We start from the raw sequence: 57,174 nt of genomic DNA on the forward strand, positions 1-57,174 counted from the left end.
CCATGCCTGCCGACACTGCTACCGCTGCCCAGACTGCCGCCCAGACGGCAGACAGCTCCTCTCGCCAATCGCTGTGGATGATCCTTGCCGCGTTTGCCTTTTCGGCGATGGGCGTGTGCGTGAAACTGGCCTCGGCGCATTACAGCACCGGCGAGATCGTGTTCTACCGCAGCGTGATCGGCATGACCGTGATGGGCGCCATCCTGGCCAAGACCGGCGCAGGCATCCGCACGCCCTATCTCATGGCGCACATCAAGCGCAGCGTGTTCGGGGTGACATCGCTGCTGCTGTGGTTCACGTCGATCAGCCTGTTGCCGCTGGCGACGGCCATGACATTGAATTACATGTCGCCGGTGTGGATTGCGTTGATCATCGGCGCCGGGGCTGCAATGGCCGGCAGAGCAGCGGGCGCCGACAAGAAAATGGTGGCAGCGATCCTGATGTCGTTTGTTGGTGTGCTGTGCCTGCTGCAACCCAGCGTGGGCGGCGGGCCGTCCCAGCTTGCCGGCGGCATGGTTGGGCTGGTGTCGGGCGTGTTCACGGCCCTCGCCTATGTGGAGGTGCGCCAACTGGGTGACCTGGGCGAGAACGAGGCACGCATCGTGTTTTACTTTTCCCTGGTGAGCGCAATTGCTGGCGGCGTCTGGATGCTGATCGGCGGCGCGCAGCCGCATACGTTGCACAGCGCGGCGCTGCTGCTGGCGGTGGGGCTTCTGGCCACGCTGGGCCAGACCGCCATGACGCGGGCCTACAAGCGCGGTAACACGCTGCTGACTGCTAACCTGCAATACACCGGCATCGTCTTTGCGAGCGGGTGGGGCATGTTGCTGTGGAATGACCACCTGAACGCACTGTCGTGGGCGGGCATGGCGCTCATCATCGGCAGCGGCATCGTGACCACCGTCATGCGCGCCCGTCAGTCGGGCGCCGAACATCCGACGCCGCAGACAGCCGTGTCCGGCCCGGAAGCCGAGATTCACCCGGAAGTTTGATCGACCCAGGAGATTGCCGCCATGAGCGAACGCGCTCACTACGCCACCCTCATCACCGCACCGCAACTGGCCGCCCTGCAGCAGAGCGCGCCCGAGGCGGTGGTCGTCATCGATTGCAGCTTTGACCTCGCCAACCCCGCCGCGGGGCGCGATGCGTATCACGCCAGCCATGTGCCCGGCGCGTTCTACATGCATCTCGACAACGAGCTGTCGGGCCCCAAAACCGGCACCAATGGCCGCCACCCGCTGCCCGATGCCGAAGCGCTGGTCGCGCGCCTGCAGGCGCTGGGCGTGAACGACGACACGCAAGTCGTCGCGTACGACCGCCAGGGCAGCATGTATGCGGCGCGCCTGTGGTGGCTGCTGCGCTGGGTCGGCCATGCCGATGTGGCCGTGCTTGATGGCGGCCTGCAAGCCTGGGAAGCGGCGCACTTCCCGGTCGACCAGGTCGTTCCCGAAGAGCCGCAGCTCAACGCCACGCCCGGCAACATCACGCGCAAGCCATCGCTCGTACAGATGGTCACTGCGGAGATCGTGCAGAAATACCTGGGCCACGCCGACAAGCCAATCGTCGATGCCCGCGCCCCAGACCGCTACCGCGGTGAGAACGAAACGCTCGACCCTGTGGGTGGCCACATCCCGGGCGCACGCAACCGCTGCTTCCGTGACAACCTGCAGGCAGACGGCACTTTCAAGCCTGCGGAACAATTGCGTGCCGACTTTACCGGCGTGCTCGCGGGCGCCCAGCCGCAAGACGCGACGTTGCAATGTGGCTCTGGCGTGACGGCCTGCCACAACGCACTGGCCATGGAGATCGCCGGTCTCACGGGCGCGGCCCTCTACGCCGGATCATGGAGCGAGTGGTGCAGCGACCCGTCGCGTCCGGTGGCGACGGGGCCGAATCCGTAATCTGCGAATCTGGCGTGCAGCAAAAAGCCCGGCATTGACCGGGCTTTTTTCTTGAGGGCGATGCGGCGCGTCAGTGCGCGTGACCGTGCAAACCTTCGGTCAGCAAAAAGATCATCGCGATGCCTGCCGCAATCAATGCGACCTGCACCGCCGATTCCTGCCAGCGCGGCCGGCGCTTCATCTGCGGCATCAGATCGCACACGGCGATGTAAATGAAGCTGCTCGACGCCACCACCAGCACGTATGGAATCCACGACGTCAGGCGATCCAGCAAATAATAGCCAAGCACCGCGCCCACCAACGCGCAAACACTGCAGAGCAGGTTGTAGACAAAGGCGCGCGTCTTGGTGAACCCGGCGTTGAGCAGCACCATGAAGTCGCCAATCTCTTGCGGAATCTCGTGAGCGGCAATCGCCAGCGCGGTGACGATGCCTACCCTGGTGTCCGCCAGGAAGGCTGCGGCAATGACGATGCCGTCCGAAAAGTTATGCAAGCCATCGCCTACCAGGATCATCAGGCCGCTGCGGCCCGCTTCCTGCCGGTCATGGCCGTGGTGATGTCCGTGACCATCGCCCTCGTGATGATGTGAATGGCGGATCAGCGAGATCTTTTCCAGCAGGAAGAAACCCAGCAGCCCGGCCAGCAACGTGGCGAACAACGCATGCGTGTTGGGCTCGATGCCGCGATGCGCTTCGAACGCCTCCGGCAACGAATGCAGCAGCGACGTGGCCAGCAGCACGCCTACCGAAAAACTGACCATCCGATCGACCATGCGCGACAGCACCGTCAATGACAGCACGGCGGCGCCCGCCATGCTGCCGATGCCAGACAGCGCGGTGGCGAGAAGAATGCCTAACAGGGTGGTATCGAAGGTCATGCGGAGGTGACGCAGCGGGAGCCAATAAACGCAACAGAGTTGCAAGAAGGGCGAATTGTATGCCGCTTTATCAACCTTTGCCAGCACAGACAACAGAAAAAAGGCCCCAGCGACTGCGAGGGCCTTCCATCTTCAGCGCGTGGCGGCGCTACACCACCCCGTGATCCTTGAACCAGGCGAGGCACTTCTTCCAGCCATCTTCCGCGTCGGCCTTCACATAGCTCGGTCGGTAATCTGCATGAAATGCATGGCCGGAATTCGGATACACGATGATGCGTGATGCATGCGCCTTGGGGTTCTTGGATTTTTCCAACGCGGTCTTCATCGTGTCGCGCACGTCTTCCGTGATCACGGTGTCCTTCGCGCCGTAAAGACCCAGCACAGGCGCCTTCAATTCGTCCACCTTGTCGATGGGCGAAGCCGGTTGCAGCGGATTCGGATTGCCCTTCAGCGGCCCATACCAGGACACTGCAGCCTTGATGCTGGGATTGCGCTCCGCGGCAAACCAGACGTGACGCCCACCCCAGCAGAAACCGGTGATGCCGATACGCGCCGCGTCGCCACCGTTCTCCTTGGCCCATGCGATCGTGGCGTCGATATCGCCTGCCACCTGTGAATCCGGCACCTTGGAGACCACGTTGGCAACGGTTTCTTGCACCGTGCCGTACGCACGCGGATCGCCCTGGCGCACAAACAACTCAGGCGCGATCGCCAGATAGCCGAGCTTGGCAAAGCGCCGGCAAATATCGGCAATGTATTCGTGCACGCCAAAGATCTCGCTGACGACAATCACCACCGGAAGCTTCGTCTTGCCCTCCGGCTGGGCACGATAAGCCGGCATCTTGAAATCGCCGACGGGCACAGTCACCTCGCCCGCCGTCAGCCCATTGAAATCGGTATGGATGGTCTGCGCAGACACCGGTAGCACCGCAGCCGCAAAGGCCGAGCCCAGTGCGGTCTTCATGAAGCCGCGACGGTCAAAGCTGCGGCCGGGTACCAGGCTCTCCACTTCTGCATCAAGCTGCATCGCACTCTCCTCCCGCCCTTGGACGGTTACGGTGAACGAAGCGGCTAGTCTACCGAAGCGGTTGCATTGCTGCAGAGCCAGGCATCCAGCGCAAGCAACAGGAACAGCCTAGTGCAGCTTGACCCGCGGATTCGTCTTGCTGCGCAGCCAGTGCATGACCGTATCCACCGACATGCGCACCCAACCGTGCAACGCCAGCACGTGCATGCGATACAGCGACGTGTACATCAGCCGCGCCATCAGGCCTTCGATGAACATCGATCCGCCGATCAGCCCGCCCATCAGGCTGCCCACAGCGCTGAAATGGCCCAGCGACACCAGCGAGCCGAGATCCTTGAACGCGAACGGCTGGACCGGCTTGCCATCCATACGCTTGCGCAACGCGTCGAACAGATAGGTGGCCTGCTGATGCGCAGCCTGCGCACGCGGCGGCACGCTGGTTGACGCCTCGGGCCACGGGCAGCTTGCGCAATCGCCAAAGGCGTAGATCGAATCGTCGCCTTCCACCTGCAGCGTGCGTGAGACGACAACCTGACCCAGCTTGTTCACCGGCAACCCGAGCTCACCCAGCACCGACGGCGCGCGGATGCCCGCAGCCCACACGGTCAGATCTGCCGGAATGGACTTGCCGCTGGCCGTGTTGACGGCGCTTGCGGTGACTTCCGTCACACGTTCGCTGGTGATGACGTCCACGTCGAGCTTGTGCAGCAGCTCAGTGGTCGCAGCCGAAATGCGCTCCTTGAGCACCGGCAAAATACGCGGGCCGCCTTCGATCAAATGGATGCGGATGTCGTGGCGCGGGTCCAGCTTGTGCAGGCCATAAGCGGCCAGCACGTGGGCCGTATTGCGCAGCTCTGCTGAGAGTTCCACGCCTGTGGCGCCCGCACCGACGATGGCGATGTCAACCTGCGGACGCGCATCGCCCACGCCGTTCTGAGCGCGCATGCACGCTGCAATGAGCCTGCGGCGGAAGCGCTCGGCCTGCCATGCGGTGTCGAGGGCGATGGCGTGCTCGGCCGTGCCCGGCACGCCGAAGAAATGCGTCACGCTACCGATGGACAACACCAGCGTATCGTACGAAATGGCGCGCTCGGGCAGCACCTCGGTGCCGTCGGCGTCAACGCATCCGGACACGATGATGGACTTGGCGACGCGATCAAGGCCCTTCAGCTCGCCCTGCTGGAATTCGAAGCCATGCCAGCGCGCCTGCGCCGCGTATTCGAGCTGATGCGTGTTCGGATCCATGCTGCCGGCAGCGACTTCATGCAGCAGCGGTTTCCAGATGTGTGTGGGGTTGCGGTCGACCAGAATGACCTGGGCTGCGCCGCGCTTGCCGAGCTTGTCACCCAGCCGCGTTGCAAGTTCCAACCCGCCGGCGCCCCCGCCGACCACCACAATGCGCGGCCCGTTCGCCCCGCCTGCGCCATCCGTCTGCCCTGCCATGTGCCTCTCCTGGAGCCGTTGAATCTTCTCGATCACGTGATCTGTCAGGTGCAGTCTGCTGCAACGCAAAATTCACCGCAACCCCGCGCGCATGGATATGGCGAATCATGACGACCGCATGCCCAGGCCATCCGCAGGCTGCCTCGGCAGGCAAACTGGCGCCATCCCTTGTTTGACGGTGTAGCGCTCAGCTGGCAAGCGATTGCGTCAGTGCGCCTCTTCCCAGTTGGCGCCTACACCCACTTCGGCCACCAGGGGCACGCGCAACGTTGCGACGCTGCACATGAGCTCGGGCAGACGCTCGCGCACCACGGCCAATTCGTCCTGCGGAACTTCCAGAACCAGTTCATCGTGCACCTGCATGACCAAGCGCGAGCGCATCGCCTCGGCTTCGAGCCAACCTTGCACAGCCAACATCGACAGCTTGATCAGGTCAGCCGCCGTGCCTTGCATCGGCGCATTAATGGCGGCGCGCTCGGCAGCCTGGCGGCGCGGGCCGTTGCCGCCATTGATGTCGGGCAGCCACAGGCGACGGCCGAAGACGGTCTCCACGTAGCCTTGCTCGCGCGCGCTCTGGCGAGTTTGGTCCATGTAGCTCGCGGCGCCGGGGTAGCGGGCGAAGTAGCGATCGATATAGAGCTTGGCAGCGTCGCGCCCGATGCCCAGGTTGCTCGCCAGGCCGAACGCGCTCATGCCGTAGATCAGACCGAAGTTGATGACCTTGGCCACACGGCGCTGGTCGGGCGAAACCTCCAGCGGCGTCACGTTGAACACTTCGGCTGCCGTTGCGCGGTGCACATCCTGGCCCTCACGGAACGCACGCATCAGGCCTTCGTCCTGCGACAGATGCGCCATGATGCGCAGTTCGATCTGCGAGTAGTCGGCCGACACGATCACGCTGCCCTCCGGCGCGATGAACGCTTCGCGGATGCGTCGCCCTTCTTCCGTGCGCACTGGAATGTTCTGCAGGTTCGGATCGGTCGAGGCCAGGCGCCCTGTCACCGCCGTCGCCTGACCGTAGGTGGTGTGAACGCGGCCAGTGCGCGGGTTGACCATCTTGGGCAGCTTGTCGGTGTAGGTGGACTTGAGCTTGGCCAGGCCCCGATAATCGAGCAGCAGCTTCGGCAGGGGGTAGTCTTCGGCCAGCTTCTGCAGCACTTCTTCGTCAGTCGACGGCGCGCCGCTCGCGGTCTTCTTGATGACCGGCAGCTTCATCTGGTTGAAGAAGATGTCACCGATCTGCTTGGGCGAGCCGAGATTGAACGGCTGCCCGGCAAGCTTGTGCGCCTCGGCCTCCAGATCGATCAGGCGCAGGCCCAGCTCGTTGCTCTGCCTGGCCAGGCGTTCGGCATCGATCAGCACGCCGTTGCGCTCCATTTTCTGCAGCACGATGGAGGTCGGCATTTCGATCTGCTCGTAGACGTAGCGCAGCTTGTCGTCTTCGGCCACCTTGGGGAACAGCGTGCGATGCAGACGCAGCGTGATATCGGCGTCCTCCGCCGCATACTCGGTCGCGCGATCGAGCGGCACCTCATCAAAACCGATCTGCGATGCACCCTTCCCGCACACCGCTTCGTAGGTGATCGTCTTCAAGTGCAGCACGCGCTCGGCAAGCGCGTCCATGCCGTGATTGCGGTGAGATTCCAGCACATACGATTCGAGCATCGTGTCGTGCTCGATGCCGCGCAGCGCGATGCCATGGTTGGCAAACACATGCGCGTCGTACTTCAGATGCTGGCCGACCTTCTTGCGCGATTCATCTTCAAGCCACAGCTTCATGCGCGCGAGCACGGTGTCTCGCGAGAGCTGCGCCGCTGCATCAAACCCGGCCACATCCGGGCCGCGATGCGCCACCGGAATGTAGCAAGCCTCGCCCGGCTTGACCGACAGCGAAATGCCTACCAACTGCGCGAGCATCGGGTCGATGGATGTCGTCTCGGTATCGATACAGACGAGGTCCACTTCATCCAGACGCTGCATCCACGATTCGAGCTGCGCTTCGGTCGTCACCGTCTCATACTTGATCTCGTCGGGCGGCGCTTCCACATCGAACAGGTTGGCCTGGGCCTGCAGTTGTGCAGCCTCGCCGGCGTAGTTCTTCACCGGCGTCGCGGCCTTGCGCGCGGCGCCCACGCTTCGCGTATCGGGCAGAGCATCGCCGGAAGCCTCACGCAGCCACGTCTTGAAGCCATAACGCGAGAAGAAATCGACGAGTTTGGATTTGTCTTCGCCGCCGTCGATCAGCGCGTCGAACGTCGGCACTTCCTTGCTGAGGTCGCAGTCGAGCTTCACGGTCAGCAGTTCACGGCCCTTCGGCAGCCACTCGAGCGTGTTGCGCAGGTTGTCGCCCACCACGCCCTTGATCTCGCCCGCGCGCGCGATGACGTTGTCGAGCGAGCCGAACTCCGTCAGCCATTTCACCGCGGTTTTCGGGCCCACCTTCGGCACACCGGGCACGTTGTCCACGGTGTCGCCAATCAGCGAGAGATAGTCGACGATGCGCTCCGGCGGCACGCCGAATTTGGCTTGCACGCCGGCCGGGTCGAGCGTTTCGTTGGTCATGGTGTTGACCAGCGTGACATGGTCATTCACCAGTTGGGCGAGGTCCTTATCACCCGTTGAGACGATGGTCCGGACGCCTTCGCGAGCCGCCCGTTCGGCCAGGGTACCGATCACGTCGTCGGCCTCGACACCTTCGACCACCAGGATGGGCCAACCCAATGCCCGCACGGCTTCGTGGATCGGTTCGATCTGCGCGCGCAGGTCATCGGGCATGGGTGCGCGATGTTCTTTGTAGGCCGGATAGAGGTCGTCGCGAAAGGTCTTGCCTTTGGCGTCGAAAATGCAGGCGCTATACTTGGCCGGGTAGTCGTTGCGCAGTTTGCGCAGCATGTTCACGATGCCGTAGATGGCCCCCGTAGGAAACCCTTCTCCGTTTCGCAAGTCGGGCAGTGCGTGATAGGCACGGTACAGATAACTCGAGCCATCGACGAGCAACAGCGTTTCTTGACTTTCCGACATTCCCATGGACTCTAAAGTGACTGGCACGCCAAAAGGCGTTTCCGATAATGGCGCTTCTGCTGAAGGCGACTTGGCAAAGCAGGCTGCTGGTGCTTCCGCGACGGAGGTTTCGGCGGCTGAACTGACCGGAGTGAGCCCCTCGCGCCAGGCCACCACCGCCGACATGGACGTCAACGTGACAGTGGGCGTTGAACACGAGCCCAAAGCTGACGTGTCACACGGCCGTACCGATCGCAAGATGATCCCCAGCCTGCGGGCACTCGCCGACGAAGAACGCGCTACCGCAAAGAAAGCGCGCGCCTCCTGGCAGATGTTCACGATTATGGCAGAGTTCATCGAGGCGACCGAGTACCTCTCGGAGATCCGTCCGGCCGTCTCGATCTATGGCAGCGCGCGCCTGCGCGAGGATTCGCCGTACTACGAACGCACCATCGAAATCGCCCGGTTGTTCTCGGATGCGGGCTTCGCCGTCATCTCCGGCGGCGGCCCCGGCATCATGGAAGCGGCCAACAAGGGCGCGCACGCCGGCAAGTCGGCCAGCGTCGGCCTGAACATCGAACTGCCGCACGAACAGCAAGGCAATCGATACCAGGACATCTCGATGCGCTTCCGCCATTTCTTCACACGCAAGGTCACCTTCGTGAAGAACTCGGATGCGTTCATCGTCATGCCCGGCGGTTTCGGCACGCTCGATGAACTGGCTGAAGTGCTCACGCTTGTCCAGACCGGCAAATCGCGCAGTGTGCCGGTGGTCATGTTCGGCAGCCATTTCTGGAAGGGCCTGCTGGATTGGTTCCGCTTCACGCTGCTGCCAATGGGCCTGATTGCCGAGCACGACCTGGACATCATGCGCATCGTCGACGAACCCAAGGACGCGCTCGATGCCGTCTACGAGTTCTACGAAAAGCGCGAAGGTACCTCGCCGATTCCGCCCAAGGAAGAAATGTTCTATCTGTAACCTTGGGTGTGGCATTTCGCGCCACGCGAACGGACGATGGCGGGAGGCTGGACTGCTAGAATGTAGGGTCTCAGATCACCCGCCGGAGTCCATGATGGATTCGCTGCTTCACCCGTCCGCCCCCGTCCACTCCGGCTTTGCCAATGCCGCGCGTCTGATGCGCCACGCTGGGCTGCTGGCAGGCGCCGTTTTTTGCCTCGCCCTGCCCGCGCACGCCGAAGTGACTTCCGACAGCGCCGGCCTGGACCTGCCGGACGTTAAAGCGATCAACAATCAGCCGATTTCCAAGCCGACCCACGGCGCGATCCACAACGAGCGCGTCAAACCGAGCTTCGACTACCGCGACAACGACGGTACGCAAGTCGAGGAATACCGCTTCCAGAAGGGTCAGGCACCGGACATCCATGTCAAATCGGGCATGGGCACCTCCTACAACATGAGCAAGCCCGAAGACAGCTCGCCGCGCATTCGTGAGCGCGGCAATATCGATCGTGTGCCCTCAGTCAACGTCCTGAAGTTCTAAGCCTGTGCCGCGAGCGCGGCGCCTGCAAGCCGGCTCCATGGTGGGCCGGTTGCATTTCCCTCCACCCGTTTCCCATTCCTGAAGCATGGCTGTTTTCACCCCGGTCTCCGACGCCGAGATCGCTCTCTGGCTGGATCAATACGATGTGGGCGCCGTGCGCGCATTTCGCGGCATCCCCTCCGGGATCGAAAACTCCAACTTCTTCCTGACCACGGAAAAAGATGGGCAGACGCACGAATACGTCGTCACCCTGTTCGAGCGACTGACGCTTGAGCAACTGCCGTTCTACCTGTATCTGATGCAGCATCTGGCGCAGCACGACATCAGCGTGCCGGCCCCGATTCCGGGGCGCGACGGCGAGATTCTGCGCACGCTCAACGGCAAGCCGGCGACCATCGTGACGCGTCTGGCGGGCCGCTCGAACCTGGCGCCCACGGTGTCGGAATGCGCCATCGTCGGCGACATGCTCGCGCGCATGCATCTGGCCGGACGCGACTACCCACGCCATCAGCCGAATCTGCGCAGCCTGCCGTGGTGGAACGAAGTCGTGCCCGACGTCGTACCCTTCGTGCACGGCGACACGCGCGCGCTGCTGGAAGGCGAACTCGCGCATCAGCAACGCTTCTTCGCCAGCGCCGACTACGCCGCGCTGCCCGAAGGCCCGTGCCATTGCGACCTCTTCCGCGACAACGTGCTGTTCGAGCCGGCCGCCGATGGCCAGCCGGAACGCCTGGGTGGCTTCTTCGATTTTTACTTTGCCGGTGTCGACAAGTGGCTCTTCGACGTGGCCGTCACCGTGAACGACTGGTGCATCGACTTGGCCACGGGCGTGCTGGATGATGATCGGGCACGGGCCATGCTCCACGCGTATCACGCCGTGCGGCCCTTCACCGACGCTGAGGCACGGCACTGGCAAGACATGCTGCGCGCCGCAGCCTATCGTTTCTGGGTCTCGCGCCTGTGGGATTTCTATCTGCCGCGCGACGCCGAACTGCTCAAACCGCATGACCCCACCCACTTTGAGCGCGTGCTCCGTGAACGGGTTGGCGCGGGCGCCCTGACTCTGGATCTTCCCCAACCATGCAACTGATTGAAGTACCGGCCAAGCAAGGCTACGTCTGGCTGCGCCAGGGTGCGTGGCTGTTTCGCAAGAACCCGATCGGATTCTTGCTGCTGCTGTTCATCTACCTGTTTGCGGTCAACCTGCTGATGCTGCTGGTGCCGCCGATTGGTGTGTTCGCCATCCTGCTGGTGAATCCGGCTATCTTTGTTGGCTTCATGTCGGCCTGCCGCGATACGGTTGCTGGCAAGCGCGTGGGGCCTGCGTCGCTCATCGCCGGCTTTCGTGCGTACGGCAAGGATGCGATGCGCAGCCTGCTAAAGCTCGGCGGCATCTATGGCGTGCTGGTACTCGTGGTCAGCGGCGTGCTGATGACGATGGTGGATGTCGACACGCTCATGACCGTGGTCAGCGACAAACCGCTCACCGCTGATGCCATCCGCGAGTTCTATCTCGCCATGGTGATGGGCTCGGTGCTGTACATCCCCGTGGCAGTGCTGTTCTGGTTTGCGCCGCTGCTGGTCGCATGGCACGGCATTCCGGTGGGCAAGGCGCTGTTCTTCAGCTGGATGGCCGTATGGCGCAACCGCGCGGCGTTCATCGCGTACGGCGTGCTGGTCGCAATTTTGCTGATCGCCGTGCCGCTGTTCATCGATGCGCTGTTCGCGTCGAGCGGCGCCAACAACATCGCCCCCATCATCGCCACGCCGTACCGGATTCTGGTGATGGCGGTGCTGTACTGCTCGTTCTACGCCACCTACCGCGGCTGCTTCAACGTGACGCAAGCGGCCGGCCAGACGACTGACATGGTCGCCTGATCAGGCGCGATGACCCGATCGGCGCTCAGTTGATCGGGTCCAGCTTGGCGATGCCCAGCGCCAGCGTCTTCACGCCGTGGCGGTTGAACTTGATCTGGGCGCGCGCCTCGGCGCCCTCGCCTTCCAGCGTCGTAATGACGCCTTCCCCGAACTTGTTGTGGAACACCGACTGGCCCACGCGGAAGCCCGTCGCCTCTGCACGCTTGGCGTCAGCGTAGTTCTTGCCGGTGTCCATGCCGCCGGTCGGGCGGCCAGTGTAGGCGTCGTCATCGCCGCGCTCGGGGCGCTTGAACCAATCCTTGCCCCAGGCGGAATCGCCTTGCACACGGCGGGTGGCCTGATAACCCGACTGCTGCGGCGTCAGCCACTTCAGCGTCTCTTCGGGCAGTTCGTCAAAGAAGCGTGAACGGATGTGGTAGCGGATCTGACCATGCAGCACGCGGCTTTGCGCGAACGAAAGATACAACCGCTCGCGGGCCCGGGTAATCGCCACGTACATCAGGCGGCGCTCTTCCTCCAGGCCGTCCTTCTCCATCTGGCTGTTTTCGTGGGGGAACAGACCCTCTTCCAGTCCGGTGATGAAAACGACGTGGAATTCCAGCCCCTTGGCCGCATGCACGGTCATCATCTGCACGGCATCCTGGCCGGCCTGCGCCTGGTTGTCGCCAGCCTCTAGCGAGGCGTGCGTGAGAAACGCGACCAGCGGTGTCATCTCCGCGGGCGTCTCGTCGAGCACGAGTTCAGAAACGGTATCGATCTCGCCGCCTTCGATGCGAAGCATCGCATCGTGGCGCACGGGCAGCGCGGTGGCAATCGCATCCACGCCATAACCTTCTTCGGCAACGAAGGCTTGGGCGGCGGTCACCAGTTCCTGCAAGTTTTCGATGCGGTCCTGGCCCTCCTTCTCGCCCTGGTAATGCGTGATCAGGCCGCTGGCATGAATGACGTGCTGGACGATTTCGGGCAGCGTCATCTGGCGCGTGTCGGCACGCATCTGCTCAATCAGACGCACAAACGCCGACAACTTGGTGCCCGCCGCCCCGGTGAGATACGGCACCGATGCCGCGAGCGAAATGCCGTACAGTCGCGCCGCATCCTGCAGCTGCTCCAGCGAACGCGCCCCCACGCCACGCGCAGGAAAGTTCACCACGCGGCCAAACGCGGCGTCATTGTCGGGATTCTCAAGAAGCTGGAGATACGCCAACGCGTGCTTGATTTCCGCACGCTCGAAGAAGCGCAGGCCGCCATACACCTTGTAGGCGATGCCGGCGGAAAACAGCGCGTGCTCGATCACCCGCGACTGCGCGTTGCTGCGATACAGGATGGCGATTTCGGAACGCGCCGTGCCACTGGCAATGCGGTCGCGGATTTCCTCGACGATCCAGCCGGCTTCCTGCCCGTCGGTGGCGGCCTGATAGACGCGTACGGGCTCGCCATGGCCGGCATCCGTGCGCAGGTTCTTGCCCAGCCGACGCGTGTTGTGCGAGATCAGGTGGTTAGCGGTATCGAGGATATGGCCGTGCGAGCGGTAGTTCTGTTCCAGCTTGATCCGGTGCTCGACGCGGAATTCGCGCTCAAAGTCGACCATGTTGCCGACGTTGGCGCCACGAAACGCATAGATGCTCTGATCATCGTCGCCCACGGCAAAGATGGCGTTGGGCGTGACACCAGGCTCGCCCAGGCCGGCGAGGATCTTCAGCCAGGCGTATTGCAGCTTGTTCGTATCCTGGAACTCGTCGACCAGGATGTGCTTGAAGCGCCGTTGGTAGTGCGCGCGGATGGCATCGTTGTAGCGCAGCAGTTCGTAGCAGCGCAGCAGCAGCTCTGCAAAATCGACCACGCCTTCGCGCTGGCATTGCGCGTCGTAAGCGGCGTAGAGATCGGCCATGCGGCGGTCGTATTCGTTAGCGATTTCCAGATCGCCCGCGCGCAGGCCCTGCTCTTTGGCGCCATTGATGAAGTACTGGACATTCTTGGGCGGGAATTTCTCGTCGTCGATATTGAGCGACTTGAGCAGGCGCTTGACGGCGGAGAGCTGGTCTTGCGTATCCAAGATCTGGAACGTCTGCGGCAAACCGGCATCACGGTAATGCGCGCGCAGCAACCGGTTGCACAGACCGTGGAACGTGCCGATCCACATGGCGCGCGTGTTGATCGGCAGCATGGCCTGCAGGCGGGCCGTCATTTCCTTGGCCGCCTTGTTCGTAAACGTGACGGCCAGCACACCTGAGGGCGACACGCGCGCGCTCTGGATCAGCCACGCGATGCGGGTGGTCAACACGCGCGTCTTGCCGCTGCCCGCCCCCGCCAGGATCAGCGCCGCTTCATCGGGAAGCGTGATGGCAGCGCGTTGTTCGGGGTTCAGATTGGCGAGCAGGTCGGACATGCGGGAGGAGCCTCGGCAGAATCCTGAAATTATACCGGCCGCATTCGCCGCTTCGCCCGTGCCGGACATCGACACGCCGTATAATTCCAAGCTTTCGCCCGCCATTTTCCTGGGCCAAACGTCTTTTTGCGCCCACTGCGCCCCGTCAGCATGACCGATCAAAACCAGTCCCTCGCCAAGAGTTTCGAACCCGCCACCATCGAGCAGAAGTGGAGCGCGGCCTGGGAAGCGATGGGCGTCTCCCGCGCGACGCTCGAAGCCGGCAAGCCCGACTTCTGTATCCAGCTCCCGCCGCCGAACGTGACGGGCACGCTGCACATGGGCCACGCGTTCAACCAGACCATCATGGACGGCCTGACGCGCCACGCGCGCATGTCGGGCGCCAACACGCTGTGGGTGCCGGGCACCGACCACGCGGGCATCGCCACACAGATCGTTGTCGAGCGCCAGCTGGACGCCCAAGGCGTGTCGCGCCATGACATGGGTCGGGAGAAGTTCGTCGAGAAGGTCTGGGAATGGAAAGAGCAATCGGGCTCGACCATCACGCGCCAGGTGCGCCGCATGGGCGCCTCGATCGACTGGGAGCGCGAATATTTCACGATGGACCCGAAGATGTCGCGCGCGGTCAGCGACGTCTTCGTGCGCCTGTATGAGCAGGGCCTGATCTACCGCGGCAAGCGCCTGGTCAACTGGGACCCGGTGCTGGGCACCGCCGTGTCCGACCTGGAAGTGGTGAGCGAGGAAGAAGAAGGCTCGCTGTGGCACATCCGGTATCCGCTGGCCGAACCGGACGCCGTTGGCGGCCTGACCCACCTGACGGTGGCCACCACCCGCCCCGAGACGATGCTCGGCGACACGGCCGTGATGGTGCACCCCGAGGATGAGCGCTACGCGCACCTCATCGGCAAGTTCGTTCACCTGCCGCTGACCGATCGCAAGATCCCCGTGATTGCTGACGAATACGTCGACCGCGCGTTCGGCACCGGCGTTGTCAAGGTGACCCCTGGCCACGATTTCAACGACTACGCGGTGGGCCAGCGCCACAAGTTGCCGCAACTGTCGATCCTGACGCTCGACGCGAAGATCGTTGCCGATGCCCCCGCAGCCTATGCCGGCTTGGATCGCTTCGACGCGCGCAAGAAGATCGTCGAGAACCTCGAGGCGCAGGGCCTGCTGGCTGAAGTCAAGCAACACACGCTGATGGTGCCGCGCGGCGACCGTACCGGCGTCGTCATCGAGCCGATGCTGACGGATCAGTGGTTCGTCGCCATGAGCAAACCGGCGCCCGAAGGCACGCGCTTCCCGGGCCGCTCCATCGCTGAAGTCGCGCTGGACGCCGTGCAGAGCGGCAAGATCAAGCTCGTGCCCGAGCAGTGGGTCAACACGTACAACCAGTGGCTGAACAACATCCAGGACTGGTGCATCTCGCGCCAACTCTGGTGGGGTCACCAGATTCCGGCGTGGTACGACGAAGCTGGCAATGTGTATGTTGGTCGCACCGAAGAGGAAGCCAAGGCCCAGGCAGCTTCTAAGGGCTACACCGGCGCACTCACGCGTGACGACGACGTGCTCGACACGTGGTTCTCGTCGGCGCTGGTGCCGTTCTCATCGCTGGGCTGGCCGGCCGATACGCCGGAACTGAAGCACTTCCTGCCCTCCACCGTGCTGGTCACGGGCTACGACATCATCTTCTTCTGGGTGGCGCGCATGGTCATGATGACCCTGCACTTCACCGGCGAAGTGCCCTTCCACACCGTCTACGTGCACGGCCTCGTCCGCGATTCGGAAGGCAAGAAGATGAGCAAGTCCGAGGGCAACACGCTCGACCCGGTGGACCTGATCGACGGTATCGCGCTGGAGCCGCTGCTGGCCAAGCGCACGACCGGCCTGCGCCGCCCGAAGGACGCGCCCAAAGTCGAGAAGCGCACGCGCAAGGAATTCCCCGAAGGCATTCCCGCATTCGGTGCCGACGCGCTGCGCTTTACGTTCGCCTCGCTCGCCACGCTTGGCCGCAGCATCAACTTTGACCCGGGCCGCTGCGAGGGCTATCGGAACTTCTGCAACAAGCTCTGGAACGCCACGCGCTTCGTGCTGATGAACACCGAAGGCCAGGACTGCGGCGTGCAGGAATGCGTCGGCGATTGCGGCCCAGAAGGCTACCTGCATTTCTCGCAGGCCGACCGCTGGATCGTCTCGCTGCTGCAGCGCGTGGAAACTGAAGTGGAAAAAGGCTTTGCCGACTACCGCTTCGACAACATCGCCAACGCCATCTACAAATTCGTCTGGGACGAATACTGCGACTGGTACCTTGAACTGGCCAAGGTGCAGATCCAGACCGGCACGCCGGCCCAGCAACGCGCTACGCGCCGCACGCTGCTGCGTGTGCTGGAAACCGTGCTGCGCCTGGCGCACCCCATCATTCCGTTCATTACCGAAGAACTCTGGCAGAAGGTTGCGCCGATGGCTGGCCGCGCCAAGGGCGACGGCACCGAAAGCCTCGCGCTGCAGGAATACCCGCGCGCCGTGCTGTCCAAGATCGACGAACAGGCGGAGCAGTGGGTGCACCAACTGAAGGCGCTGGTGGACGCCTGTCGCAACCTGCGCGGCGAGATGAATATTTCCCCGGCGCAGCGCGTGCCGCTGTACGCCAATGGCGAAGCCGAATTCCTGCAGGTGGCGGCACCGTACGTGCAGGCGCTGGGCAAGCTGTCTGAAGTGAAGGTCTACACGGATGCGGCCGCCATGGAGCAGGACGGCGCCGGCGCACCGGTCGCCATCGTCGGCGAGAGCAAGCTGCTGCTGAAGATCGAGATCGACGTGGCTGCCGAGCATGCGCGCCTGTCGAAGGAAATCGACCGCCTGCGCGGCGAGATTACCAAGTGCGAAGCCAAGCTCGGCAACGAATCGTTCGTCGCCCGCGCGCCGGCCGCCGTGGTGGAACAGGAACAAAAGCGCGTGACGGATTTCAAAGCCACGCTGGCCAAGCTGGAGGCCCAGATCGCACGGCTACCGGTTCAAGCCGCCTGAGCGCCCGGAACAATCGATATCAAGGAAACCACGATGCAACGCGTCACCAAAGCCGTTTTCCCCGTCGCGGGGCTCGGAACCCGCTTTCTGCCGGCCACCAAGGCCAGCCCGAAGGAAATGCTACCGGTCGTAGACAAGCCGCTGATCCAGTACGCCGTGGAAGAAGCCATGGCCGCCGGGATCACCGAGATGATCTTCGTCACGGGCCGCAGCAAGCGCGCCATCGAAGATCACTTCGACAAGGCGTACGAACTGGAAGCGGAACTGGAAGCCAAGCACAAGACTGCCCTGCTCGAGGTCGTACGTTCGATCAAGCCGTCGCATGTGGATTGCTTCTACGTGCGCCAGCCGGAAGCGCTGGGCCTGGGCCATGCCGTGCAATGTGCCGAGAAGCTCGTGGGCGACGCGCCGTTCGCAGTCATCCTGGCTGACGATCTGCTGGACGGCGACCCGCCCGTCATGAAGCAGATGGTCGACCTGTATGAGCACTACAACTGCTCGGTCATTGGCGTGGAAGAGATCGACCGCGAGCAGAGCCGTTCGTACGGCGTGGTCGATGGCCGGCCGTGGGAAGAAGACGGTAGCGTGATCAAGATGTCGGGCATCGTCGAAAAGCCGGCGCCGGAAAACGCGCCGTCCAACCTAGGGGTGGTCGGCCGCTACATCCTCACGCCGCGCATTTTTGATCACATCCGCAACCTCAAACCCGGCGCGGGCGGGGAACTGCAGCTCACGGATGCCATCCAGTCGCTGCTGTCCGCCGAGCAGGTGCTCGCCTATCGCTACAAAGGCGTGCGCTACGACTGCGGCAGCAAACTCGGCTACCTGAAGGCAACGGTGGAGCTGGCGCTCAAGCACAAGGAAGTCGCTGACGACTTCCGAGCCTATCTGGCCGCGCGCGGCTGAGCCGATAGGCGCGTCGCCATGGAAAAAACCCGCGCAGCGTGAGCTGACGCGGGTTTTTTGTTGCCGGATCGTGTCCCGTCCGTCCGGCGCGGAGTTCCACCCTTTTGCGAGGAGAGGCTGCAGCCCTTCTTATTGCGGTGCCGTCAGCGGTTTGATGGTGTTGTTCAGCAGGCTCCAGTACGTGCTGGTGCTGTACGGCAGCATCTGCTCAACGTAGTTCCACCAGAAGTAGCCGCCGATAAAGCGCGGATCGGCTGCCATCGTGGTGGTACCCATGGGGTAGTACGACTTGATCAGATTCTGCTGTACGGAGGTCGGCGCCGAGATGCTGGACGTGCCAATCTCACCAAAGCCCACCTTCGCGACCGGGAAGATGCTTTCAAGCAACTTGAAATCGTTTGCCCACGACGGATTCAATCCTGGGCAGTCCTGGTACGGGTAGTAGCTAAACAGTGCGTAGTCGGCACCTTGGAGCACACGGGACGGCAAGAAATTAGTCGCCCAGGTGCGCCATGAGTCCATCGACAGTTCGTAGCAGTTGGTGCCCTTGCCATCGTCGTTGTAGTACATCGTCACCGACACCAGGCCACCCGCGCCCTTCACGATGTCGTAGGCATTGCCGACCATCTGACCGATCTGTTGTTCCTGCGACGTTGCCGTCGTGGTCGGACCACTCGGATTGGCACGCAGCCATTCGCCGTTGATTTCATTGGCGATTTCCCATACATCCACGACATTTTTCAGCGTGCTCACCAACTCGTTAGTGCGTGCGCTGTAAGTAGTCGGGTCGACAGGGAAATAGTACGAATCCATCACTTCGCCCATCACGTAGGCGACTTGATGAAGCTTGACCAGCGGCGCGTAGTAGTCGGCGGCCGATGTACCCGGGTCAAAGACCACGCGCACGGTCGGCTTGTACGGCAGGTGCGTGAGCGAGGCCACGATCGCATTGATTTTGCTGACGTCATCAAGCGTGACGCCGTAGATGGGAGCCTTCGGGCGCGTGGCCTGCGCCGAGGCGGCTTGTATTCCCAGGCCTGTCAGCGTTGTTGCTGCCGCCAGACCCACCAAAGCGCGCAGGCTCATGCGCGCCGCCCTCTGTGCTGCTTTTTTGGTTTCCAACATTGTGATTTTCTATTCCCTCGGACGCAAAAAACGTTACGCCCAGTACTGCGATGGACAAGCGCCGTCCTACCTGTGCGGTATCCCGATGTGGTGTGACTCCTTTGACACACTGAACACCGAACGGGTGCGAGCGTCAGATGACGCCCCGGTCGGCGAATGGATGCGCGATTAGAGGTCCTGCTGAGTCGATGGATCGATCAACGGCCGTGCGCTTATTGAGTGGACTGGTACAGCTGGCGCGAGCTCACCCGAGGGTGGCACGCGGCTTGATAATGTGACAAGCCCTGCACTTCAGTTGACTGCCAACTGTGTTCCCCCCGTTGGCAGCCAAGCGGCATGATACCGGATGTTGTAGGCAGATCAACGAAATTTAACGCTGCTTACGCAGCAATAATAAAAAAACCGCGGGTCGGGCAGACACGCGGTTCTTCGAAACGCCCACGGGGTGGACGTCTTGGCGGCACAGCCGTTTTTACTTGTGCCGGTAGTTGATGCGACCCTTCGTGAGGTCGTACGGCGACATCTCCAGCTTCACGCGGTCGCCCGCGAGAATGCGGATACGGTGCTTCTGCATCTTGCCCGATGCGTAAGCCCAGATTTCCACGCCGTTTTCCAACTGCACGCGAAAACGATTGTCGGGTAGTGCTTCGGACACCACCCCTTCAAATTCAATCAGTTCTTCCTTGGCCAAACTCGTTCCTTTGTATGCAGCACGCGGCTGCGCCGATGGTTGCAATGATGTGATGACCCACCCGAACCACGCCACACGCATCTAGGAGCATGCAGCGGTACGCCGCGATCATCTGCCCGGACAGCGGGCTTGGGGGGTACCGAGTTGCACGGAACACAAATCGCGCCCGCCAATGGCGCGCGCCGTTTCGTGCAAGCGAGAGCGAGGATGGGTGGCGGTCGCAGATGCGCGCCGCCCGACTCGGCGCGGGGTATTCCCCGGTGCTGGACTCAGCCGCCACCGGCCATGATTGGCGCGGCGGCGAGCCGGATTCGCCCGCTATTCTACCACGGGGAGGTTCGGCGGGTTCAGGCGCCGTCGGCAGGAAGAGACAGTTCAGGCACGTCGCCATCGATGATGCTCTCAGCAAAGCGCAGCGCTGCAATGCGTGCAGCACCCACATTGCTGAATTGTCGATCCCCTGAGAGTCGGAAGACCTGCGTCTGCCCGGGTTCGGGCGACTCCCCCGCCCGACAGATCATCACGGCTGCGTTGTAGCTGCGATCTTCCCTGGCCTCGGGCCAGCGTGCCGTGCGTTCATGTTGGAAAGCCAACGGATAAATGTCGAAGCCTTTGTATTGGCCCGCCGGCGAAGTGTCCATCTGAAATGCCCCCTTCTTGAACGTCGAGTGCTGTCTGACTATACACCCGTGCGTTTTGCATGGCGATGAAAGCGACGGCAACGTTTGACTTCGGGCACGGCACGGCATGCACAGACCCATCGGCCATGGAAAGGAGGTCCGAAGTGATGAGGAACGCTGGTCTAAAGAAGTTTCAGAACGTCACGCCCCGCCGCACGGTGCAACGCCATCCGATTGTGCTAGCGTGGATCGGAGCTTGCCGTGGCATCCAAACCGATGCGCACGCTCAGAGCAAGGCACCCGCTCCCAACCCTTTCAAGAATGACAATGCGCCTGATCTGTCCGATTGCCCTGGCATGTGCCGGGCTAATGTTGTCTGCCTGTGGCGGCGGCGACGGTGGTTCGTCATCGAGCCCGCAAGCCAGGGTTGTTTCCAATGCCGCGAAACCTCAGTCGAAAACGGCAACTGCGGCAGCCGCAACCACCACTCCCGCTTGCGGTGTCAACGGCACCTCGCCGCTGGCAGGCGTGCAGACGTGGATGTATCAGTTGCAGGGCATGACCACCGGCGCGCAGATCGATGCGCTGGACGCGCAGCCGTACGACATGCTGGTCATCGAGGCCAACAACACCGTCAAAGGGCTGGAGAACTTCAACACCGTCGACATGGTGGCGCGCCTGCGCACCAAGCCCGACGGCTCCGCGCGCAAGGTGCTCGCTTACATCGACATTGGCGAGGCCGAAGACTTCCGTACCTATTGGACGTCGAGCTGGAAGGCACCGACAGCTGACGGCCCCGGCACGCCCGACTTCATCATCAAGGCCGACCCCGATGGCTGGGCCGGCGATTACCCCGTCGCGTTCTGGGATCCGCGCTGGCAAGCGCTCTGGCTCGGGCCGAACGGCGCTGTCGCACAACTGGCGCGCGAAGGGTTCGATGGCGTCTATCTGGATTGGGTCGAGGCATACGCCGAGCCTTCGGTGGCGGACGCAGCCCAGGCGGCTGGCATCGATCCGGCACAGGCCATGGTCGATTTCATTGCCAGGATCCGTGCGGCGGGCCGCGCCATCAATCCGCAGTTCGCGGTGATCCAACAAAACGCGTCCTCTTTGATTGACGACGGCGGTGGCTCAACGCTGCTGGCAATGATCGACGGCATCTCGCAGGAAGACACATGGTTCGGCGGCAGTGCCGGCGCCGCGTGGGGCAGCGCCTCCGGCGGCGACAAGGCCGCCAGCACAGAAGACACGCAATGGACGATCGACCAACTGCAAAAATACTGCGCCGGGAACGTGCCTGTCTTCACGATCGACTACGCGTTGAAGACGGCCAACGCGCAGAAGGTCTACACAGCCTCGCGCGGGCAAGGCTTCCACCCGCTGGTCTCCCGCATTGCGCTGTCCAAGCCGACGACTACGCCGCCCTGGAATGACTGACCACACTCAACGACGCACCGGCCGGCGCATCGGCAAACGGCAGGCCGACATAGTTTTCGGCGAGCACGCGGGCCCCGGCCGGTGAGCTGGTGACGTAGTCCAGCTCGGCGCGCTGCAGCTTTTGCATGAACGGCGTGTGGTCGTCAAAGCGATGCAGCATCGACGTCATCCACCACGAGAAATGCTCGGCGCGCCACACGCGTTGCAAGCAACGTTCGGAGTAGCCTGCAAGCTGGGCGGTGTCCTCCTGCTTGTAGCGCGCGGTGAGCGCCTGAGCCAGCACGCGAACGTCAGCCACGGCCAAGTTCATGCCTTTCGCGCCGGTGGGCGGCACGATGTGCGCGGCGTCCCCCGCCAGGAACAGGCGGCCGTACTGCATCGTCTCGCACACAAAGCTGCGCATCGGCGTGACGCTCTTCTGCAGGATCGGGCCTTCCTTCAAACGCCAGCCGTCGTTGTTTTCCAGGCGCGTGTGGAGTTCATCCCAGATGCGCGCATCGGACCATTCGGCAAGATTCTCATCGGGCTTGCATTGCAGGTAGAGCCGCGTGATCTTGGGTGAGCGCATGCTGAACAGCGCAAAACCCCGATCGTGGCTCGCGTAGATCAGCTCTTCCGCCGCAGGCTCCGCTTCCGCCAGGATGCCAAGCCAGGCAAACGGATACACGCGCTCGAACACCGCTTGCCGCTGGGCCGGAATCGCTTGCCGGCAGATGCCGTGAAAGCCATCGCACCCGGCGATGTAATCGCATTGCAATGTCTGCGGCACGCCGTCGTGGACGAACTGCACCGAAGGCGTGGCCGACTCGATGTCATGCACCGACACATCGCTCACATTGAACAGCAGCGGTGCGCCCTGCTCCATGCGCGCCGCAATCAGATCCTTGACCACCTCGTGCTGCCCATACACGGTGATCGAGCGGCCGCCCGACATCGCCGTCAGGTCAATGCGGTGGCGCTTGCCGCCAAACAGCAGGTCGATGCCGTGATGCACCAGCCCTTCGCGCCGCATACGCTCGCCCACACCCGCTTCGTTAAGCACGTCGACCGTGCCTTGCTCCAGCACGCCGGCGCGGATGCGCTCTTCAACGTACGCGCGGCTCTTGGTTTCGAGAATGACGGCGTCGATGCCGTTGCGTTGCAGAAGCTGCCCGAGCAGAAGGCCTGCCGGGCCCGCGCCAATGATGGCGACCTGGGTGCGCATGTTGGTTGTCTCCGGATGGATTTGGAATCGTTCTGGCAACCATTGTTGGCGAGCGCCTTGATATCGCACAATGCAATATTGGCGATAAACTTTATCGCCAATTCAGATAGTGCATTGCCATGTCTACCCTGCCCGACTTTGACCTGAACCTGTTGCCGATCCTGCTGGCCTTGCATGACGCGCGCAGCGTAAGCATGGCCGCGCAACAGCTCGGCATGAGCCAGCCTGGCGTGAGCACCGCGCTGGGAAAGCTGCGTGCCGCGTTTGACGACCCGTTGTTCGTACGCACCTCGCGCGGCATGGAGCCAACGCCGCGAGCGCTGGCGCTCATTCCGGCAGCGCGCGATGTGGTGGCGCGCGTGCAGCAGGGCATTCTGGAAACCGGCGCGTTCGATCCGGCCACGACCACGCATACGTTTTCGATCTCGTTGTCGGACGTGGGTGAGATGGTATTTCTGCCCCGGATTGTCGAAGCGATGGCGCGGCAGGCGCCGCGGGCGTCGGTGCAATCCGTATCACTGCCGCCGGCGCAGATCGAGCGCGCGCTGGAGACTGGTTCGCTCGACCTGGCCGTCGGTTACTTCCCCGACTTGAAGAAGAACAACTTCTTCCAGCAGCGGCTGTTCACGCACTATTTCACATGCATCGTGCGCGCAGATCATCCCGTCACGCGGGGCGGCAACACGAAGCTGTCGATGGCGCAGTTTTTGGAATACGGGCACGCCGTGGTGCGCGCGGAGGGGCGCAGCCAGGAACTGTACGAGCGCTTTCTGGAGCGTAAGCGCATCCGACGGAAGCCGACGCTGCTCACGCCGCACTTCATGAGCATTCCGTTCATCCTGGCGCGCACGGACTTGATTGCGACGGTGCCGCACGCTGTGGGCCTGTCGTTCATGCAATCGCACGGCAACATCTGCGTGATGGAACCACCCCTGGAGCTGCCGAGCTTCGATCTCAAGCAGCACTGGCATCGCAAATTCCATAACGACACGCGCAACCAATGGTTCCGCGCGCTAGTGTCGTCTCTGTTCAACGACGAGGCGGATGAATGGCGGGAGCCCGGCCATCGGCCCGCCAAACGCAAGAACACGAAGTAACCGACTTGCCCCGAATGTTCACAATCACGCGCAGGCGACGCCGGCGGCCATTTTTCCGGTGCGTTGCATGGCGCCTACCCGAGACGGTGGATTCTGCGTCTACGTCTTGGAAGCGGCCTCGGCGTCCATCTCTGCAAACACCGTCTGCGCAAGGTGGAAGGCATGGTTGGCTGCCGGCACGCCGCAGTAGATGGCGGTCTGCAGCAGCGTTTCCTGAATCTCGTCGCGGGTGACACCGTTGTTGGCGGCAGCACGCAGGTGAAGACGCAACTCGCCGTCGCGGCCGAGGGCAACCATCATGGCGATCGTCAGCAGACTGCGCGTGTGGCGCGGCAAACCGGGGCGCGTCCAGATCTCACCCCAGGCGTAGCGCGTGATGAGATCCTGGAACGGTCCGGTCAACTCAGTCTGCGCAGCGTTGGCACGGTCGACATGGGCGTCGCCCAGCACGGCGCGGCGCACTTCCATGCCCGCGGCGTAGCGTTCGCGATCATCCATGGGCGACCTCGCGTGCCACGCCGGCCGTCAAGAAGCTGACCAGCGCTTCGGTGTAGCCGTCCGCCTGCTCCCAGTTGGCGAGGTGGCCGGCGGAAAGCTCGACGTATTGCGCGCCGGGCACACCGTCCGCAATGAGTTTGGTCTGCGCGGCTGGCGTAGAGATATCGTGCGTACCACCAATCACCAGCATCGGCACGCGGATGTTCGGCAGTTGCGCGCGCAAATCCGCATCGCGAATGGCTGCGCAGTTGCCGTTGTAGCCGGCGTCCGGCGTCGACAGCAGCATCGCCTTGACGATGTCGATGCGGCTTGCGTTGGCGTCGCGATAGCCCTGCGTGAACCAGCGCTCCAGCACCGTTTCCGTAATGCTGGCCATACCGCCTTGCTCGACCTGCGCGATGCGCGTGTTCCAGCTCTGCTGCGTGCCGATGAGCGCGGCGGTGTTCGTCACCACCATGCGCGGGAAGCGCTCGCCGTGATGTGCAGCCAGCCACAGGCCGGTCAGCCCGCCCATCGACAGACCGCAGAACAGCGCAAGGTCAATGTTGTAGTGGTCGAGCAACGCAAGCACATCTCCGCCAAGTTGTGCGACGCCGAACGGCGCGTCGGGCACGCTCGACTGGCCGTGGCCACGCTGGTCATAGCGCAGCAAGCGGAAGTGTTGGCGCAGCGCTTCGAGCTGCGGTTCCCACATGCCCAGATTCGTGCCCAGGGAGTTCGATAGCACCAGCACCGGCTTACCCGTGGCGGGCCCATCATCGAATTCGTGATACAGGCGGACATTGTCGTGTTCAAGCCAGGGCATGGTGTCTCCGTGGAATGTGTGTTCAGGGATGGCGGCGAGCGTGTTCCGCGAGCACGCGGTCGACTGCGGCGCCCGCATCGCCAAGGTAATGGTTGGGATCGAGCAGCGCGCTTAGCCGTTGCGGCGTGGCCGCGCCCCAGATGTGCAGGACGTCGGCGTCTTCGGCCAGCACGTCATGCAACGTTCTGCTCTCTTGTACGGCTTTGCGGCTGGCAGCTTCGACCACGTGATGCGCTTGCAGGCGGCCAATGTCTGCACCCAGCGCCAGCATCACGGCTTCACCGAGGATCAGGCCGTGCGTGAGGTCGAGATTCGCGCGCATGCGAGCGGCGTCAACATGCAAACCTTCGACCATCTCGCGCATGCGATCGAGCGCGCCGGCCGTGAGGCAGGCCATCTCACGCAACGTCGCCCACTGCGCCTGCCAACCGCCGAGCGCGCGTTCGTGCTCCTGCGGCAGCGCAGCCAGCAGCGTGCTCGCCAAGCCGGGCATGCGCGTGGCCGCAGCAAGCACCGTTGCGCAACCGACCGGGTTGCGCTTATGCGGCATGGTGGAAGATCCGCCCTTTCCCGCACCGGAAGGCTCGGCAACCTCGCCGACCTCCGTCTGCATCATCAGCGAAAGATCGCGCGCGCAGTGACCCAGCGTGCCGGTCAGCAGCGCGAGCGTCGTGCCGATGTCGGCGATTCGATCCTGCTCGCCGTGCCACGACAGCGTCGGCAGCGGCAGATCAAGTTCGTGTGCCAGCGCTTGAGCGACAGCACGTGCCTGTTCACCCAGGCTGGCAAGCGTGCCTGCCGCCCCGCCAAACTGCAGCGCGGGCACGTGCGCGCGCAACGCGGCAAAGCGATCCTGCGCGCGATGCACGGCTTCCAGCCAGCCCGCAACCTTGCGCCCGAACGTTGTCGGCAGCGCCTGCTGCAGCCACGTGCGCGCCACCATCGGTGTATTGCGATGACGCTGCGCCAGCGCAGCGAGCGCGTCGGCCAGTTTCTGCAAATCCGCTTCGATCAACGCAGCCGACTGCCGCCACTGCAACATCAAACCGGTATCGATGATGTCCTGACTCGTCGCGCCCCAATGTACGTAGCGCGCGGCGTTTTCATCGTGCTGCGCGACAGCGGCAGTCAGTTGCTTGACCAGTGGAATGGCCAGGTTGCCCGCGCTGGCAGCGGCGTTACCCAGCGCGTCCAAGTCCAGCACTACGCTGGCGCACACCGCGCGAATCGGCGCCACGGCTTGCGCCGGAATCACGCCAACCGCGCCCTCGGCGTGTGCCAGCGCCGCCTCCACATCGAGCATCGCGCGCACCGTGGCCGCATCGGACCACACCGCCAACATGGCCGGTGTGGAGAAGGCGCGATCAAGCAATCCGCTGGTCATGGCCGTATCAAACTCAAACGCGTTCGATCACCAGGGCAATGCCCTGCCCCACGCCGATGCACATTGTGCACAGTGCATAGCGCCCGCCCGTGCGTTGCAGCTGATACATCGCCGTCGTCACCAGGCGCGCGCCGCTCATGCCAAGCGGGTGGCCCAGTGCGATGGCACCGCCGTTCGGGTTGACGCGCGGATCGTCGTCACGCAGGCCCAGTTGACGCGTCACCGCCAAACCCTGCGCGGCAAACGCCTCGTTCAGCTCGATCACATCCATCTGATCGATCGTCAGTCCCAGTTGCTTGAGCAGCTTCTGCGACGCCGGTGCCGGGCCGATGCCCATCACGCGCGGCGGCACACCAGCCGTGGCCATGCCGACGATGCGCGCACGCGGGGTCAGGCCAAACCGCTTAGCAGATTCTTCGTTGGCGAGGAGCAGCGCGCACGCGCCATCGTTCACGCCCGAAGCATTGCCAGCCGTAACAGTGCCGTCCGGACGCACCACACCCTTGAGCTTGGCGAGCGCTTCCATGCTGGTCGCACGCGGATGCTCATCGCGATCCACCACGATGGAATCGCCCTTCTTCTGCGGGATCGTCACCGGGGTGATTTCCTGCGCGAGCGTGCCGTCTTCCTGCGCACGTGCGGCGCTCGCCTGGCTGCGCAGCGCGAAGCGGTCTTGATCTTCGCGGTTGACCTTGTAGTCGGTGGCGACGTTCTCGGCGGTTTCGGGCATCGAGTCGACACCGTATTGCGCCTTCATCAGCGGGTTGATGAAGCGCCAGCCGATGGTGGTGTCGTAGATGGCAGCATCGCGCGAGAAGGCACTCGCCGCCTTGCCCATCACGAACGGCGCACGGCTCATGCTTTCCACACCGCCTGCCATCATCAACGCGGTTTCACCCGAGCGGATGGCGCGCGCAGCGGTGCCGGTCGCGTCCATGCCGGAGCCGCACAGGCGGTTGATGGTCGAGCCCGGCACGCTGTCGGGCAACCCGGCCAGCAGCGACGACATGCGCGCCACGTTGCGGTTGTCTTCGCCTGCCTGGTTGGCGCAGCCGAAGATCACGTCGTCGATGGCCGTCCAGTCGACCTGCGGGTTGCGCGCCATCAGCGCCTTGAGCGGCACTGCGCCCAGATCATCCGCGCGCACGGTGGACAGGCTGCCGCCGTATCGGCCGATGGGGGTCCGGATGGCGTCGCAGATAAAGGCTTCGGTCATGATGGTTCTGTCTCCAATGGTTCTAGGCACGACGCAACGGCGCCGCCGTCATCGTCTGCAGCGTATCGAAATCGAGGCCGTCGGCCATCTCCCGCACCACCAGGCCCTCGGGCGTGATGTCGATGACTGCAAGGTCGGTGTAGATGGTATCGACACAGCCGATGCCCGTCAGCGGGTACGTGCACGACGGCACGATCTTGCTGTCGCCCTGCTTGGTCTGGTGCTCCATCATGACGAAGACGCGCTTGGCGCCAATGGCCAGATCCATCGCGCCGCCCACGGCAGGAATGGCGTCGGGTGCACCGGTGTGCCAGTTGGCGAGGTCGCCCGCGGCCGACACCTGGAAGGCGCCGAGCACGCAATAGTCGAGATGGCCGCCCCGCATCATGGCAAACGAATCGGCGTGATGGAAGAACGAGGCACCGGGCTTGATGGTGACGGGCTGCTTGCCGGCGTTGATCAGGTCTTCGTCTTCTTGCCCGGGCGCGGGCGCGGGACCCATGCCCAGCAGGCCGTTCTCGGTGTGCAGGATGATTTCGCGGTCGGCCGGCAGCTGGTTCGCCACCAGCGTCGGCAAGCCGATGCCCAGGTTGACGACGGAGCCATCGGGAATGTCACGCGCCACACGCGTAGCGATTTGATCGCGCGTCCAGCGTTGAATCTTGGCGGTGGTTTCGGCGCTCATGCTGCCTCCTTGGCGGGTTGCGCGGAGACGAGCTGAACGACGCGCTTAACGAAAATTCCGGGCGTGACGATGTGCTCGGGGTCCAACTCGCCCAGTTCCACTGTCTCGCTGACCTGCGCGATGGTGCACTTGGCCGCCATCGCCATCACCGGCCCGAAGTTGCGTGCGGTCTTGCGATAGACGAGATTGCCCCAGCGGTCCGCACGCAGGGCCTTGATGAGGGCGTAGTCGGCCGTCAGCGGCAGCTCGAACACGTACGGCTTGCCGTCGATGATGCGCGTTTCCTTGCCTTCGGCCAATTGCGTGCCATAGGCGGTCGGGCAGAAAAAGCCGCCAATGCCGGCACCCGCGGCGCGGATGCGCTCGGCCAGGTTGCCTTGCGGCACCAGTTCCAGTTCGATCTCGCCGGCGCGGTAGAGCGCGTCGAACACGTACGAATCGGCCTGGCGCGGGAACGAGCAGACGATCTTGCGCACGCGGCGCGCCTTGAGCAGCGCGGCCAGGCCCGTCTCGCCATTGCCGGCGTTGTTATTGATGATGGTCAGCTCACGCGCACCATGCGCAATGAGCCCGTCGATGAGTTCCGATGGCATGCCTGCGGTACCGAACCCGCCGATCATGATGGTGGCACCGTCCGGGATATCGGCCAGGGCGGCCTCCACAGACGGACAAAGCTTGTTGATCACGTGCATTCTCCGGCAAGGGCGCCCGCACATTCTCGATGGCTGGCGCGGGTCGGAGCATCGCGGGGGCCGGACATGGCCGAACCGCAACCGGGCGGCCTGCGAGTCTCCTGTTTGACGATTGGATCGACACAGGACCTTTGCTGTCCGGCCCACGCTTGCTTTCCCTCTTTTGTTCGCTATACGAACCTACGTTCGATCCAAGAACTAATCTACGCCTCCCTTCCCGAGCGTGTCAAGGCGTACGCATGCCGATCAGACGTTCGAGTAGCGAAACCGGGGCAATGCCAGTAGTCTTGAGGCCACTGCACCGCTTTTGTCTTTCTTTGCATGTCTGCTGCCGAACTGTCCACCGAAAAACCCAGCGATTCCTATGTCCAGTCCTTTGCGCGGGGGCTGTCCGTCATTCGCGCGTTCAATGCCGAACGCCCGGAGCAGACGCTCTCCGAAGTCGCCGAGGCCACGGGCCTGACCCGCGCCGGCGCCCGCCGCATCCTGCTCACGCTGGTCAGCCTGGGTTATGTCAGCTTTGAAGGCCGCCTCTTCCGCCTCACGCCCAAGATTCTTGATCTCGGATTCGCCTACCTCACCTCGATGCCGTTCTGGAACCTGGCCGAGCCGGTGATGGAAGAGCTCGTGCAGACGGTGCACGAAAGTTGCTCTGCCTCGGTATTGGACGGGACGGAGATCGTCTACGTTCTGCGCGTGCCCACGCAAAAGATCATCGCGCTGAACCTGTCGGTCGGCAGCCGCCTGCCTGCGTTCTGTACGTCGATGGGCCGCGTGCTGCTGTCAGGCCTGCCCGAGGATGAGCTCGACATCGCACTGCGCGAATCGGACCGGCGGGCGCGCACGCAACGCACCATCACAGACGTCGACGCACTGAAGGAGGTCATAGCTGGCGTGCGCCAACAAGGTTGGGCGCTGGTCGACCAGGAACTGGAGGAAGGGCTGATTTCGCTGTCGGCGCCGATCCGCAATCGCGCGGGGGATATCATCGCCGCCATGAATATCAGCGGACAGGCCAACCGGACTTCCGGCAAACAGATGACGAAGCAGTTTCTCGGTCCGCTGCAGCAGGCGGCCGAGCGTATTTCTGCCATGGTGCGGGTGCGGACCTGAGTTAAAGGCCGCAGCGCCCAGTGCGCTGCGCGCCTCGCATCCCGACAGTTTTTTCAATAAAATTGTGGCTCCGTGGGCAAAGAGGATGTCTGTGACTCAACACACCGCCATTCACACCGGTCTGGATGTGAAAGGCCGCCAACGCCGGGCGCACGCTTCGTGCATCCTGGCGCTTGCCCTGCCGTTGCTGTCCAGCCCTGTGTGGGCCCAATCGACCACGCTGGCGACGGCCATGCAGGAATTGACGCCGCTGGCCCGCATGCTGGTGGGCGCCGCCACAGGTCGCAGCACGGCCGCCGCCGGCGTGCCGGCCCTCACGGGCCCCGCGCGCAACGCAGACCGTGCCCTCGCTCAGGCCTGCGCTGAAATCAACCGCTTCACCCCCGTCCCGCTCGACCGCGAAACCTCGCTGGCGCAATGCTCGCTGGCGCAGAAGAAGAACCTCGTCTTCGTCATCACGCTAACCAACTACGCGGCGCACTCGGCCGCATCGCAAGGCTTTCGGCTGAATTTCGTGCCGATCCTGCAGAAGAACATCTGCAACAACGGCGACGTTCGCATCCTCACGCGCCTGGGCCTGAGCCTGGTCTACCGCTATCGCGGCAACGACCACGAGACCGTCGGCGACGTGCCCATCAACGAATCGATCTGCGGCACCCTCTAAGTCCACGCTCCGCCCCGGGAATCCCCTGATGGAGCGCAGTCGGCGGCCATGTCATTAATGGCAGACAAAGTCTCATTTGATCCAACATGTGCCGGGCCTCTGCCTTGCTGCGCCAGCCTTACCTGGCTGCACGCATGCAACCCCACAACCCGAATATCCCGCCTGTGCACTGCACCCCGCCCTGCCTGCCAACCGCCATCTGCGCCCCGTCGGCATGGACTATAGTTGGGCGTTCCGCTCGCCGTCATATGGTTATCCGAAGTCCGCGCATGCAAATCGCGCATACGCCGGTATGCTCGCGGGCGATCCTCGATTCGATCTCGAATCGCACACTGTTCACCACCCAAGTCGTCAAGGAGGAAATCCGATGAAAACAAACCGACGTCTGACGCAATTTGCAGGTGCCGCCATCCTGGCTGCGGCAACCCTGGTCGCCGCCACTGCGCACGCTGATCAAGTTTCCGACATCAAGAAGAAGGGCGAGCTTGTCTGCGGCGTGCTCGGCACCGACGAGCCGTTCAGCTTCCTGAAAGACCCGATGAGCCGCGAGATCGTCGGCTACGACGTCGACATGTGCGACGCCATCGCCAAGAGCCTGGGCGTCAAGCCCGTGCTCAAGCAGCTGGCCGTGGCCGCCCGCCTGCCCGAACTGCAGCAAGGCCGCGTCGACCTGCTGGCCGCCTCGCTCACGCACAACAAGGAGCGCGAAGCGCAGATCGACTTCTCGGTGTCGACGTTCATCACCGGCCAGAAGGCCATGGTGAAGAAGAGCAGCGGCATCACGTCGCTCGCCCAGCTTGATGGCAAGAAGCTGCTGACCGTCAAGGGTTCCACCATGGAAGCCAACATCGCCAAGACCATCAAGAACGCCGATGTGGTCTCGTTCGACAACAGCCCGCAGGCACTGTTGGCCCTGCAGCAAGGCAAGGGCGTCGCCTACGTGAACGATGAAACCACGCTGATCGGCAACATGGCCAAGATGGGCCCGGCCGCCAAGGATTACGCGCTGCTGCCGCAAAACCTGTCGACCGAACACCTCGCACTGGGTATCCGCAAGGGCGAGCCGGCCTTCAAGAAGCAGGTGGATGACGTGCTGCTCGGCATGGAAAAGAGCGGCGAGGCACAGAAGCTGTTCGACAAGTGGTTCGGCCCGAACACAAAGATGGCCTTCCCGCAGCGCACCTTCAAGATCTCTACCGACAAGATTGATTAATCGTTAAAGGTCGGGCCGCCCAGACGCCGTTCTGGGCGGTGAATCTCCATGCCCCATTTTGATTTGTCGATGCTGCTCTCTGGGCAGTATCACCAGTGGCTTGTCAGCGGTTTCTTCCTGTCGATCAAGCTTTCCGTACTGGCCTTCGTGCTGGCCCTTCCGCTTGCCATCGTGGTCGCGCTGCTGCGCCTGTCGCCCGCCGCACCGCTGCGCGGCATCGGCCAGACGTTCGTCGAAGCCATCCGCAACGTGCCGCTGCTCGCCCATATGCTGTTCTGGTATTTCGGCGCGCCGCAGATCCTGCCGGAGTTCATCCGGGATTGGCTCTACAGCATGAACTACGAGGCCGCGAGCGCGGTCATTGCGCTCGTGCTCTATACGGCCGCGTACATGGCGGAAGACATCCGCAGCGGCATCCGCTCGATCCCGAAGGAACAGCTTGAAGCCAGCCGCGCGCTCGGGCTCTCGTTCCTGCAGGCCATGCGCTTGGTGGTGCTGCCGCAATCGCTGCGCGTGACGGTACCGCCGCTGGTCAGCCAAACGTTGAACCTGTGGAAGAACTCCAGCATCGCGATGGTCATCGGCGTGGCCGAATTGATGTACCAGGCGCAGCAGGTGGAGTCCGCCACCTTCCGCGGCTTTGAGGCGTTTGCGTTTGCCACTGCCGCCTATCTGACCATCTCGATTGCGATCACGGTGTTCTCCGCCTGGTATCAGCATCGCTACCCCGTGCGGACGCTGTAGCCATGCTCGATCTCATTCAAACCTACGGTATCTATTACCTGATCGGCCAATACCCGAACGGGCCGCTGGGCGGGTTGGCGCTGACGTTCCTGCTGGCGTCTGCCGGCCTCGTGCTTGCGCTGCCGATGGGCATCATCCTGGGCCTGTGCCGCGTGAGCCCGATTGCCGCGCTGCGCTGGCCGGCCACGGCGCTCGTCTATATCGTGCGCGGCACGCCGCTGCTGATGGTGATCTTCTGGGCGTACTTCCTGCTGCCCTCCGTCACCGGCCAGCGCACCGACCAGTTCAGCACCATGCTGACCGCGCTGGTGATTTTCGACGGTGCCTATCTGGCGGAGATCGTGCGCGCGGGCATCCAGGCGCTGCCGCGCGGGCAGATGGAGAGCGCCCGCTCGCTCGGCCTGTCGTACATGCAGGCCATGCGCCGGGTGATCCTGCCGCAGGCGCTGCGCAACATGCTGCCGTCGCTGGTCAACCAGCTTGTCTCGACCATCAAGGAAACCTCGCTCGGTTACATCATCAGCCTGCCCGAGGTGTCGTTCGTGGCGGGGCAGATCAGCACCGCCGTGATGGTCAAATCCGCCGAGGTGTACGGCCTGCTCGGCATCAGCTACTTCATCATGTGCTTTAGCCTCACGCGCGTGGCGTTCTATCTGGAGCGCCGCCTCGCGGCACGCGCTCCGTCCAAACCATGAACATGATCACGATCGAACACGTCGACAAGTGGTACGGCGATTACCACGCGCTGGTCGACATCAACGAAACCGTTGCCAAGGGTGAAGTGGTGGTGGTGTGCGGGCCGTCGGGCTCGGGCAAGTCGACGCTCATTCGCACGCTGAACCGGCTCGAAGCCATTCAGAAAGGCAGCATCGTCGTGAACGGCCACGAGGTGCATGCGCCAGGCGTGGACGTCAACCAACTGCGCAGCGGCATCGGCTTCGTGTTCCAGCAGTTCAACCTGTTTCCGCACCTGACCGTCATGCAGAACTGCACGCTCGCGCCGGTGCAGCTCAAGCGCATGGCACCGCAGGAGGCGAAGGACTTTGCGATGAGTCTGCTCGAACGCGTGGGCCTGCCGCACAAGGCCGGCGCCTACCCTGGTGAGCTGTCGGGCGGGCAGCAGCAGCGCGTGGCCATCGCGCGCGCCCTGGCCATGAAGCCGCCCGTCATGCTGTTTGACGAGCCGACGTCCGCGCTGGATCCGGAGATGGTGAACGAAGTGCTGCTGGTCATGAAGGACCTCGCCCGCGACGGCATGACCATGGTGTGCGTCACGCACGAAATGGGCTTTGCACGCGAGGTGGCAGACCGCGTCCTGTTCATGGACCAGGGCCAGGTGCTGGAGCGCGCCACACCGGAAGACTTCTTCCAGCGCCCGCAACACCCGCGCGCACAACGCTTCCTGGCCGACATCCGCTCGCCCTGGAGCGAACCCGCCTGAACCTTCAGGCAGCGAGCAAACAAAAACGGGGGACACAGTCCCCCGTTTGCTTTGCATGCGCGATGACGCCGCTTACTGAATGGCCTTGTCGTTCGGGTGTGCGTACAGCTCCTTCATGCCGGCCGTCATCGGGTAGTTCAGGTTCAGGCCCTTCGGCGGAATCGGCGACAGGAACCACTTCTTGTACAGATCGTTCGCCTTGCCCGACTTCATCAGGTCGGCAATCACGTCGTCGGCCACTTTCTTGAACGCCGGATCGTCCTTGCGCATCATGCAAGCGTAGGTTTCAGTCTGCAGCGGCTTGCCCGTGACAACCCAGTCAGCCTGGTTCTTGGCCTTGGTGCGCTCGCCATACAGCAGCGGCTCGTCCATCACGAACGCCACGGCGCGGCCCGATTCCAGCGTCAGGAACGCCTGACCGTGATCCTTCGCGAGGATCAGGTTCATCTTGTCGGCATCCTTGGCCTCACCGTTCATCTTCTGCAGGATGCGGTCTTCGGTCGTGCCGGCGGTGGTCACCACGGTCTTGCCCTTCAGGTCCGGGAAGTCCTTGATGCCCGAATCCTTCTTCACCAGCATCAGCATGCCGTAGATGAAGATGTTGTTCGAGAACGCCACCTGCTTCTGGCGCTCGAGGTTGTTGGTGGTCGAGCCGCATTCGAAGTCGATCGTGCCGTTCTGCAGCAGCGAGATGCGGTTCTGCGACGTAATCGGCGTGAGCTTGACCTGCAGCTTCTTGCCCACCGTCTTTTCCACACCCGCCACGATCATGTTGGAGATCTCTTGCGAATAGCCGGTGATGGTGTTCGCGTCAGCCTGATACGAGAACGGAATCGACGACTCGCGATAGCCCACCGAGATCACGCCCGACTGCTTGATCTTGGCCAGCGTGTCGGTCGACTGCGCCTGCGCGCCGGTCGACAGCACTGCCAGTGCGCCGGCCGCAGCTAGCGTCAGGCCACACAGAATACGTTTGGTCGAATGCAAGGTCTTCATGCTTCCCCTCCTATGGGTGTGTTCGCTCCAGACTACTTGGGTTACCAATGGGCTCGGGCCAGATACGCATCATCGGGCCTGCGCGCTCGGTCTTTTGAATCTCGTTCTTGTGTCACGCGGCAAGCGCGTACGGCACTGGGGAAATCGCGGGCTTGCGGCCAGCAATCAGATCGGCCAACAAGCCTGCACTGCCCAGCGCCAGCGTAAAGCCCAGCGCGCCGTGGCCCACGTTCAACCACAACCCTTGCACCGGCGATGGGCCCACCACCGGCACGCCTGTTGGCGTTGCGGGCCGCATGCCGGCCCAGGGGGCAGCATCGGCACCCGCGTCATTGGCGCGCATGGCACCCGGAAACAGCGCGCGCGTTTCGTCATACAGCGTCTGCGCACGGCGCGTATCCAGCGCCGTTGACCAGCCCACCAAATCAGCCATGCCCGCCACACGCAGCGTCTGGCCGATGCGGGCATAGACGATCTTGCGCGCCGCATCCGTCACGCTGATCACCGGAGCGACATCGCCCGCCTCCAGCTGCAGGCTGATGCTGTAACCCTTCAGCGGATACAGGCCCGCGTCGATACGCAGCGGGCTGAGCAGCCTGGCGCTGGTCACGCCCGCTGCCATCACCACCGCATCGGCGGCAACCTGTTCGCCATCGGCCAATTTGAGACCACGCACATGGCGGCCTTCTGTCCACAACGCATCCACGCCGGTGTTGAAGCGCAACGTCACGTTCGGCATCGCGCGCAACCTGTTGAACAAGCCAACGCAGAGTTGATGGCAATCCGCCACGTCTTCGTCGGGCGTATAGATGGCGCCGACGATCTGGTCGCGTACGCCGGCTAGCGCGGGCTCGTGGGCGACAGCCTCATCGGCGGACAACGCATGCTGCTCGCAGCCGAGCGTGGCCTGATAGCCGACCTGGGCGCGGGCAGATTCAAACGCCGCAGCCTCGCGATGCACCACCAGCTTGCCGCGACGCGCAAAGCTGAACGCCAGATCCGGCAGCGCCTCCCGCAGCGCCTCCATGCGGGCGCGGCTGTAGAACGACAATGCGAGCAGCTCGCGCGTGGTGCGATCGGCACGGTCGCGATTGCAGGCCGCGATGAAGCGCAGCCCCCAGCGCAGCAACGCCGGGTCCAGCGACGGCTTCAGGCGCAGCGGCGAATCACGGCGCAGCAGCCAGCCCGGCACATGCGAAAGCACGCCGGGGCCGGCCAGCGGCGCCACATAGCTGTAGCTCAACTGGCCGCCGTTGGCGTAACTGGTGCCCTCGCCCGGGCCCGGATGGCGCTCGACCAGGGTGACCTGATGGCCTTCCTGGGCCAGCGCATAGGCCGTGCTGATGCCAATGATGCCGGCGCCGACTACTGCTATTTGCATGAAGAAGCTGCACGTTTTGGAATGTCGGGTGCAGCTTAAGGAGCCCGGCGGTGGTTCGGCAAATGCGGAGTTGTTAGGGGGGATGTTGTGGGGCTATGGGTTCGAGCACAGGAGCGCAGTTCCACGGCGTCTAGATCGGCAAGTGCGTCGTCTGCTTGATGCGCTTGAGCGGGATCTCGGTTTCCACGTTGCGCACCCCTTTTATCTTCGTCAGCGTCTCCATCTGGAAGCGCTGATAGTCATCGAGATCCCGGGCGATCACGCGCAAGAGATAGTCATAGCTGCCGGCCATCAAATGGCATTCGAGCACCTCAGACGCCTTCTCGATCTCGCGCGCGAAATGCTCGACCGTCGCCTTGTCCTGGCGTTCCAGGGTGACTCTGACAAACGCCGTGAACTTCAGATCGACGGCTGCGGGGTTCAGCAGCGCAACGTAGCCATCGATGACACCGTGCTGCTCTAGCAGATGAACCCGGCGCAGGCAGGGCGTTGCAGAGAGCCCGACCTTCTCGGCGAGTTGGGCATTCGTCTGGTTCGAATCGCGTTGCAGGGATCGGAGAATGCGCTTGTCGATCGCATCAAGCTTGGCTTCCATATTTGGCTAGTTATGACCTGTTTTATAGAGATTTGCTCCAATTCTGTGGACGATCATAGCCAAACATGCAGCCAATCTCTACCGCGTTGTCCCCATAATTTGAGGGCGCGGACGGCCTGCAAGCGGTGCCATGCTGCAGACATGCGCGGCTCAACGTCTGCCCATTTCACTCAGGAGTTCTGCTTATGTCGCATCTGTCATGGCTGCCGTTCGTGGCAACCTCCCTGCTCATCATCCTGACGCCGGGGCAGGATATGGTGCTCGTGATGTCGCGCACGCTCACCCACGGAACACGGTCCGGCCTTGTCACCGCAGCGGGTGTCAGCGTTGGGCTGACGGTGCACACCGTGCTGGCCACGCTTGGCTTGGGCGCCCTGCTCCAGGCATCCGAATGGGTGTTCACCGCACTGAAGCTGGTCGGCGCGCTCTACCTGCTCTATCTGGGCATCGCGCTGTTCCGCGCATCGGGCGAGCTTGCGCTTGCGCACAGCCACGGTGCGCCGCAATCGGCAGTGCGTGCGTTCTCTCAAGGTGCGCTATCCAACATGTCGAATCCCAAGATCGCGCTGTTCTATCTCGCCTTCCTGCCGCAGTTCGTTCCCGCCGATGCGGCACATCCAACGCTTTCCGTCTTCATGCTGGGGCTTGCGTTTGCGTGCCTGACATTTCTCGTCAAAGGTCCGGTGGCGATATTCGCGGGGCTGCTCTCGAACTGGTTTCGCCAAAATCCGCGCTTCCTTGCACGGATGCACCGGACAAGCGGCATCGTCATGATCGGATTGGGGCTGAAACTCGCGTTTGAGCCACGCCACTGAGTGCGGCTGCCGACCGCCGGGTCCAGAGCCGCGTCGCCCCGCCCGAGCAAAAAGCTCGGGCTGTCGAGCTCAAAGCTCCATTCGCCGAGTAAAAAGCTCCGACCGCCGAGCTCTGAGCCCCATCTGTCGAGTAAATAGCTCCGACTGCCGAGCACGGAGCTCCACCCGCCGAGTAAAAAGCTCGGAACGCCGAGCTCGGAGGTCCATCCGCCGAGCAAAGAGCCCCGAACGCCGGCCTCCGAGCCTCGATGGCGGAGCAAAAAGCCTCGCGGCTGGCGCTTGGAGCGCGGTGCGCGAGGCTTGAAGGGTCATGAGCGGAGGTTGATGCGTCGTCGGCGAGGCTCCGGACGGCAGCGGAGGCTGTCGGCCAGCCTCACTGCAACATGAACGTCTCGTACTCCAGCCGATCCAGCTTCCGGTCCAGGATCACCAGGCTCGCCATCACAACCAAGAGCAGCGACACGGCAAATCCGTATCCGTACCAGGCCGGCCCGAGCTGCAACGTAATCCACGTCAGCACGCCATTGAGCGCCACGAACGCCGCCGTCAGCGCCAGCACCACGCGGCGCCGGTCCAGGTAGAAGAAGATGTTCACCACCCCCAGGAACACCACCTGCAAGCTCGCGGCAATGGTGTCGACATACAGCAGCGGCAGGTACAGCTCGGAAATCTGCAGCGCCCGCAGCACCGCAGCGCCCACGGCAAACAACACCAGCGCGGCCATGGCTTGGATCTTCACGATCTCGTACAGGCCGGCACGAATGGTCTGCACCATCGTGTTGCGCATGTCTTCGATGTGCTCGAGCGATGCCCCGCCCCGCACGGCGTCATAGAAGGCGTCGTAGTACTCGACAAAGTCGGTCTCGATGCGCACCAGGAACACCGCCATGCCGGGGATGATGCCGAGGTAAGCCAGGAACACCGGAATGTCATAGATGACCGACGCATGCAGCGGTCCGATCACCTGCTGCCCCGTGCCCGGCGCATACCAGAACATGAACTTGTCGAGCCAGATGCCGAGGTTGTAGAGCAGCCCGATGAGCATGAGCGACGGATACGCAAACCGCCTGTCGAACACCTCGAACGACAGGAAGCGCCGCCCGCTGAAATTGCGGTAGATGAGCGCGGCCATGCCGATCAGCAAGAAAAGCTGCCCCGTCACGAACCCCAGCAGCAACCCTTCCAGCCCGTGCCGGTTGAACAGCAGCGCCAGCAGCACGGTGAGCGTGTAGCCGACCAGGAAGATCCACACGATCGCCTTGTACTGCTTCATGCCCGACAGGAAGATCACGGCAATCCAGATGTTGGCCATGACCACGAAGCCCGCCAGCATCAGCAGCCGGTAAATGGCCGACTGCTGCGGAAATGCAAACACGATGACGAGCAGCCCCAGCCCGCCCGCCACCAGCGTCATCACGAGCGACACGGCGTGGTAGTTGGGCAGGATCAGGTCGTCGCGCTTCTCGAACAGGCGGTCGGACGTAAAGCGCGTGAAGGCAAGCTGCAGCGGCCCGGTCAGGATCAGGCTGACCGCGATCAGGTAGGTGACCGACACCTGGAACTGCGTGATGAGCGAGCCGGGAACCACGAACGGCAGGCTCAGGATACCGATCAGCAGAATCCCGACGATGGAGAGAATCCACGGCCCGGAGCTGATGATGCCGGCGTAGGTATAGGCGCGCAGCAGCCCAAGCAGGCTGTCGCGCTTGAGCATCTTGCGCAGCTCAAAACCAATGCCGGCCATCAGCGGGCTCCCTCATCTGGCGTGTTCAGTGGCCTGTTCTGCTGGGCGTGGTGCGGGCAGGCCGCCGCAGCTGCAGACGCCGCCTTGGCACCGTGCTCGGTACTCAGATCGGGCAAGGTCTGCAGGCGCGTATACAGCTCGCGGTAACTGCCGACCATCATCTCTTGCGTGTAGTAGCGCTCGACGCGGGCAATGCCGGCTGCCTGGGCCGCATGCCAGCGCGTTTCATCGCGCAGCAGCGTCAGCACTTCGGCAGCCAGGGCGGCAGGGTCGGCAATGCGCACCACGGCGCCGGCCGCGCCCAGAGCCGCGTCTTCGCCTTCCAGGCCGAACAGCAGTTGCCGGCACGAACCCACATCCGTCGTGACGGACGGCACGCCCGCGGCAAACCCTTCCAGCACCACCAGCGGCAGCGCCTCGCTGATGGAACTCAGCACCAGCACACCCACCTTCGGCAGGATGTCGTCGATCTTCTGGAAGCCCAGGAACTTGATGCGGTCGCCCAGGCCCAGGCTCTCGGCCAGGCTGTGGCATTCCTGCGCGTATTCCGGATCTTCGTCTTCCGGGCCGGCAATCCAGCCTTCCGCGTCGGGCATCTCGCGCGTGACGGTCAGCATCGCGCGAATGAACGTCTTCACGTCCTTGATGGGCACCACCCGGCCGATCAGGCACATCACGCGCGGCACGCTGGCCTGCCGCTTCTCGCGCAGCGCGGCCAGGCGCGGCAGGTTGATCCCGTTGGGAATGCTGCGCGTCTTCTCGGCGGGCGCACCGTCAATCACCTGCCGCTGCCGGTTGCCTTCGTACAGCGCGACGATGTCTTCGGCTGCGTCATAGCAGACCCGGCCCATGGTCTCGAAAAAACGCACCCACAAGTCGCGGAAGTAGCTGATCTGCGCGATGTCCTTCTCGAAGATGCTGCGGTTGTCACGAATCCACTGGCTCTGGAACAGGTCGATCTTGCGTTCCTTGGTGTAGATGCCGTGCTCGGACACCAGCAGCGGCCGCCCGCGCCTGTAGCGCAGCAGCGCGCCCAGGAAACCGGCATAGCCGGTCGAGACGGTGTGGAACACCTTCACCGGGATGAGGTTTTCGGCAATGCGCACGAGCTGCCACAGCGGCTTGTGCATGATGCGCACGGTCCAGAAGTAGTCCGTGAACGACGGGTCGGTGCAATAGCGCCGGTAGTAGTCCGTCATCATGTCCCACGCACGGTGGCTGTAGAGGAACTGCTCCTCGGCCAGCGGGCCGTCGTCGCGCAGGTCGGCGATCGAGGCGCGGATCAGCTCGGCGGTCTCTTCCTTGTTTGCCGGATTGCGCAGGGCGTCGTGCAGCTTGCGCGAGCGCTCGAACGCTGCGGCATCGCCGCCACTGGCCTGCACCAGTGGCGGCGGTGGAAAGTCGTACAGGTAGTGGCACTCCAGGTGCACCACGTTGTCGGGAATGGCGTAGACGGGCTTGCCGTAGTCCTCACGGCGGCTGCCGATGAAGACGACGGCAAAGCGGACGTCCGGAAACGCCCGGATCATCTGGTTGACCCAGCTAGACACCCCGCCGCTCACGTAGGGAAAGGTCCCTTCAAGCAGCAGCGCGACGTCGGCGGACTCGGCGCGAGGAAAGTGGTCGTTGCTCATGATGTCCAGTAGCGCAGCAGCGGGCGCAGCAACGGCAGCGGTGACCGGCTGGAGAACTGCGCCAGCGCCGCACGCGCGCCGGCATAGTCGCGACGCAGGTAGCAGGCTTCGGCCAGTGGCGGCAGCAGGCGGTCGCGCGGGAAGCCGAGGGATTCGGCGCGGCGCAGGTGGGACTCGGCCACATCGGGCTCGCGGCGCGACAGGGCGAGCCGGCCGCGCATGTACCACAGCGCGGCGTTGTCGGGCTGGATATCGAGCGCGGCGCTGGCGTAGCGTTCGACCTGCTCGGCGGTGTAGCGGTACACGTCGCCCTGCACGAGATTCTGGTAGATCAGTTCCCAATACAGATCGGCCAGGCGCTTGTTGATGTCGTAGCGTGCTTCGGGCGTGGTGGCTTCTTCCAGGCGCGGCAGCTCGGCCAGGATCTTTTGCGTGAGCACCTTCTCGGCGTTGTCGAGCATGCCGTAGGCCAGCAGGCGGATATCGTCCACCGGGTCGGCCAGCAGGTCGCGCAGCACGGGGCTGGCGGTGCGCGTGGGCATCGACTGCATGGCCACCAGCGCGGTCATGCGGCTTTGCACTGGCGCGCGCTCGTTGCTGAGCTGTGCGCGCAGCCGCGCCCCGCCGCCGTGCGTCACGCGCGAGATCAAATGCGCCACGAACACCGGCAGCCCAACATCGGCGATGTCCTTGTCGTCTTCGGGCTTGGGAAAAAGCTTGGCGAGCAGCAGGCTGCCGAGCACCAGCAGGCCACCCGCCACCGGCACGAAAAAGCACAGCGCCGCCAGGTAGCCATACGTCCACACGAACGGCACGCGATAGCGGCGCGGCAGCAAGCGCCACGCAGCCAGGCCGATCAGCGCGGCGGCGGTGCCCTGCAGCATCAGGCACGACAGCAGCAGTGCAAGGCTGTTGCCGGCATGCAGTGCCATCGCCACTGCCGCAATCTGGGCCGCGATGCCGCCGAGCGTGAGCTTAAACATGGTCACCCCGCATGCCTATGCGCCCCTATGCATCGAGATGGCAGCGCGCGAGGAAGCGCTGCAGCGCTTCGCCCGGATGCTCGCCGGTCACATGCAACGTCTGCACGCTGATGTGCCCGCCCTCGAAATCGACGCCGAACTGCGCGCGCAGGCTGTCTTCAATGCGCACCAGATAGGCCGACACCGCGCCCGCGCCCGACAGCGGCATCAGCGTGATGATGGCGCGGCGGTTCTTGCCGCTTGCCTGCCAGACAACATCCAGCGCACGGCGGCTGCGCACCACGCTCTCGAACAACGCGTCGCTGGCCTCGTCCTGGTGGAAGATGAGCGCCACCACCGACGAATCGATACCGGTGTCGCGATGCAGGCGTGCCAGCCGCCCGAGGTCGAGCGCGAATTCGTACGGCGCATCGGGCACGAGATCGAGAATCTCGGAGCTGACGGTGAGGTGGCGCACGCCGTCGGCGTAGTAGCCAAGCAGCACGAGCAGGAACTGCAGGTTCTCGTACGACAGCGAGAGGAACGGCATCTGATGCACGACCACCAAGCCGATCAGCTCATCCGCACCCGACAGCACGGGCGCGCACGCCACGTAGCGCGAGCTGTCTTCCGGGTTGTTCACGTTCCGCAGCTCAGGCGCCTGCGGGTGGCCCAGCGTGTGGGTGTCGATGCAATGGCGGATCAGCGGGTCATCGGCAACGATGTCGAACGGCGTGCCGACACGGGCCACCGGTTCGGTGTCGATGCGGTTGCCCGTCACGCGCACCATGGCCGCCACTTCCAGCTGGCAGGCCTGTGCCGTCCATTGCAGGAAGGGCTCGGCGCCGGGCAGTTGTGCCACGTCAGGCGCGTTCTCGGCCGTACCGTGCTCGCGCGCGGCCAGCGCGATATTGCGCAGTTGCGTGAGCGTGTCGCGCAGCGTGGTCGGCTTGGCCAGCAGGTCGTTTTCCAGGCGCTCGTGCGAGAGGCGCAGCAGGAAGTGGTTCTTCGTGAGCGCTGCCAGCCGGTCGTTCAGATAGCCATTGACCGTGCGGGCGCGAGACAACCGCGCGCCCCAGATGTCGCCGTACTGCCCGCCAACCAACACCAGCATCAGACCGCCCAGGAAGTACATGCGCGGGAAGCTGCCGGCAGCGGCCGTCTGTCCGTAGAAGACGGCCCAGGCGCCCAGCACCACCAGCGCGGCCAGCGCGCCGAGCAGCGTGCCGTAGCGCAGCGCCAGGATGAGTGGCACCAGCCAGATCCACGGAAAGCCGTAGCCGAGCAGCAGCGGGTTGTCGGGCGAGAACAGCCAGACGACGCCGATGGCCACCACCACCGCGCCCAGCGTTTCGAGCACGGCGCTCGGGCTGGACACGGCGGGCGCAATCAGGCGCCCATACCAGGTCGACGCGCCAATGCCCTGCGCGTTGCGCCGTCGCTCAGTTCGCCCACCCTGGCCGCGCGCATCGGCGGCGGCGCGGCCGGCCGATTGGGCGGAACCTGCGGACTCGGTCTTCATCAGCCCCGGCCCAGCGGCGACAGCAGCTCGCGCAGCAGCTTCTGCGCCACCGCCGACACGGCATCGCGGCTCCAGCCGGTACGGCTGCCGGCTGCGCTCCAGATCACGTTGCCGGTCTGCACGTCAATCACCTGCAGCGTGATGCCGACAGCGGGCTCGCCATCCACGCCGACCTTGTAGCGCCACTCATCCACGGCGCCGGTCAGGGCATAGCGGGCTTTCTCGCCGCGCGCCCAATCCAGTGCACGCGCCACGGCCTCGCGCTCGGCGGGCTCGAACAGCGATTCGCTGTTCAGGTTGGCCGGATACTGCTTGAGGTTGGAGAAGCCGCGCGCCTTCAGGATGCTGGCCGCGATCGTCTCTGCACGCAGGCCTGCCTGCGGCGTTTCGGTGTAATTGGCGATGGGCAGCACCACCCACGCGTCAGACGCGCTGGTTGCCGGTGCACGGCCGCTGTCGACCACCGCGCAGGCGGACAACACAAGCGCCGCACCGACGCCCGCTGCCATGGCCAGCCAGCGCCGGCGGCCGGCCTTCATCTTGTGGATCAAGGGTGTCATCGCGTTCTCCCTGGAGTCTTCCGTTGTGTGCTTCATGTCGTTTCTTCCCCGTTGCTTTGTTCTTGCTTGTCAGTAGAGCCACCGGTAGCGCAGGCCGATCTCCGTCAGCGGCGATGTACCCGCGCGCGTAATCGACTGGTGCTCGATGTACAGCGCCAGATGGTCGTTGCCAAACACGCTGCCTGCCACGCCAAGCTGGGCCTGCACGCCCCACCCTTCGCGGTTGTCATGCAGCATGCCCGCATCCATGAAGGGCCGCCATGCGCGCGTGTAGCGGTCCAGATAATCCGTGCCGAAGCCAAACAGCATGCCGAACTGGTTGAACGAGCGCGGCATGATCTGATCAACGTCCGGTGCGGCGCCCGAGGGAAGCAGGCGAGCCATCAACGGGCTGACCGTGCCCGATGCGTTGTAGCGTGCGACGGTACCAACCACGCGGATCGTGTAGTCCGGATATTCCACCCGGAAGCGGTGGCCGATTTCGCCATCGAACACCATGCCGCTGCCGAGGAACGAGCGATCCTGTCCGTAGAAGCGGTCGCCTTCCACGCGGGCGCGCACGTATTCGTTTTGCGTCAAGCGCCAGTTGTTGCCGATCGAGAACAGATCCTTCACGCCGCCCACACGCAGTTGCGGCGTTTCATTGGCCGGCTGGTTGCGGCCGATCGACAGTTCGGTGCCCACCGGCCCTACCTGCCCCAGCAGACCATCCAGCCGGAACGCGTAAAGCGAGCCCAGCCCCTGGCGCCAACCCACCGTGCCCTTCCACTGTGTGTTCTGCGTCTGGTACTGCGAGATCCAATCCACCTGTCGATCCTGCGCGGGCACACCGGTCAACTGCGTATCGTCGGTCGAGCGCTGGTTCCGCTGGGTGGCGCGCACCAGCATGCTGTAGTGGTCGGTCAGGCGGATGCCGGCGGCGGCGCTGGTCTCGAAGTACGTCAGGGGTGCCTGCTTGAACCACGTCTCGCGCGGCTCCAGCGCCTGCGCATTGGTCAGCAGCGTCTCCTGCACACGTTCGTGCAGTTGTGCGTCATCGGGGGCGGTGGTCAGCCCTTCAAACGACAAACGCTGCGCCTCGCCCAGGCGGTCCGTCATCACATTGGCATCGATGCGGTTGTAGAGCGGAATGCGGTCAGGCGTGTCGTCAAGCAGCCGGTTGAGCGTCTGCAGATCGCGCTCGGCCAGGGCAATGGAGATCTCGGCATAGGCCGGGCGCGTCATGCGGCGCGTGTACTGCTGCAGCAGCCACGCGCGCGCCAGATCATTCGCCTCCTGCGAGAGCGCCCAGCCCAGTGCGGCTTCCTTCGCCACGGCGGAAACAAGCTGATCGCTCACGCGGGGCTGCTTGCGCTTGTCGGCGGGAGTCTGGGGCGGCTCGGGCGGCAACGTGTCGATATCGCCCAGCTCCGATTTCTGCACAGCGGCGCTACCGCCTTCGCGGGCCTGCCGCGTGGCGCGGCGGTCATCGCGCAGCAGTTCGATCAGCAGTCGCTGCGACAGGTCGCCAGACCCGAACGTCTGGGCCAGTGAAACGCGCCGGGCACGCAATTCAGCGCGTGCATCTTCTTCCAGCGGCGCCGCGTCGCCATCGCCCACCGTGACGCGCGTGCCTACGCGGCGCCCCGCGGGCGGGTTGGCCTTGCCTTTGCCTGTCGTGTCTTCAGCGCGCCACAGCAACCACCACGCTTCGCGGCGCAGCGCCCAGGCGGCATCGGCCTGACCGGCCATTTCGCGGGCATCGGCATAGGCCAGCAACCAGAGCGGATCGGTCTGCATCGACTTGCCCTGGCGGCCCAGGAAGCGCAGCGCCAGGTTGGCGTCAAACAGCTGCAGGCCAGCGGCAGCGTAGGCGCCCCAGTACGCGGAATCGTTTTCGGCCTCGCCACGCCAAAGCGCCAATGCGCGCTTGAGCTCGGCGTTCTGACCGGAATCCAGCAGGCCCCAGAGGAAGGCGGCCTTCACATCGCTGCCGGCATCAGGCAGCGACACAGCGCGCCGCAAATCACGCATGGCGGCATCCCACTGACCGCTCTGGCGGAAATACTCTGCGCGCGCGCCCAGCACGCCGGCGGATCGCTCGGCCGCTTTGCGCTGTTCTGGCGTGAGGGAGGCCAGCAACCCATCGATGCGGCGGAAGGCTCGCGCACGCGTGTAGTAGTAGATGGCCTGCTGCAGGTGGACCATCGTGCCGTCCTTGCGGAAGGCAAGTTCTGCCAGACGACCAGCATCGATGGGGCTGGCGTCGTAGAAGTCGATCATCGTTGTCAGATCGTCTGGCTCAGCCTTGCCGCCGATCAGCAACTGTCGATACGCCTCACGCGACAGATCATCACGCTGGTTCAGACGCGCGAGCTGGGCGAAGGTCCGCCAGTAGAGGTCATCGGATGGCGTGGCCACCTTGTCCGCGGCCTGCATGGCGGCAAGCGCCTGCGCGAACTGCCCGCGCACGTACAGGATGTTCGCCAGCTTGAGCGCGTACTGCGCGTTGGGACCGAACTCCTTCTGCAAACGCACGTAGGTGTCGTAGGCCTGATCGTCTTTGCCTGCGCGCTCGGCCAGATTGGCATAGCGCTCCAGCACCACCTGGCGATGCGGCCCGCGCGCGATGCTGTTCAGGTAGGTCAGCCCTTCCACGGGTTCGCCCAGGCGCTCGTACGCCGCGATGATCTGGTCGAGCAACTTCATGTCGCCCGGGTTGCGGCCTGCCTGGTAGCGCAGCCCCGCCAGATAGGCGTGGTCTTCGTTGAGCGCGGGCGCCAGACGCAATACATGGTGCCAGGCCGCGTCATCCCCGGTGGATTGCGCGTACGCCAGCCAATAGTTCAACGCCGCCATCGGTTGGCGGTTCCACTCGGCCACCTGCGCGGCACGTTCGGTCCAGATTTTCAGATCGGGGCGTTGGCGCACGGCGGCCTCGGCCACGCGCATGGCATCGTTCAGATTGCCGCTGCCCATGAACACCTGGAATGCGAGGTCGTAGTCTTCGGCATTGAACGGGGCGATCCCGCGTGCAATAGCCTGTGCGCCCGACGGTTGCGCTGGCGAAGCTGCATCGTCAGCCTTGTTCTGCTTATCCGCGACGGGGCGAATGCGTGCAGCGTGGCGCTGACGACGCGCCAAGCCTTCCGGGCCATCCATGAACACCAGGTCTGCGGGACTGGGCAGCGGTTCAGGCCGGCCTGCGAATGCCCAGTCATGACGGGCGACACCGGAGGCCAAGGCAACACCCTCCCCCGCCTGATGCCACGACAGCCGCAGCAGGCGCCGGGCGTATTGGTCTGCCAGATCCGGCCGGTTGCATGCCATCGCCAGACGCGTGAGAAAGCGCAGCGTTTCGGTATCGTCGATCAGTGGGCCCACGCGGCGTTGCGCTTCCGTCATGGCGTCGTCGAGCAGGTTGCCGGCCTGCAGTGCCTTCAACCCTGCAATGAAGTAGCGGCGCTGCTCGTCGAGCGACTTGGCGGTGGCCTGCGCAGCAAAGTTGGCAGCGGCAGCGGCGCGGTATTCGCCCACGCCGAGCGCGATCTCAGCAGTACGCGCCTGCCATTGCGCGGCGCGCGCCACATCCTGTTTTGCCAGACGTTGATAGAACTGGATGGCAATCGCCCCCTGATCCAAGCCACGCGACTTGGCGGCGAGCATCTCCAGCTCGGCCGCAGTCCAGCGATAGTCCAGCGCCTGCTTGAGCAGACCACGCAGGTCGATCAGCATGGCCGCGCGCTGCGGATCGTTCGGTTGCAGCGCGTAGGCGCGTTGCTCCCGGATGGCGATATCCAGCAGCAGCGCTTCACGGTCGAGCGTCTTGTCGTGCTGCGCGCGCATGCGAGCGACCATGGCTTCGGCTTCTGCCAAGCGGCCCGTGCGCACGTACTGGGCAGCCAGCACACTCAAGAATTCGCCGTCGTTCGGGCGCACGCGCAGCCACGCTTCCAGGTAGGCCACCGACAGCGCATCGACCTTGCCGCCCTCCAGCAGGCGCGCCTCCAGACGTTCGCGGGGGAACATCAAGGCGAGCGCCAGCCCGATCAGCGCACCCAGGGTACCGATCAGCCAGGCTGGCAGCAGCCGTTCACGCGGGGTCAGGTCAGCAGACCACATCGATACGTTGGTAGGTCACGGTTTGCGCAGCAGCTCCTGTCAGATCGACACGCACGGTGTTGTCTTGCGCACGGGCGGTGCGCGCCGGGTTGCCGTTGACCTTCACACGGCAGGCACCCGCATTGGCCAGACGAACAAACGGCTTGTAATAGCCGCCTGCCTCGAAACTCAACGCATTTCCGTTTCGTGCGAAATCGCGCACAAAGGCAGCGGCTTCAGCAATGTACGCCGGCTTGGCCGACTCCGCCCCAGGTGCGAGCGTAAAGCGTGCGGCACCGTCATCAAGATGGATATAGATGCCGCCGGCGGCCTTGTCATATCCGACCACCCCCTGCGCATCCGCCATGCGCGGCGTACCGGGCGCCATCCAGCGCAGCTCGCGCAGATCGCCATCGCCGCGCACCACCCAGGTGTTGTCGTCACCGACTTCTCGGGCGATGGCCATGTTGCGGAAGTCCAGCACCTTGACCACGTACTCGGTCGAATAGATCGGGAACACGGGCTGCGACAACGCGTAGTCATAGACCTTCTTCAAGGCCTTGAGCGACGCAAGCTTGGTGCCCGAATACATGTGGTAGTAGATGTTGATCGGCTTGAAGCGATACGGCGTGTCCGTCAACTGCAGCGTTTCAATCAGGCGATCGAAACCATAGAACGGCCCGGTCCAATCGTTTGTATAGACGTTCTCGTTCTGGTTTGGCGCAAACACCTGGTAAGCCCCTGGGCCCTTGTCGATGCCCAGCGGCGCAATCTCCGTCCATGATGGCGAACTGCGCGTGATGGTGGTATCGCCCCCGTTCAGGTTGAGCACGCCTGCGTCCCACGCCATGCGCACGGCAATCCCGGGAGGCTGGCAGTCGCCCGACCACTGCAGGAGCTTCACGCGCTTGCCGGGCGGGGCCAGACGCTCGTTGATGTAGTTGATCGAGCCCGCTATCTCGCGATCCAGGCTGAACTTGTAGCCCGGAATGGACAGCGTGAATGCGGTGTCGCCACCGCCCTTGTCCGCACCCGGGCCTTCCTTGGCCCGATCAGCGGCCGCGCCGGGCACGGTGCGGCTCCAATCAAACGGGTGCGAATAAGTATGGGTGCCCAGCTCGACATACGGCAGCGCGAACATCTGGCGCGCAATTGCTTCCAGGCGCGGCGTCAGCTTGGGGTAAAGCCCGCTTGCGCCCACCTCGCCTTCGATGATCGACAGCGTTGTCGGGATACGGTACTTCTCCCACACGTCCTGCAGCAGCACCTCGCCGGAATATTCGGGGCCAGGAAACTCGGCGCGTGAGGCAAAGCCGTCGCCATCCACGTGCACGAGCATGAGCCGGCGGCCGTTTTCAGAGGTCACATCGGGGATCGGCATGTCCGGCAGCGCCAGCGCGCGGCGCAGGAACTCGATCGGCTGGACAACCCAGCGGGCCTGCTCAACGGTGTCCATGGAGAACACCGCGTACGGATTCAGTACGTAGCCGCCCCAGTCGGTAATGGCAGCGGCATCAAACTCAAAGTTGCCCGACTTCAGCCGCAGCAGCGACTGCCCATTCGCGCTCACCTTGATCGGCTGGGCTTCACGGCGCTCCGGCTGGGGCGCCATCTCAAAACCCATCATCTTGTCTTGCGATACCACCGACAGCGGCCCGCTGGCACGCCCGCGCACGAGCTGCAGCTTGAACATGTCGGCCATGCTGCCGTCCACCGGCAGGCCGAACTGGTTCAGGAAGGCGATGTGCACGCCGTCATGAATACGTTGCCGCACCCACGACGACAGCGCCGCCACCTGCTTGATCGGACTGGTGTTCACCCACACCACCACGCCGGCGTAGCGGTCGGGCGGTACCGAAGCCGGCAGCGGCTTGTTGATGTCGGCGTACTCGACGTCGTAGCCAAGAAAATTGAGCGGCGTGGCCACGAAGCGCACGCCCTCGCTGGTGTCGATAGTGGTACGCGGGTCGCGGTCCTGCAGGATCAACACCTTGCGCGGCAACACCTCGATGCGCCCCACGCCAATGGTCGACAGGTCGGGATCGGTCACGTACGGCACCACGCCCTGCGCCTTGATGCGCTTGGCCGTTTCGCGTGCACAGGCACGGTCGGTCGGCGGGCAGTAGTCGATGGCGATGACGGGCAGGTGATAGTCGTCGCGAATCTGGCGTACATGGCCCATCAGCCATTCGCGGTCGGCGTCGCTCACGTCCTTGTACTGCTTGCTGCCCTGGTCCCAGCCGCGATACAGCGATTCAAACGCCACCGCATACGCCAGGTCGTGCACCTGCGGCAGGATCTCAAACCCGCGGTTGAAGATCAGCTTGGCGTCCGGATAGCGCGCCTTGATCGCGCGAATCACCCGCACCATGCCGGCTTCCTGCGCCGCGCGCGAGGCGTCGTCCTTGGCCACCAACTGATAAGAGTCGAGCGTATCGAGGAAAAAGCCACGGTAGCCCTTGTCCCACAGCGGCTTGATGACGTGTTCGACATAAAACGCCGGCCACTCGGGCTGGGCCTGGTCGACCACGCGTGAGGCCCACGCCGCGTTGCGGCCCGACAACCAGGCCTTGGGTAATTCCTTGTACCAGCTGCGCTCAGGCGTGACCTCGCCCACGCTCACATAGGCGTACCACTGCGTCTTGGGTGTCTTGAACTGCGATGGATCGAACCCGTGGTCGGGTTCCACCACCACCGCATCGAAGGCGCGCAACTGCGCCACGGGCGGTTTGTCGCCGTAGTACCACGCGATGTTCGGCGCGCTGGCCGAGACGGAAGATGTAACCGCAGACGCACCGGATCCGGTGGTGGCAGACGTTTGTTGCGCAAACGTCGTACAAGGCATCGATACGGTGGCTGCAATAAGAAAGCCTGCCAACCGAGCGATCGTCCCTGCCGTATTCCCCCGTTTCCCCCCGGTGCGCCGCTGTAAACGGCTGAGAACCCACATGAACTGATACTCCGCTATGCAACTGAGTGCATGAATTAGGCCGATCTGCGCCGGCGCTGAAGATCGGCCCCTGTGGCGGCGCCGTCCCGGAACTGCTGTTTTTCTTCCCGGTCGCCGCCCGCAAACGCAGGCCCCGCAAGGCATACCGAGATAATGTGTCCGAACGTCAAGTATCGCCGATGCCATGGGTACACCGCAAACCACATTTTTGATGGCCGTATACCCCTCTCGGACATAAACAATTGTTTGAGATCAATCGCGCATGCCGTGGTTTGACAAAGCATTCAGGGCTGCACCATGATCATTCGGAGCCACATTCCACGCGACCGTGCAGTTGTCGCTGCGCAACGACGCGACTTGCCCGGACGGCCCCCGCCATCATGTCCGCCCTCATCCTTGCCCTGCTGATCCTGATCAGCGCCTTTTTTTCTGCTTCCGAAATCGCCCTCACGGCATCGCGGCGCACCCGCCTGCAAACCCTAGCCGACGACGGCGACACCCGCGCCCTGCGCGTGCTGCAACTCAAGGACATGCCCGGCAACTTCTTCACCGTGGTGCAAATCGGGGTGAATGCGGTGGCCATCCTGGCCGGTGTCATCGGCGACAGCCAGATCTCGGGGCCGCTCGCCGCGGGGCTGAGCGAGTGGCTGCCTGCCGCCCGCGCCGAACGGATCGGCAGCATCGCCGGCTTCATCATCGTGACGGCGCTGTTCATTCTCTTTGCCGACCTGCTGCCCAAGCGCCTGGCCGTGCTTTACCCCGAGCGCTGCGCCCTGTCGGTCATCGGCCCGATGCAGTCGTGCCTGCGCGCACTGCGGCCGGTGGTGTGGCTGTTCAATGGGGCGGCCGACATGTTCCTCAAGCTGTTTGGCGTGCCGACACACCGCGTCGACCAGATCACCACCGAAGACATCGCCGCCATGGTGGGCGCAGGCGCGGAAGCCGGCGTGCTGCGCAAGCACGAGCTGGCCATGATCGAAAACGTGTTCGAGCTGGAATCGCGCACCATCACCTCGGTGATGACCGTGCGCGACGAGGTGATCTACTTCACGGTGGACGAGCCGCTGGAGTCGATCAAGATGAAGATCATTGCGCAGCCGCACGCCGAATATCTCGTCTGCCGCGAAGACATCGACTCGGTGCTCGGCTTCATCGCGTCCAAGGACATCCTGCAGCAGATCCTGTCGGACGAGTCGTCCGCCGTGATCCGTAACATCAGCAAGCACTACGACAAGAATCTGCTGGTGCTGCCAGACACGCTCAATCTGTCGCAAGCGCTCACGCGCTTTCGCGAGATGCACGAGCGCTTTGGCGCGGTCGTCAACGAATACGGGCTGGTGGTGGGTGTTGTGACACTCGACGACATTGTCGGCGCGGTGATGGGCGACATCCTGTACCTGGGCGAGGACGAGCAGATCGTGCGCCGCGATGACGGCTCATGCCTGATCGACGGTGTCACGCCGCTGGGCGACGTCAAACGCGCCTTCGACCTCGACGACCTGCCCGGCGAACACCACGTCGAAACGCTCGCCGGGCTGGTCATCTACGCGCTCAAGCGCATTCCCAAGAAGAGCGAGACGGTCGACATCGGGCCGCTGCATATTGAAGTGCTCGACATCGACAATCACCGCGTCGATCAGTTGCTGGTGTCGCGGCGGATCGACCCTCCGGCAGCGACCACGCACTAGGCCTTGGCGTCGTGAGCGGCAAACACTTCCTTGGCGGCAAACATGCCGTTGAGCGCTGCCGGAAAACCCGCGTATAGCGCCATCTGCAGAATCGTCTCGGTGATCTCCGTGCGCGTGAGCCCGACGTTGAGCCCCGCCGCAATGTGCACCTTCAACTGCGGTGCCGCGTTGCCCAGCGCCGTGAGCGCGGCAATGGTGGCAATCTCGCGCTCGCGCAGCGTCAGGCCAGGGCGGCAGTAAACATCGCCAAACCCGAATTCGACGATGTAGCGACCGAGGTCGGGCGCGATGTCGGCCATGGCCTCGACCACGCGTTCGCCGGCCACATCATCGACTTCCTTCAGCTTTAGCCAGCCCCGTGCGTAACGGTCGTCCTGCAGACTGGCGTGGTTTGCGGATTGGGCGGTGTGCGTGTTCGGTGTCATGCGCGTCCTCGTTCGGTTGGCGTTTCGGCTTGTGCTTCGATTTGAGAGATGAGGAAGCAGAGCCCTTCGCGCCTTCCGCGGCTTCAATCCGTGCCCGGATGCCGTCGTAGACAACGAGTTTGACGCGCAGCACGGCCAGCGTTTCGGCCCGCGCGCGCAGCTCCGCTTCCAGCGCCGCCGCATGCGATTCCAGCAGGCGTTGGCGCGCCGACACACTCTCCAGACTGTCGCCCTGCCGCCGCAGTGCGGCGTACGCCTGCATCTGCGCGATCGGCATGCCGGTATCGCGCAGGCGCAGCAGGAACTCGAGCCATCTCATGTCTTCGGTGCGGAAGACACGATGGCCGTTATCGCGCCGCTGCACGCTGTCGAGCAGGCCGATGCGCTCGTAATAGCGCAGCGTATGCGTCGACAGGCCGGTGGCTTCTGCAACTTGGGCGATGGTCAGGAATGTGGTCATGAACGGAGCTTAGAAGTTAGAGCGCACTCTAAGTCAAGCGACTTTAACGTGAATCTTTTCGGCTCGCACAAAACAAAGCGCCGGCTCCTTCTAGGAGGCCGGCGCTTCGGTGTGCAGAAAATCGGCGGGCTACAGCAGATCAGCCGCCCACGCCGTACGCGCTCTTGTCCTGATGCTTCGGACGATGGTCGCGTTTCTTTTTCTTCTTATGAAGTTGCGTTGCCTTTTCGCCTGCGGCAGGAGCCGACGCGGCGGGTGCCGGCGCGGCAGCGGCAGGTGCCGGAGCCGCTGCCGGTGCGGACGCCTGCGCAAACGCGCCGGCGCTGAAGACTGTAGCCACGAGGGCGGCCAGAAGCTTGTTCATCGTGTTGTCCTTATAGAAGAGACTGGTTTGTGGCGCTACCGGTATCGGATGGAGCGTGACCCATTGCGCTCCCACGCCCGCGATGCAATGCGCGGCCTGACATCGAAATGACCCACGCATCACCACCCAGTGTGGTGTACGCGTCAGCAGTTGTCCACCCGACGCCTGACGGTACGCCGATGCGCCGGGCCTGGCCTTGATGTGTCTCAACCCATCGCGACAGACATCGGACGCAGCGAAAACGACCTTGTTACGCGCGCTTACACCGTGGGCAGAACGCTTACAAACGGCGGTCAGCGCGCTCTCAATGTGAGACGTTTTTGGAGGCATGGATCGCAAATGGGACGAGATCCATGTATCTGGAGTCCCAATATCCCGCTTGTATCTGATTAAGGAGTCTCACATGAAAGTCGCTCAATCCCTGGCCGCTCTGATCGTTGCTGGTGCCTTCGCAGCCCCCGTGTTCGCAGCTGGCACCGCCTCCGCACCGGCCGCCGCACCCGCACCGGCGGCGACCGCTGCAGCGACGACCACCGATGCTGCTTCGGCACCGAAGGCTGAAGCCAAGCACGAGAAGAAGCACGCTCACAAGAAGGCCCACAAGGCTGCAGCCAAGTCGGAAGCCAAGACCGACGCTGCTTCGGCACCGAAGGCCGCTGCGCCCGCCAAGCAATAAGGCAGCCGCACCATGAAGAACGCCGGGACATCCCGGCGTTTTTTTTCGCCTGCTTGCCAGCGCGGCACTGCAGATGCGTCAGACGCTCGCTGCCTTCCCTCGTCATCCTGCGTTCCGACGGTTCCACTAGAATGGCGTGCCGCCGTTTCCTTCGCTCACATTCCTTTCGAGTTTCCGCCCTCTCATGCCGCTGTCTTCGCGCGCCCTGCCTCGCCTTGTGTTCTTCCTTCTGATGGCCATCGGCGCATTGAGCGGCATCGCCCGGGCACAGACAAGCCCCGCCGCCAACACGGAGAGCAACGCAAACAACAGCGCCGACGCCAGCGACTGGAGCATTGCTGTGGGCCCGGCGATTTACATGTCGCCCAAGTATCCGGGCGCAAAATCGAGCTTCGTGTTTCCGTGGATCGATCAGGAGATCGAGTACAAGCACCGGTTCTTTTCCAAGGGGATGGACTTTGCGGGTGTGTACCTGGCGAACAACGACACGTGGCAGGTGGGCGGCAACTTCCAGTTCGACCCGACGTGGCGCCATGCGCATGACGACGCGCGCCTGAATGGTCTGGGCAACGTCAATGCCACGGTGCGCGCAAAGGCGTTTGCCCAGTACACGGTGTCGTTCCTCACGCTGTCCACCGATGCGGAGCAGGACATCCTCGGTAACCGCCAGGGGTTGATCGCCAACGCCGATGTCTACGCAAGCGCGCCGCTCGGCCGCTGGCTGTTCAGCCTCGGCACCGGCGTGTCATGGACGAACGGCCAGTACATGCGTACGTTCTTTGGCGTGGACGATGGGCAGAGCGCCCGTTCGGGCCTGCCGGTATTTGCCACGCATGCGGGGCTGCGCGACATCCACTTCAATGCCATCGTCACGTGCAAGCTCGATGATCGGTGGACGGCCAATGGCTCGCTCACGGTTGCGCGGTTGCAAGGAGATGCGGCGGATAGCCCGATCACGCAGCGCCGCCAGCAGACCACGGCCATGGCTTCGCTTACGTACCGGTTCCGCTGACAGGGCGCCCCGGATCGGGCGCGGTGATGTGCGCAATCGCTTGCGCAGGCAGGTGACGTTTGCCTCGCAAACCTGTGCAAAGTAGGCAATCCGCTTATGAGACCAGAAGTTGGCCCGTGCGCCTCTCACCCAAACGGACCATGCTTCCTTTTCACAACAGGCATGCGCGTGGACTAGCGCAATCGCGCTGCTTTTTTTGCTAGTCTGTTTGGCAAGCGGCGATCACTTCCGATCAATGCGCGGGCAGTGAACGGTGTCTTCCCACCGGCGGCGGACACCGCAAGACAGGAGGGCTTGACCATGTTGCGGTGGATTGCAAACTGGGCCTTGAGCCACGCACCCTCTCCCGAGAAGCAGGCCGAACGCGCGCTAAGCGAATTGCGCATGGAGCTGTACCAGGCAGAGCAGCGCGTGATGGATGCTCAAATGCACGCGGACTATTACCGCGCCCGTATCACGTTCCTGGAAGATGTCGTCAAGAAAGGCATCGAGCGCGTCTCCGACCAGCGCAAGGGCAAGCAGGAAAGCGCCCACGCATTGCGCGCCGGTCTCAAATTCACGGCCGAGTTGTGGCGCGAATCGCAATCGCGTGACTCGCACATGCTCAAGCGCCGCACGGCAATGTCGTTCATCGACCCGCACGACGCACAGGCCGACGAATCGCACGCGCCGAAGATCCACCACTTCTCGAAGATCCCCGTGGATTCGGCGTTCGACGACAACGTGAGTGCGCT

Annotated in this window: 49 protein-coding genes (1 of these 49 running past the window's edge); 21 read left to right on the forward strand and 28 right to left on the reverse strand. The window is 63.7% G+C overall.

From position 1 onward, the window contains the following. Window positions 1–2: 2 nt before the first annotated feature. Both ACU8YE_RS08925 and ACU8YE_RS08930 read left to right on the forward strand, forming a co-directional pair. Window positions 3–992, forward strand: coding sequence for a DMT family transporter (locus tag ACU8YE_RS08925; protein ID WP_260801916.1), 990 nt, complete (start codon window positions 3–5; stop codon window positions 990–992). A 21-nt stretch (window positions 993–1,013) separates the two neighbouring features. After that, a complete protein-coding gene (locus ACU8YE_RS08930) occupies window positions 1,014–1,901 on the forward strand; it encodes a sulfurtransferase (protein WP_446928534.1) in 888 nt (295 codons plus the stop codon). A gap of 70 nt (window positions 1,902–1,971) precedes the next feature. Here the strand turns inward: ACU8YE_RS08930 and ACU8YE_RS08935 are convergent, their stop codons facing one another. The 4 genes from ACU8YE_RS08935 to polA all read right to left on the reverse strand — a co-directional run bounded on the left by ACU8YE_RS08935 (window position 1,972) and on the right by polA (window position 8,269). Next, window positions 1,972–2,778: a ZIP family metal transporter gene (locus ACU8YE_RS08935; RefSeq protein ID WP_232040639.1), complete on the reverse strand. Its 807-nt coding sequence runs from the start codon at window positions 2,776–2,778 to the stop codon at window positions 1,972–1,974. 148 nt (window positions 2,779–2,926) lie between these two features. Next, window positions 2,927–3,805: a dienelactone hydrolase family protein gene (locus tag ACU8YE_RS08940; protein ID WP_316869932.1), complete on the reverse strand. Its 879-nt coding sequence runs from the start codon at window positions 3,803–3,805 to the stop codon at window positions 2,927–2,929. Window positions 3,806–3,913: 108 nt separating this feature from the next. Then, window positions 3,914–5,248: an NAD(P)/FAD-dependent oxidoreductase gene (locus ACU8YE_RS08945; RefSeq protein WP_260801919.1), complete on the reverse strand. Its 1,335-nt coding sequence runs from the start codon at window positions 5,246–5,248 to the stop codon at window positions 3,914–3,916. Between the two features lie 207 nt (window positions 5,249–5,455). After that, window positions 5,456–8,269, reverse strand: a complete 2,814-nt coding sequence (polA, locus tag ACU8YE_RS08950; RefSeq protein WP_446928535.1) for a DNA polymerase I — start codon at window positions 8,267–8,269, stop codon at window positions 5,456–5,458. Window positions 8,270–8,273: 4 nt separating this feature from the next. Here polA and ACU8YE_RS08955 point away from each other — a divergent pair, with 4 nt between their 5' ends. The 4 genes from ACU8YE_RS08955 to ACU8YE_RS08970 all read left to right on the forward strand — a co-directional run bounded on the left by ACU8YE_RS08955 (window position 8,274) and on the right by ACU8YE_RS08970 (window position 11,628). Then, a complete protein-coding gene (locus tag ACU8YE_RS08955) occupies window positions 8,274–9,227 on the forward strand; it encodes an LOG family protein (protein WP_232040643.1) in 954 nt (317 codons plus the stop codon). A gap of 94 nt (window positions 9,228–9,321) precedes the next feature. Continuing rightward, window positions 9,322–9,750: a hypothetical protein gene (locus ACU8YE_RS08960; protein WP_232043031.1), complete on the forward strand. Its 429-nt coding sequence runs from the start codon at window positions 9,322–9,324 to the stop codon at window positions 9,748–9,750. A gap of 85 nt (window positions 9,751–9,835) precedes the next feature. Beyond that, a complete protein-coding gene (locus ACU8YE_RS08965) occupies window positions 9,836–10,840 on the forward strand; it encodes a homoserine kinase (RefSeq protein WP_316869934.1) in 1,005 nt (334 codons plus the stop codon). Then, a complete protein-coding gene (locus tag ACU8YE_RS08970; RefSeq protein ID WP_446928536.1) occupies window positions 10,831–11,628 on the forward strand; it encodes a BPSS1780 family membrane protein in 798 nt (265 codons plus the stop codon). Before ACU8YE_RS08965 ends, ACU8YE_RS08970 begins: the two co-directional genes overlap by 10 nt. A 25-nt stretch (window positions 11,629–11,653) precedes the next feature. Here the strand turns inward: ACU8YE_RS08970 and ACU8YE_RS08975 are convergent, their stop codons facing one another. Beyond that, the gene (locus tag ACU8YE_RS08975) at window positions 11,654–14,014 is read right to left on the reverse strand and encodes a UvrD-helicase domain-containing protein (RefSeq protein WP_446928537.1); all 2,361 of its coding nucleotides are present in this window, start codon (window positions 14,012–14,014) and stop codon (window positions 11,654–11,656) included. A 150-nt stretch (window positions 14,015–14,164) separates the two neighbouring features. Between ACU8YE_RS08975 and ACU8YE_RS08980 the strand changes: the two genes are divergently transcribed. Both ACU8YE_RS08980 and galU read left to right on the forward strand, forming a co-directional pair. Then, complete coding sequence (locus tag ACU8YE_RS08980; RefSeq protein WP_446928538.1) at window positions 14,165–17,041, forward strand: valine--tRNA ligase; 2,877 nt, start codon at window positions 14,165–14,167, stop codon at window positions 17,039–17,041. Window positions 17,042–17,074: 33 nt separating this feature from the next. Next, complete coding sequence (gene galU, locus ACU8YE_RS08985; RefSeq protein WP_232040647.1) at window positions 17,075–17,947, forward strand: UTP--glucose-1-phosphate uridylyltransferase GalU; 873 nt, start codon at window positions 17,075–17,077, stop codon at window positions 17,945–17,947. Window positions 17,948–18,076: 129 nt separating this feature from the next. Here the strand turns inward: galU and ACU8YE_RS08990 are convergent, their stop codons facing one another. The 3 genes from ACU8YE_RS08990 to ACU8YE_RS09000 all read right to left on the reverse strand — a co-directional run bounded on the left by ACU8YE_RS08990 (window position 18,077) and on the right by ACU8YE_RS09000 (window position 20,404). Next, complete coding sequence (locus ACU8YE_RS08990; RefSeq protein WP_446928539.1) at window positions 18,077–19,072, reverse strand: hypothetical protein; 996 nt, start codon at window positions 19,070–19,072, stop codon at window positions 18,077–18,079. A gap of 472 nt (window positions 19,073–19,544) precedes the next feature. Then, window positions 19,545–19,763 carry a translation initiation factor IF-1 gene (infA, locus tag ACU8YE_RS08995; protein WP_004631109.1) on the reverse strand — a complete coding sequence of 73 codons (219 nt, stop codon included), beginning with the start codon at window positions 19,761–19,763 and terminating at the stop codon, window positions 19,545–19,547. 347 nt (window positions 19,764–20,110) lie between these two features. Then, window positions 20,111–20,404 carry a hypothetical protein gene (locus tag ACU8YE_RS09000; protein ID WP_004631110.1) on the reverse strand — a complete coding sequence of 98 codons (294 nt, stop codon included), beginning with the start codon at window positions 20,402–20,404 and terminating at the stop codon, window positions 20,111–20,113. A gap of 306 nt (window positions 20,405–20,710) precedes the next feature. Between ACU8YE_RS09000 and ACU8YE_RS09005 the strand changes: the two genes are divergently transcribed. Then, on the forward strand, window positions 20,711–21,820 hold the full coding sequence (locus ACU8YE_RS09005; protein WP_446928540.1) for an endo alpha-1,4 polygalactosaminidase: 1,110 nt from the start codon (window positions 20,711–20,713) through the stop codon (window positions 21,818–21,820). Here ACU8YE_RS09005 and pobA read toward each other — a convergent pair. Then, a complete protein-coding gene (gene pobA, locus ACU8YE_RS09010; protein WP_446928541.1) occupies window positions 21,798–23,024 on the reverse strand; it encodes a 4-hydroxybenzoate 3-monooxygenase in 1,227 nt (408 codons plus the stop codon). The genes ACU8YE_RS09005 and pobA overlap by 23 nt on opposite strands. Before the next feature lie 119 nt (window positions 23,025–23,143). Between pobA and ACU8YE_RS09015 the strand changes: the two genes are divergently transcribed. Next, the gene (locus ACU8YE_RS09015; RefSeq protein ID WP_433864897.1) at window positions 23,144–24,121 is read left to right on the forward strand and encodes a LysR substrate-binding domain-containing protein; all 978 of its coding nucleotides are present in this window, start codon (window positions 23,144–23,146) and stop codon (window positions 24,119–24,121) included. A 99-nt stretch (window positions 24,122–24,220) separates the two neighbouring features. Here ACU8YE_RS09015 and pcaC read toward each other — a convergent pair whose 3' ends face one another. Genes pcaC through ACU8YE_RS09045 form a run of 6 tightly spaced genes read right to left on the reverse strand, consistent with a single transcriptional unit; the run spans window position 24,221 to window position 29,401 of the window. Next, window positions 24,221–24,619 (reverse strand): 4-carboxymuconolactone decarboxylase, encoded by a 399-nt coding sequence (pcaC, locus tag ACU8YE_RS09020; protein ID WP_446928542.1) that lies wholly within the window; start codon window positions 24,617–24,619, stop codon window positions 24,221–24,223. Then, on the reverse strand, window positions 24,612–25,424 hold the full coding sequence (pcaD, locus tag ACU8YE_RS09025; protein ID WP_446928543.1) for a 3-oxoadipate enol-lactonase: 813 nt from the start codon (window positions 25,422–25,424) through the stop codon (window positions 24,612–24,614). The genes pcaC and pcaD overlap by 8 nt, the downstream gene beginning before the upstream one ends. A gap of 22 nt (window positions 25,425–25,446) precedes the next feature. After that, the gene (locus ACU8YE_RS09030; RefSeq protein ID WP_446928544.1) at window positions 25,447–26,808 is read right to left on the reverse strand and encodes a 3-carboxy-cis,cis-muconate cycloisomerase; all 1,362 of its coding nucleotides are present in this window, start codon (window positions 26,806–26,808) and stop codon (window positions 25,447–25,449) included. Between the two features lie 13 nt (window positions 26,809–26,821). Continuing rightward, window positions 26,822–28,024 carry a 3-oxoadipyl-CoA thiolase gene (pcaF, locus tag ACU8YE_RS09035; RefSeq protein ID WP_446928545.1) on the reverse strand — a complete coding sequence of 401 codons (1,203 nt, stop codon included), beginning with the start codon at window positions 28,022–28,024 and terminating at the stop codon, window positions 26,822–26,824. Window positions 28,025–28,046: 22 nt separating this feature from the next. Further along, entirely contained in the window at window positions 28,047–28,709 is a 663-nt protein-coding gene (locus tag ACU8YE_RS09040; RefSeq protein ID WP_446928546.1) for a CoA transferase subunit B, read from the reverse strand. Then, a complete protein-coding gene (locus ACU8YE_RS09045) occupies window positions 28,706–29,401 on the reverse strand; it encodes a 3-oxoacid CoA-transferase subunit A (RefSeq protein WP_446928547.1) in 696 nt (231 codons plus the stop codon). The genes ACU8YE_RS09040 and ACU8YE_RS09045 overlap by 4 nt, the downstream gene beginning before the upstream one ends. A gap of 321 nt (window positions 29,402–29,722) precedes the next feature. On the opposite strand from ACU8YE_RS09045, the gene ACU8YE_RS09050 reads away from it, so the two are divergent. From ACU8YE_RS09050 to ACU8YE_RS09075, 6 genes are all read left to right on the forward strand, one after another. Continuing rightward, on the forward strand, window positions 29,723–30,514 hold the full coding sequence (locus ACU8YE_RS09050; RefSeq protein WP_260801931.1) for an IclR family transcriptional regulator: 792 nt from the start codon (window positions 29,723–29,725) through the stop codon (window positions 30,512–30,514). 85 nt (window positions 30,515–30,599) lie between these two features. Beyond that, window positions 30,600–31,178 carry a hypothetical protein gene (locus ACU8YE_RS09055; RefSeq protein ID WP_045206033.1) on the forward strand — a complete coding sequence of 193 codons (579 nt, stop codon included), beginning with the start codon at window positions 30,600–30,602 and terminating at the stop codon, window positions 31,176–31,178. A gap of 367 nt (window positions 31,179–31,545) precedes the next feature. Next, complete coding sequence (locus ACU8YE_RS09060; RefSeq protein WP_232040659.1) at window positions 31,546–32,391, forward strand: ABC transporter substrate-binding protein; 846 nt, start codon at window positions 31,546–31,548, stop codon at window positions 32,389–32,391. 48 nt (window positions 32,392–32,439) lie between these two features. Further along, on the forward strand, window positions 32,440–33,135 hold the full coding sequence (locus tag ACU8YE_RS09065; RefSeq protein WP_232040660.1) for an amino acid ABC transporter permease: 696 nt from the start codon (window positions 32,440–32,442) through the stop codon (window positions 33,133–33,135). Between the two features lie 2 nt (window positions 33,136–33,137). Beyond that, complete coding sequence (locus tag ACU8YE_RS09070; RefSeq protein WP_232040661.1) at window positions 33,138–33,830, forward strand: amino acid ABC transporter permease; 693 nt, start codon at window positions 33,138–33,140, stop codon at window positions 33,828–33,830. Beyond that, window positions 33,827–34,576 (forward strand): amino acid ABC transporter ATP-binding protein, encoded by a 750-nt coding sequence (locus ACU8YE_RS09075; RefSeq protein ID WP_446928548.1) that lies wholly within the window; start codon window positions 33,827–33,829, stop codon window positions 34,574–34,576. The genes ACU8YE_RS09070 and ACU8YE_RS09075 overlap by 4 nt, the downstream gene beginning before the upstream one ends. A 72-nt stretch (window positions 34,577–34,648) precedes the next feature. On the opposite strand, the gene ACU8YE_RS09080 is transcribed toward ACU8YE_RS09075, so the two are convergent. From ACU8YE_RS09080 to ACU8YE_RS09090, 3 genes are all read right to left on the reverse strand, one after another. Beyond that, window positions 34,649–35,572, reverse strand: coding sequence for a glutamate/aspartate ABC transporter substrate-binding protein (locus ACU8YE_RS09080; protein WP_232040662.1), 924 nt, complete (start codon window positions 35,570–35,572; stop codon window positions 34,649–34,651). A 112-nt stretch (window positions 35,573–35,684) separates the two neighbouring features. Continuing rightward, window positions 35,685–36,953, reverse strand: a complete 1,269-nt coding sequence (locus tag ACU8YE_RS09085; protein ID WP_446928549.1) for a D-amino acid dehydrogenase — start codon at window positions 36,951–36,953, stop codon at window positions 35,685–35,687. Window positions 36,954–37,083: 130 nt separating this feature from the next. Continuing rightward, window positions 37,084–37,548 carry an Lrp/AsnC family transcriptional regulator gene (locus ACU8YE_RS09090; RefSeq protein ID WP_232040669.1) on the reverse strand — a complete coding sequence of 155 codons (465 nt, stop codon included), beginning with the start codon at window positions 37,546–37,548 and terminating at the stop codon, window positions 37,084–37,086. Window positions 37,549–37,733: 185 nt separating this feature from the next. Between ACU8YE_RS09090 and ACU8YE_RS09095 the strand changes: the two genes are divergently transcribed. After that, on the forward strand, window positions 37,734–38,363 hold the full coding sequence (locus tag ACU8YE_RS09095; RefSeq protein ID WP_414560883.1) for a LysE family translocator: 630 nt from the start codon (window positions 37,734–37,736) through the stop codon (window positions 38,361–38,363). A gap of 373 nt (window positions 38,364–38,736) precedes the next feature. On the opposite strand, the gene pelG is transcribed toward ACU8YE_RS09095, so the two are convergent. The 7 genes from pelG to ACU8YE_RS09130 form a co-directional block, all read right to left on the reverse strand. Further along, window positions 38,737–40,107, reverse strand: a complete 1,371-nt coding sequence (pelG, locus tag ACU8YE_RS09100) for an exopolysaccharide Pel transporter PelG (protein ID WP_232040671.1) — start codon at window positions 40,105–40,107, stop codon at window positions 38,737–38,739. Beyond that, window positions 40,107–41,741, reverse strand: coding sequence for a GT4 family glycosyltransferase PelF (pelF, locus tag ACU8YE_RS09105; RefSeq protein ID WP_446928550.1), 1,635 nt, complete (start codon window positions 41,739–41,741; stop codon window positions 40,107–40,109). The genes pelG and pelF overlap by 1 nt, the downstream gene beginning before the upstream one ends. Next, window positions 41,738–42,724 (reverse strand): tetratricopeptide repeat protein, encoded by a 987-nt coding sequence (locus ACU8YE_RS09110; RefSeq protein WP_232040673.1) that lies wholly within the window; start codon window positions 42,722–42,724, stop codon window positions 41,738–41,740. The genes pelF and ACU8YE_RS09110 overlap by 4 nt, the downstream gene beginning before the upstream one ends. Window positions 42,725–42,749: 25 nt before the next feature. Next, complete coding sequence (locus tag ACU8YE_RS09115; RefSeq protein WP_260801937.1) at window positions 42,750–44,225, reverse strand: PelD GGDEF domain-containing protein; 1,476 nt, start codon at window positions 44,223–44,225, stop codon at window positions 42,750–42,752. Further along, a complete protein-coding gene (locus ACU8YE_RS09120) occupies window positions 44,225–44,785 on the reverse strand; it encodes a DUF4136 domain-containing protein (protein WP_232040675.1) in 561 nt (186 codons plus the stop codon). The genes ACU8YE_RS09115 and ACU8YE_RS09120 overlap by 1 nt, the downstream gene beginning before the upstream one ends. A 69-nt stretch (window positions 44,786–44,854) precedes the next feature. Beyond that, window positions 44,855–48,886 (reverse strand): tetratricopeptide repeat protein, encoded by a 4,032-nt coding sequence (locus ACU8YE_RS09125; RefSeq protein WP_446928551.1) that lies wholly within the window; start codon window positions 48,884–48,886, stop codon window positions 44,855–44,857. Next, complete coding sequence (locus ACU8YE_RS09130; RefSeq protein ID WP_232040677.1) at window positions 48,873–51,710, reverse strand: bifunctional glycoside hydrolase 114/ polysaccharide deacetylase family protein; 2,838 nt, start codon at window positions 51,708–51,710, stop codon at window positions 48,873–48,875. Before ACU8YE_RS09130 ends, ACU8YE_RS09125 begins: the two co-directional genes overlap by 14 nt. Before the next feature lie 485 nt (window positions 51,711–52,195). Here ACU8YE_RS09130 and ACU8YE_RS09135 point away from each other — a divergent pair, with 485 nt between their 5' ends. Next, window positions 52,196–53,503 carry a hemolysin family protein gene (locus tag ACU8YE_RS09135; protein WP_446928552.1) on the forward strand — a complete coding sequence of 436 codons (1,308 nt, stop codon included), beginning with the start codon at window positions 52,196–52,198 and terminating at the stop codon, window positions 53,501–53,503. On the opposite strand, the gene ACU8YE_RS09140 is transcribed toward ACU8YE_RS09135, so the two are convergent. From ACU8YE_RS09140 to ACU8YE_RS09150, 3 genes are all read right to left on the reverse strand, one after another. Then, window positions 53,500–53,928 (reverse strand): carboxymuconolactone decarboxylase family protein, encoded by a 429-nt coding sequence (locus ACU8YE_RS09140; RefSeq protein WP_446928553.1) that lies wholly within the window; start codon window positions 53,926–53,928, stop codon window positions 53,500–53,502. The genes ACU8YE_RS09135 and ACU8YE_RS09140 overlap by 4 nt on opposite strands. Beyond that, window positions 53,831–54,388, reverse strand: coding sequence for a MerR family transcriptional regulator (locus tag ACU8YE_RS09145; protein WP_232040680.1), 558 nt, complete (start codon window positions 54,386–54,388; stop codon window positions 53,831–53,833). The genes ACU8YE_RS09140 and ACU8YE_RS09145 overlap by 98 nt, the downstream gene beginning before the upstream one ends. A gap of 139 nt (window positions 54,389–54,527) precedes the next feature. Beyond that, complete coding sequence (locus ACU8YE_RS09150) at window positions 54,528–54,752, reverse strand: signal peptidase (protein WP_232040681.1); 225 nt, start codon at window positions 54,750–54,752, stop codon at window positions 54,528–54,530. Between the two features lie 403 nt (window positions 54,753–55,155). Here ACU8YE_RS09150 and ACU8YE_RS09155 point away from each other — a divergent pair, with 403 nt between their 5' ends. The 3 genes from ACU8YE_RS09155 to ACU8YE_RS09165 form a co-directional block, all read left to right on the forward strand. Further along, entirely contained in the window at window positions 55,156–55,428 is a 273-nt protein-coding gene (locus ACU8YE_RS09155) for a hypothetical protein (protein WP_004631175.1), read from the forward strand. A gap of 184 nt (window positions 55,429–55,612) precedes the next feature. After that, the gene (locus ACU8YE_RS09160; RefSeq protein WP_446928554.1) at window positions 55,613–56,440 is read left to right on the forward strand and encodes a MipA/OmpV family protein; all 828 of its coding nucleotides are present in this window, start codon (window positions 55,613–55,615) and stop codon (window positions 56,438–56,440) included. A 327-nt stretch (window positions 56,441–56,767) separates the two neighbouring features. After that, window positions 56,768–57,174, forward strand: partial view of a hypothetical protein gene (locus tag ACU8YE_RS09165; RefSeq protein ID WP_232040683.1) — the 5' portion only. It continues 34 nt past the right edge of the window; the window shows 407 of its 441 coding nt (coding positions 1–407); the start codon lies at window positions 56,768–56,770; the stop codon falls past the right edge of the window.

The sequence above is a fragment of the Ralstonia sp. VS2407 genome (assembly GCF_052950655.1).

Coding starts and splice junctions, on each gene's coding strand:
- ACU8YE_RS08925 (WP_260801916.1), top strand. CDS start 3: ATGCCTGCCGACACTGCTACCGCTGCCCAGACTGCCGCCCAGACGGCA.
- ACU8YE_RS08930 (WP_446928534.1), top strand. CDS start 1,014: ATGAGCGAACGCGCTCACTACGCCACCCTCATCACCGCACCGCAACTG.
- ACU8YE_RS08935 (WP_232040639.1), bottom strand. CDS start 2,778: ATGACCTTCGATACCACCCTGTTAGGCATTCTTCTCGCCACCGCGCTG.
- ACU8YE_RS08940 (WP_316869932.1), bottom strand. CDS start 3,805: ATGCAGCTTGATGCAGAAGTGGAGAGCCTGGTACCCGGCCGCAGCTTT.
- ACU8YE_RS08945 (WP_260801919.1), bottom strand. CDS start 5,248: ATGGCAGGGCAGACGGATGGCGCAGGCGGGGCGAACGGGCCGCGCATT.
- polA (WP_446928535.1), bottom strand. CDS start 8,269: ATGTCGGAAAGTCAAGAAACGCTGTTGCTCGTCGATGGCTCGAGTTAT.
- ACU8YE_RS08955 (WP_232040643.1), top strand. CDS start 8,274: ATGGACTCTAAAGTGACTGGCACGCCAAAAGGCGTTTCCGATAATGGC.
- ACU8YE_RS08960 (WP_232043031.1), top strand. CDS start 9,322: ATGGATTCGCTGCTTCACCCGTCCGCCCCCGTCCACTCCGGCTTTGCC.
- ACU8YE_RS08965 (WP_316869934.1), top strand. CDS start 9,836: ATGGCTGTTTTCACCCCGGTCTCCGACGCCGAGATCGCTCTCTGGCTG.
- ACU8YE_RS08970 (WP_446928536.1), top strand. CDS start 10,831: ATGCAACTGATTGAAGTACCGGCCAAGCAAGGCTACGTCTGGCTGCGC.
- ACU8YE_RS08975 (WP_446928537.1), bottom strand. CDS start 14,014: ATGTCCGACCTGCTCGCCAATCTGAACCCCGAACAACGCGCTGCCATC.
- ACU8YE_RS08980 (WP_446928538.1), top strand. CDS start 14,165: ATGACCGATCAAAACCAGTCCCTCGCCAAGAGTTTCGAACCCGCCACC.
- galU (WP_232040647.1), top strand. CDS start 17,075: ATGCAACGCGTCACCAAAGCCGTTTTCCCCGTCGCGGGGCTCGGAACC.
- ACU8YE_RS08990 (WP_446928539.1), bottom strand. CDS start 19,072: ATGTTGGAAACCAAAAAAGCAGCACAGAGGGCGGCGCGCATGAGCCTG.
- ACU8YE_RS09000 (WP_004631110.1), bottom strand. CDS start 20,404: ATGGACACTTCGCCGGCGGGCCAATACAAAGGCTTCGACATTTATCCG.
- ACU8YE_RS09005 (WP_446928540.1), top strand. CDS start 20,711: ATGCGCCTGATCTGTCCGATTGCCCTGGCATGTGCCGGGCTAATGTTG.
- pobA (WP_446928541.1), bottom strand. CDS start 23,024: ATGCGCACCCAGGTCGCCATCATTGGCGCGGGCCCGGCAGGCCTTCTG.
- ACU8YE_RS09015 (WP_433864897.1), top strand. CDS start 23,144: ATGTCTACCCTGCCCGACTTTGACCTGAACCTGTTGCCGATCCTGCTG.
- pcaC (WP_446928542.1), bottom strand. CDS start 24,619: ATGGATGATCGCGAACGCTACGCCGCGGGCATGGAAGTGCGCCGCGCC.
- pcaD (WP_446928543.1), bottom strand. CDS start 25,424: ATGCCCTGGCTTGAACACGACAATGTCCGCCTGTATCACGAATTCGAT.
- ACU8YE_RS09030 (WP_446928544.1), bottom strand. CDS start 26,808: ATGACCAGCGGATTGCTTGATCGCGCCTTCTCCACACCGGCCATGTTG.
- pcaF (WP_446928545.1), bottom strand. CDS start 28,024: ATGACCGAAGCCTTTATCTGCGACGCCATCCGGACCCCCATCGGCCGA.
- ACU8YE_RS09040 (WP_446928546.1), bottom strand. CDS start 28,709: ATGAGCGCCGAAACCACCGCCAAGATTCAACGCTGGACGCGCGATCAA.
- ACU8YE_RS09045 (WP_446928547.1), bottom strand. CDS start 29,401: ATGCACGTGATCAACAAGCTTTGTCCGTCTGTGGAGGCCGCCCTGGCC.
- ACU8YE_RS09050 (WP_260801931.1), top strand. CDS start 29,723: ATGTCTGCTGCCGAACTGTCCACCGAAAAACCCAGCGATTCCTATGTC.
- ACU8YE_RS09055 (WP_045206033.1), top strand. CDS start 30,600: ATGTCTGTGACTCAACACACCGCCATTCACACCGGTCTGGATGTGAAA.
- ACU8YE_RS09060 (WP_232040659.1), top strand. CDS start 31,546: ATGAAAACAAACCGACGTCTGACGCAATTTGCAGGTGCCGCCATCCTG.
- ACU8YE_RS09065 (WP_232040660.1), top strand. CDS start 32,440: ATGCCCCATTTTGATTTGTCGATGCTGCTCTCTGGGCAGTATCACCAG.
- ACU8YE_RS09070 (WP_232040661.1), top strand. CDS start 33,138: ATGCTCGATCTCATTCAAACCTACGGTATCTATTACCTGATCGGCCAA.
- ACU8YE_RS09075 (WP_446928548.1), top strand. CDS start 33,827: ATGAACATGATCACGATCGAACACGTCGACAAGTGGTACGGCGATTAC.
- ACU8YE_RS09080 (WP_232040662.1), bottom strand. CDS start 35,572: ATGAAGACCTTGCATTCGACCAAACGTATTCTGTGTGGCCTGACGCTA.
- ACU8YE_RS09085 (WP_446928549.1), bottom strand. CDS start 36,953: ATGCAAATAGCAGTAGTCGGCGCCGGCATCATTGGCATCAGCACGGCC.
- ACU8YE_RS09090 (WP_232040669.1), bottom strand. CDS start 37,548: ATGGAAGCCAAGCTTGATGCGATCGACAAGCGCATTCTCCGATCCCTG.
- ACU8YE_RS09095 (WP_414560883.1), top strand. CDS start 37,734: ATGTCGCATCTGTCATGGCTGCCGTTCGTGGCAACCTCCCTGCTCATC.
- pelG (WP_232040671.1), bottom strand. CDS start 40,107: ATGGCCGGCATTGGTTTTGAGCTGCGCAAGATGCTCAAGCGCGACAGC.
- pelF (WP_446928550.1), bottom strand. CDS start 41,741: ATGAGCAACGACCACTTTCCTCGCGCCGAGTCCGCCGACGTCGCGCTG.
- ACU8YE_RS09110 (WP_232040673.1), bottom strand. CDS start 42,724: ATGTTTAAGCTCACGCTCGGCGGCATCGCGGCCCAGATTGCGGCAGTG.
- ACU8YE_RS09115 (WP_260801937.1), bottom strand. CDS start 44,225: ATGAAGACCGAGTCCGCAGGTTCCGCCCAATCGGCCGGCCGCGCCGCC.
- ACU8YE_RS09120 (WP_232040675.1), bottom strand. CDS start 44,785: ATGACACCCTTGATCCACAAGATGAAGGCCGGCCGCCGGCGCTGGCTG.
- ACU8YE_RS09125 (WP_446928551.1), bottom strand. CDS start 48,886: ATGTGGTCTGCTGACCTGACCCCGCGTGAACGGCTGCTGCCAGCCTGG.
- ACU8YE_RS09130 (WP_232040677.1), bottom strand. CDS start 51,710: ATGCCTTGTACGACGTTTGCGCAACAAACGTCTGCCACCACCGGATCC.
- ACU8YE_RS09135 (WP_446928552.1), top strand. CDS start 52,196: ATGTCCGCCCTCATCCTTGCCCTGCTGATCCTGATCAGCGCCTTTTTT.
- ACU8YE_RS09140 (WP_446928553.1), bottom strand. CDS start 53,928: ATGACACCGAACACGCACACCGCCCAATCCGCAAACCACGCCAGTCTG.
- ACU8YE_RS09145 (WP_232040680.1), bottom strand. CDS start 54,388: ATGACCACATTCCTGACCATCGCCCAAGTTGCAGAAGCCACCGGCCTG.
- ACU8YE_RS09150 (WP_232040681.1), bottom strand. CDS start 54,752: ATGAACAAGCTTCTGGCCGCCCTCGTGGCTACAGTCTTCAGCGCCGGC.
- ACU8YE_RS09155 (WP_004631175.1), top strand. CDS start 55,156: ATGAAAGTCGCTCAATCCCTGGCCGCTCTGATCGTTGCTGGTGCCTTC.
- ACU8YE_RS09160 (WP_446928554.1), top strand. CDS start 55,613: ATGCCGCTGTCTTCGCGCGCCCTGCCTCGCCTTGTGTTCTTCCTTCTG.